Origin of the sequence: Kitasatospora sp. NPDC004799 (assembly GCF_040609095.1) — a bacterium.
Lineage (GTDB): Bacteria > Actinomycetota > Actinomycetes > Streptomycetales > Streptomycetaceae > Kitasatospora.
Genome location: NZ_JBEXJK010000023.1, coordinates 1 through 41,530, shown reverse-complemented (window position 1 = coordinate 41,530; position 41,530 = coordinate 1). Strand labels below are relative to the sequence as shown.

Annotated in this window: 29 protein-coding genes, 2 tRNA genes, 1 rRNA gene and 2 pseudogenes; 14 read left to right on the top strand and 20 right to left on the bottom strand. The window is 75.0% G+C overall.

The window, feature by feature from the left end; genetic code table 11:
* Window positions 1-13: 13 nt before the first annotated feature.
* The 3 genes from ABZW03_RS05635 to ABZW03_RS05625 all read right to left on the bottom strand — a co-directional run bounded on the left by ABZW03_RS05635 (window position 14) and on the right by ABZW03_RS05625 (window position 1,245).
* Window positions 14-87: transfer RNA gene (locus ABZW03_RS05635), tRNA-Lys, on the bottom strand.
* A 68-nt stretch (window positions 88-155) separates the two neighbouring features.
* On the bottom strand, window positions 156-701 hold the full coding sequence (locus ABZW03_RS05630) for a bifunctional DNA primase/polymerase (RefSeq protein WP_355252679.1): 546 nt from the start codon (window positions 699-701) through the stop codon (window positions 156-158).
* A gap of 190 nt (window positions 702-891) precedes the next feature.
* Entirely contained in the window at window positions 892-1,245 is a 354-nt protein-coding gene (locus ABZW03_RS05625) for a hypothetical protein (RefSeq protein WP_355252670.1), read from the bottom strand.
* Between the two features lie 303 nt (window positions 1,246-1,548).
* Here ABZW03_RS05625 and ABZW03_RS05620 point away from each other — a divergent pair, with 303 nt between their 5' ends.
* Window positions 1,549-1,875: a hypothetical protein gene (locus ABZW03_RS05620; protein ID WP_355252667.1), complete on the top strand. Its 327-nt coding sequence runs from the start codon at window positions 1,549-1,551 to the stop codon at window positions 1,873-1,875.
* Between the two features lie 45 nt (window positions 1,876-1,920).
* On the opposite strand, the gene ABZW03_RS05615 is transcribed toward ABZW03_RS05620, so the two are convergent.
* The 3 genes from ABZW03_RS05615 to ABZW03_RS05605 are packed head-to-tail and all read right to left on the bottom strand — an operon-like array spanning window position 1,921 to window position 6,196.
* Window positions 1,921-3,285: an AAA domain-containing protein gene (locus tag ABZW03_RS05615; RefSeq protein WP_355252664.1), complete on the bottom strand. Its 1,365-nt coding sequence runs from the start codon at window positions 3,283-3,285 to the stop codon at window positions 1,921-1,923.
* 11 nt (window positions 3,286-3,296) lie between these two features.
* The gene (locus ABZW03_RS05610; RefSeq protein WP_355252661.1) at window positions 3,297-4,925 is read right to left on the bottom strand and encodes a hypothetical protein; all 1,629 of its coding nucleotides are present in this window, start codon (window positions 4,923-4,925) and stop codon (window positions 3,297-3,299) included.
* Window positions 4,922-6,196 (bottom strand): hypothetical protein, encoded by a 1,275-nt coding sequence (locus ABZW03_RS05605; RefSeq protein ID WP_355252658.1) that lies wholly within the window; start codon window positions 6,194-6,196, stop codon window positions 4,922-4,924. The genes ABZW03_RS05610 and ABZW03_RS05605 overlap by 4 nt, the downstream gene beginning before the upstream one ends.
* A gap of 202 nt (window positions 6,197-6,398) precedes the next feature.
* On the opposite strand from ABZW03_RS05605, the gene ABZW03_RS05600 reads away from it, so the two are divergent.
* Window positions 6,399-7,055 carry a histidine phosphatase family protein gene (locus tag ABZW03_RS05600; protein WP_355252655.1) on the top strand — a complete coding sequence of 219 codons (657 nt, stop codon included), beginning with the start codon at window positions 6,399-6,401 and terminating at the stop codon, window positions 7,053-7,055.
* Window positions 7,056-7,106: 51 nt separating this feature from the next.
* Here the strand turns inward: ABZW03_RS05600 and ABZW03_RS05595 are convergent, their stop codons facing one another.
* Window positions 7,107-8,729: a tetratricopeptide repeat protein gene (locus ABZW03_RS05595; protein ID WP_355252652.1), complete on the bottom strand. Its 1,623-nt coding sequence runs from the start codon at window positions 8,727-8,729 to the stop codon at window positions 7,107-7,109.
* A gap of 272 nt (window positions 8,730-9,001) precedes the next feature.
* On the opposite strand from ABZW03_RS05595, the gene ABZW03_RS05590 reads away from it, so the two are divergent.
* The 3 genes from ABZW03_RS05590 (at window position 9,002) to ABZW03_RS05580 (ending at window position 11,268) form a co-directional block, all read left to right on the top strand.
* Window positions 9,002-9,514 carry a hypothetical protein gene (locus tag ABZW03_RS05590; protein ID WP_355252649.1) on the top strand — a complete coding sequence of 171 codons (513 nt, stop codon included), beginning with the start codon at window positions 9,002-9,004 and terminating at the stop codon, window positions 9,512-9,514.
* A gap of 83 nt (window positions 9,515-9,597) precedes the next feature.
* Window positions 9,598-10,503 carry a fused MFS/spermidine synthase gene (locus ABZW03_RS05585; RefSeq protein ID WP_355252647.1) on the top strand — a complete coding sequence of 302 codons (906 nt, stop codon included), beginning with the start codon at window positions 9,598-9,600 and terminating at the stop codon, window positions 10,501-10,503.
* Between the two features lie 306 nt (window positions 10,504-10,809).
* On the top strand, window positions 10,810-11,268 hold the full coding sequence (locus ABZW03_RS05580) for a GNAT family N-acetyltransferase (protein ID WP_355252645.1): 459 nt from the start codon (window positions 10,810-10,812) through the stop codon (window positions 11,266-11,268).
* An 8-nt stretch (window positions 11,269-11,276) separates the two neighbouring features.
* Here the strand turns inward: ABZW03_RS05580 and ABZW03_RS05575 are convergent, their stop codons facing one another.
* The 5 genes and pseudogenes from ABZW03_RS05575 to ABZW03_RS05555 form a co-directional block, all read right to left on the bottom strand.
* Window positions 11,277-12,131 carry a hypothetical protein gene (locus ABZW03_RS05575; RefSeq protein ID WP_355252643.1) on the bottom strand — a complete coding sequence of 285 codons (855 nt, stop codon included), beginning with the start codon at window positions 12,129-12,131 and terminating at the stop codon, window positions 11,277-11,279.
* A gap of 109 nt (window positions 12,132-12,240) precedes the next feature.
* On the bottom strand, window positions 12,241-12,687 hold the full coding sequence (locus tag ABZW03_RS05570; RefSeq protein ID WP_189919419.1) for a DUF4442 domain-containing protein: 447 nt from the start codon (window positions 12,685-12,687) through the stop codon (window positions 12,241-12,243).
* Between the two features lie 190 nt (window positions 12,688-12,877).
* Window positions 12,878-12,953 (bottom strand) — tRNA-His (locus ABZW03_RS05565).
* A gap of 163 nt (window positions 12,954-13,116) precedes the next feature.
* Window positions 13,117-13,719: an oligoribonuclease gene (gene orn, locus ABZW03_RS05560; protein ID WP_355252640.1), complete on the bottom strand. Its 603-nt coding sequence runs from the start codon at window positions 13,717-13,719 to the stop codon at window positions 13,117-13,119.
* A gap of 875 nt (window positions 13,720-14,594) precedes the next feature.
* Window positions 14,595-15,593 (bottom strand): annotated as a pseudogene (locus ABZW03_RS05555) (helix-turn-helix domain-containing protein); the annotation flags it as partial.
* A gap of 1,115 nt (window positions 15,594-16,708) precedes the next feature.
* Here ABZW03_RS05555 and ABZW03_RS05550 point away from each other — a divergent pair.
* Complete coding sequence (locus tag ABZW03_RS05550) at window positions 16,709-17,536, top strand: GNAT family N-acetyltransferase (protein WP_355252637.1); 828 nt, start codon at window positions 16,709-16,711, stop codon at window positions 17,534-17,536.
* A gap of 183 nt (window positions 17,537-17,719) precedes the next feature.
* Here the strand turns inward: ABZW03_RS05550 and ABZW03_RS05545 are convergent, their stop codons facing one another.
* The gene (locus tag ABZW03_RS05545; RefSeq protein WP_355252634.1) at window positions 17,720-18,823 is read right to left on the bottom strand and encodes an HAD family hydrolase; all 1,104 of its coding nucleotides are present in this window, start codon (window positions 18,821-18,823) and stop codon (window positions 17,720-17,722) included.
* A 1,259-nt stretch (window positions 18,824-20,082) separates the two neighbouring features.
* On the opposite strand from ABZW03_RS05545, the pseudogene ABZW03_RS05540 reads away from it, so the two are divergent.
* Window positions 20,083-20,508, top strand: a pseudogene (locus ABZW03_RS05540) (universal stress protein); the annotation flags it as partial.
* 166 nt (window positions 20,509-20,674) lie between these two features.
* Here ABZW03_RS05540 and ABZW03_RS05535 read toward each other — a convergent pair.
* From ABZW03_RS05535 to ABZW03_RS05520, 4 genes are all read right to left on the bottom strand, one after another.
* On the bottom strand, window positions 20,675-21,865 hold the full coding sequence (locus tag ABZW03_RS05535) for an acyl-CoA dehydrogenase family protein (RefSeq protein WP_355252631.1): 1,191 nt from the start codon (window positions 21,863-21,865) through the stop codon (window positions 20,675-20,677).
* Window positions 21,866-22,063: 198 nt separating this feature from the next.
* Window positions 22,064-23,014 (bottom strand): hydroxymethylglutaryl-CoA lyase, encoded by a 951-nt coding sequence (locus ABZW03_RS05530; protein WP_355252676.1) that lies wholly within the window; start codon window positions 23,012-23,014, stop codon window positions 22,064-22,066.
* 32 nt (window positions 23,015-23,046) lie between these two features.
* Window positions 23,047-25,290, bottom strand: a complete 2,244-nt coding sequence (locus ABZW03_RS05525) for a biotin carboxylase N-terminal domain-containing protein (protein WP_355252628.1) — start codon at window positions 25,288-25,290, stop codon at window positions 23,047-23,049.
* A gap of 164 nt (window positions 25,291-25,454) precedes the next feature.
* The gene (locus tag ABZW03_RS05520; protein ID WP_355252625.1) at window positions 25,455-27,164 is read right to left on the bottom strand and encodes a carboxyl transferase domain-containing protein; all 1,710 of its coding nucleotides are present in this window, start codon (window positions 27,162-27,164) and stop codon (window positions 25,455-25,457) included.
* A 131-nt stretch (window positions 27,165-27,295) separates the two neighbouring features.
* Here ABZW03_RS05520 and ABZW03_RS05515 point away from each other — a divergent pair, with 131 nt between their 5' ends.
* Window positions 27,296-27,973, top strand: a complete 678-nt coding sequence (locus ABZW03_RS05515) for a TetR/AcrR family transcriptional regulator (protein ID WP_355252622.1) — start codon at window positions 27,296-27,298, stop codon at window positions 27,971-27,973.
* A gap of 528 nt (window positions 27,974-28,501) precedes the next feature.
* A complete protein-coding gene (locus ABZW03_RS05510; RefSeq protein ID WP_355252673.1) occupies window positions 28,502-32,416 on the top strand; it encodes an ABC transporter transmembrane domain-containing protein in 3,915 nt (1,304 codons plus the stop codon).
* Window positions 32,417-32,479: 63 nt separating this feature from the next.
* Here the strand turns inward: ABZW03_RS05510 and ABZW03_RS05505 are convergent, their stop codons facing one another.
* Complete coding sequence (locus tag ABZW03_RS05505; protein WP_355252619.1) at window positions 32,480-33,493, bottom strand: ATP-grasp domain-containing protein; 1,014 nt, start codon at window positions 33,491-33,493, stop codon at window positions 32,480-32,482.
* Between the two features lie 123 nt (window positions 33,494-33,616).
* On the opposite strand from ABZW03_RS05505, the gene ABZW03_RS05500 reads away from it, so the two are divergent.
* Window positions 33,617-34,159, top strand: a complete 543-nt coding sequence (locus ABZW03_RS05500) for an NUDIX domain-containing protein (protein WP_355252616.1) — start codon at window positions 33,617-33,619, stop codon at window positions 34,157-34,159.
* Window positions 34,160-34,322: 163 nt separating this feature from the next.
* Here the strand turns inward: ABZW03_RS05500 and ABZW03_RS05495 are convergent, their stop codons facing one another.
* Both ABZW03_RS05495 and ABZW03_RS05490 read right to left on the bottom strand, forming a co-directional pair.
* Window positions 34,323-35,609, bottom strand: coding sequence for a hypothetical protein (locus ABZW03_RS05495; protein ID WP_355252613.1), 1,287 nt, complete (start codon window positions 35,607-35,609; stop codon window positions 34,323-34,325).
* A gap of 297 nt (window positions 35,610-35,906) precedes the next feature.
* On the bottom strand, window positions 35,907-37,022 hold the full coding sequence (locus ABZW03_RS05490) for an iron-siderophore ABC transporter substrate-binding protein (protein WP_355252610.1): 1,116 nt from the start codon (window positions 37,020-37,022) through the stop codon (window positions 35,907-35,909).
* A 326-nt stretch (window positions 37,023-37,348) separates the two neighbouring features.
* Here ABZW03_RS05490 and ABZW03_RS05485 point away from each other — a divergent pair, with 326 nt between their 5' ends.
* The 4 genes from ABZW03_RS05485 to ABZW03_RS05470 all read left to right on the top strand — a co-directional run.
* A complete protein-coding gene (locus ABZW03_RS05485; RefSeq protein WP_355252607.1) occupies window positions 37,349-38,923 on the top strand; it encodes an APC family permease in 1,575 nt (524 codons plus the stop codon).
* A 320-nt stretch (window positions 38,924-39,243) separates the two neighbouring features.
* A complete protein-coding gene (locus ABZW03_RS05480) occupies window positions 39,244-40,215 on the top strand; it encodes an LD-carboxypeptidase (RefSeq protein WP_355252605.1) in 972 nt (323 codons plus the stop codon).
* Between the two features lie 13 nt (window positions 40,216-40,228).
* Entirely contained in the window at window positions 40,229-40,903 is a 675-nt protein-coding gene (locus tag ABZW03_RS05475; RefSeq protein ID WP_355252603.1) for a nucleoside/nucleotide kinase family protein, read from the top strand.
* Window positions 40,904-41,438: 535 nt separating this feature from the next.
* Window positions 41,439-41,530: ribosomal RNA gene (locus ABZW03_RS05470) — 16S ribosomal RNA — on the top strand; the annotation flags it as partial.

Genomic DNA, 41,530 nt, shown 5'->3' with positions numbered 1-41,530 from the left:
TTCCGGCTGTCTGTGCGCCGCCAGGGACTCGAACCCCGGACCCGCTGATTAAGAGTCAGCTGCTCTAACCAACTGAGCTAGCGGCGCCTGCTGACAGAGAAGACTCTAGCAGCGCCGCGCGGCCGAGCCAAAATCGAATACCGGTCGCCCCGCGTTCACCCCCCGGTCACGACGCCCGCCCCGGCCGGAACCGGCGCGCCCGGCTCGCGCGCGGCCCGGACGCAGGCCCACAGCACCACCGCGGCGCCGGGCAGCCGGGGCTCCCGCCGCTCCGGTGCGACGATCCAGCGGCCGGCGCCCTGCCCGGGGGAGTCCGGGCTGTTCACCATCCGCTGCAGGGGCGGCACGGTCACCGCGTCGCCCCTGCCGTGGCAGAGCAGCGGCGGCACGTCCCGGGCCCACTCCTCCCAGGCCAGCAGGCGGCGCAGCCGGGGTGCCGCGCCCGGCTGGACGAACAGCAGCAGCCGCCCCCGGTGGCTCGCGACCGGCCCGCAGCCCGGCCCGGACGCCCACAGCTCGTCCAGCACCCGGCGGCCGAACAGCGCCGGCATGCTGATCACGTCGAAGGCGCGCCCGCAGGGCAGCACCGAGGGCGCCCAGGGGCGGCTCTCCCACAGGGCCCGCATGCTGCGCGGGTACTCACTGGCGGAGGCGAGCCAGGCCTCCCCGGCCGCGCCGACGTACTCCACCGACGGGTTCATCGCCGACGGGTACACCGCCGACTGCTGCGTCACCGACTGCTGCGTCCAGATCTCCACGGGGAGCAGCCTGCGCGGCGGGCGGACCCGGCGGGACGGAAAGCGCGGTTCGCCGGACAGCGCGGCGGGGGACGGCGTACCCTTCCCCGCCGCGCATATGCCGGTGGCGCGTGCCGACGCGGCGCGCGGGGGCTCAGTCCTCGTGCCGGCGCGGCTGGAGCAGGGTGCGGCCGTACTCGATCATCTTGGCGGCGTAGTCCGCGGTCCAGTCCGCCCGCTGGGCGATCTCGGCGTCGGACAGCGCGTCGAACCGGCGCGGGTCGGCGAGCTGGGCGGCGGCGACCGCCTGGAAGTCCGTGGCCCGCTCGGCGGCGGCCCGGAAGGCCAGGGCCAGTTCCGTGGAGCGGCGCAGCAGCTCCGCCGGGTCCTCGATCGACTCCAGGTCGAAGAATCGTTCCGGCTCGGGTTCGGCGGACTGCGGCTCGAACAGCAGCTGCACCGGACGCACGCGCCTGGTGGGCTCGGACGACTCTGGGGAGTCGGGCATGGACGGACACCTCCGGGTCTCGGGTGGGGGCGAACGGGATCTGCTCCGGGCTGCGCCGCCCGGTCGTGGCCGCCGTCCATTGTCTCGCGGTGGCGGCCGGTAGCGGAACGGTGCGCACGCGAGCGCTATTCCCCGGCGCGCGCCGGGCGTACGACTCCTGCGCCGCGCTTCCGGATCGCATGCGAACCGGTTGTTCCCGGTGTACCGGCCGCCCCGGCCCGCGGGTCGTTCCGGCGGGCCGGGGCGGCCACCGGGGCGGCCCGCCGTCGAGGCGTCCGGCCGTCCGTCGAAGCGGGAGAAGCCATGCGTGTGAGAAGGGGCCTCACGGCCCTCGCCCTGTCCGTCCTGTCCCTGCTGGGCGCCCTGTTGGCGGTCGCCGCCTCCGTCGCCCCGCCGGCCGCGGCCGCCGAGACGGCGCTGGTGGTGGCCGGGGAGCCGAGCGGCCCGGGCGGCGTGTCGACGGCGGCCTGCCCGGTCGGCACCCACCTGACCGGCGGCGGCTACCGGCTCCAGCCGGACGCGGACGGGCCGGTGCGGGTCAACGGCCCGACCGCCGACGCGCGCGGGTGGAGCGCCCGGGCGGAGCGGGGCTCGGTGGTGGCCTTCGCGGTCTGCGAGACCGAGGACTGAGCCCGAACGGCGGCCCGGGCCCGTCCCCGCGGTCGAGGGGAGTCGCTAGCGCAGGTGGACCCGGTGGCCGCTCAGGTGGTCCAGCACCTGGTGGTTGGCCTCCCAGCCGTCCGGGAAGGCGACCGGGACGCCCAGCTGGACCGGCTCGGTCGCCGGGTGCTCGTCCAGCAGCTCGGCGATCCCGGCCCGGGCCACCACGATGCAGGCGTGCCGGTGCCGGGAGGCGAGCACGCAGAGCCGGCCGGTCTCCAGGTGGAAGGCGGTCGCGTCGGGCCGCCCGGAGAGCGGGTGCAGCACCACGGTGACGTCGTACTCGCGGCCCTGCAGGCGGTTGGCGGTGTCCACCGTGACGGCCGGCCCGGCCGCCCCGTCCACCGGCACGCCCGCCCGCAGCAGCGCCGCGCGCACGGCCGCCGCCTGGTCCCGGTGGGCGGTGCCGACGGCGATCCGGTCCGGGGCGAGCGGGGCCTCGCCCTGCTCGGAGTGCGCGGTCAGCCCGCGTTCCAGCAGTCGGCGGACGGTGGCCGCGACGGCCGCCACGGCCTGCGGGTCGGTCCGTACGGTGTGCCGGGCGGGCAGCTCCAGCAGGGCCCAGCCGTGCTCGGCGGCCCGGTCGATCACCGCGTCCAGGGCCGAGCCGTCCGGGCGCACGGCGGCCGTCAGTCGGCGGTCCTCCGGGCCGGTGCCGGAGCGGAACGGCGTGTACGGGTAGAAGGCCCGCGAGATCAGCGGGGCGGCGCTGGCGGGCAGCCGCCAGGAGACCGGCAGCCGGTGCGGCTCGATCTCCGGGTTGTGCGCCAGCATGGTGACCACCGCGCTGCTGGACGGGTCGTACGACAGCCCGGCCCACTGCTCGGTGCCGACCACGGTGAACGGGTCCAGCTGGCCCGGGTCGCCGACGAACAGCGCCCGCTCGAACAGCCGGGCCACCGCGAGCAGGGCGTCCGAGCGCATCTGGTACGCCTCGTCGACGATCGCGTGCCGCCACGGGGCCTCGGCCCGCACCCACTGCCACTTGGCCGAGGTGGAGATCACCACGTCGTGCTCGACCAGGTCGGCGACCTTGTCCGAGGGCGTGACGTTGGCGTGCTTCAGCACCTCCGGGCCGGGCCGGGAGTCCGCGGCGTGCAGCCGGCCGATCGTCAGCTCCGGCGCCTTCTCGGCCAGTCGGCCGACCAGGTCGTCCACCTGGCCGTTGGTCTGGGCGACGATCATCAGCCGCTCGCCGGCCCCGACCAGCTCGCGGGCGGCCCGCACCACGAGCGTCGACTTCCCGGCGCCGGGCGGGGAGTCCACCACCACGCCGCGCGGGGCGCCGACCGCCGGGTGGACGGTGGCCGCCAGGATCCGGGCCACCGCGGCGTCGGCGGCCGCGCCCGGGGCCTGTTCGGGGGGCGTCGGACGGCTCATTCCCGCTCCTCTCATTCCCACTCCTCGGCGGCGGCGGACGGGGCGGGTACGGGCGCGGCGCCGGGCGGGCCGCCGTGGGTCCAGGGGGTGTCGTCCGGCTCGGGCAGCGGCGCGGACTGCCGGACCGTCAGCTCGAACAGGGTGAAGGTGACCGTCTCGCCGGGCTCGGGCAGGCTGCCCGGCTCCGGGTCCTTCCGGCGGCCCATGCCGGAGAGCACCCGCAGGGTGAGGACGCCCTCGGCGGCGTCCACCGCGACGATCTCGGCCTTCTGGGCGGCCGGGCCTCCCCCGGCCTCCGGCCGGGGGGACCCCCACACCCGGTGCACCTCGCGGCCGAGGTCCGCGTGCGGGCGGTCGACGGTGCGCAGGGTGACCAGCGGGCGCGGCTTGGGGGAGCGGCCGGTGGTGTCCCAGTCCGGCACCACCTCCGTCACCACGCCGCTGAACGCCTCGCCGGCCAGCCGGTGCTCGGCCATCGCCAGCGGGTCGTCCAGCGCCTCCTGGACGTCGAGGCGGGCCTGCTCGCGCTCGCGCTGGGCGAGCTTGCGGGCGGCGGTGACGGCGTCGTCCTGCCGGGGCTGCGGCGGCTCGCCGGCCGCCAGCCGGTCCCGGTGGCCGGTGTAGGACCAGCGGTCGCCGGTCCAGCGCTCCGCCAGGTGGCCGGCCGGCGGCAGGGTGCGCAGCAGGTCCAGGCCCTGCCAGACGTCCCGCCAGGTGGGCAGCAGGACGGCCGTCAGCACCTGCTCCAACTGCTCGACCGCGGCCCGTACGGCGGCCCGGGCCCGCGCGGCGGCGGCCTCGTCCCGCTCCTCGGCGGCGTGCTGCAGGGCGCTCACGGCGCCGTCGTAGCGGGTGATCGCCGGGGCCAGCACGAACTCGTCGAAGCGCGGGTCGGTGGCCGGGCCGGCCGGCGGGTGCAGCAGCTGCCCCCGGTCGTCCCGGGCGGACTCGGCCAGCTCGGCGGCCTGCGCGCCGGTCAGGCCGGGCGGCGGGCGGTGCCAGGCGAGCCGGGCGGCCAGGTGCTGGTCCTCCAGGTGGCTCTGGCCGGTCGCCCAGTGCCGGGCCAGCAGCCCGGTCATCGGCAGCAGCAGCGAGGAGCCGGGCACCTGGGCGCGGTCGGTGAGGTGGGTCAGCCAGCGGCCGAGCAGCGGCACCCGGACCGGCGCCGGGTACGGGCCCGGCTCCGCGTCCTCGGCGGTGCGGCGGAAGCGGGTCGAGCGGCCGATCAGGGCGAGGTGGCGCACGCCCGCGCCGTTCGGCACGATCAGCTGCGGGGCGTCCGCGCACAGCTCGCGGAACACCTGGGTCTTCTCGCCGGTCTCCGGGTCCTTCTCGGAGCCCTCGATCTGCTCGACGTCCTCGGCGAAGGACTCCAGGTAGGGCAGCAGGTCGGCGGCCAGCTCGGCCAGGAAGTCGAACCGCAGGGTGCGGTTGAGCGGCTGCGGCACCAGGTGCAGCCGGGGCGCGTCCCGGTCGGTGCCGAGCATCACCGCGAGCGGCGCGCCGGACTCGCCGGCGGCGGTCAGCGGGACCAGCACCATCGGGCGGTCGGACAGGTGCCGGTGCCGGACGGTGGCCAGCGGCTCGGCCCGGCCGCTGCGGACGGCCTCCAGCCGGGCGAGGGTGGTCAGGAGGCTCATGCGACCGCTCCCGGGGTCGCCGTTCCCAGGGCCGCGGCCCCCGGTGCCGAGGTCCCCGGGGCCGCCGCTCCCAGGGCCGCCGTTCCCAGGGCTTCGGCGCGCAGGGCGGCCGCGTAGGCCAGGCGCTCGGCGGCCTCGTCCGCGCCGTCCAGGTCGTCGCTCTTGGTGCCGGCGGCGGCCAGCGCCTCGGCGACCGTACGGATGCTGCCCAGCTCGCCGCGCACGCCCCGGCCGAGCTGCTCGACCCGGTCGTCGCAGCGGGCCCGGGCACGGCAGTGGAAGCCGAGCTCGCAGGTGGAGAGGCAGTCCGGGCTGTAGGCGGCGGGCACCGCCTCGACCGAGGCGGCCAGCTGCTCGGCCGTCCGGGCCGGTGCGCCGGCCTCGTCGGCGGCCAGGTCGAAGTCGGCGTCCGGCGGCAGCACCGCCAGCAGCCGGCCGATGCCGGTCATCCGGCTCAGCTGGCGCCGGGTGGTGGCCAGCTCGCGGCGGACGTCCACGGCGACCGCGGTCGGCCGGTTGCCGAAGTCCTTCGGGCAGACCAGCAGCACGCTGGTGCGCGGACTGCCCGGCAGCCGCTGCTCGGTGTACGGGTCCTCGGCGAGCGGCTGCCCGGCCGCCGCGGCGGCGGCCTGCTGGAGCGCCAGCACGTACACGGCGGCCTGCCGGGCGGCGGCGCCGACCTTGGCCGGGTCCGCGCTGCCGTCCAGCACCGGGAAGGACTTGATCTCGACCACGGTGCACCGCCCGCCGTGCACCACCAGGGCGTCCGGCTCCAGGTAGGCGGTGCTGCCGGCCACCCCCAGGCGCAGCATCGGGTGGTCCAGCAGCGTCCAGGCCTCCGGGTCGGCGGCCGCCCGGGCCAGGGCCTCGGCCGTCCGGTCGGCGCGCACGGCCGGCCCGGAGCGGTGCAGCAGGTCCGGCACCTGGAGCGGGGCGTGGCCGTCCGCCGGGACGCCCAGGTGGTGGCGGAGCGGCTCCAGCAGCGGGGCGTAGCCGTCCGCCTTCAGCCGGGACTCGAAGATCACGCCGCGGGCGATGGCGAAGGGGGACTGGCCGAAGGGGGCGGGGCGGCCGAGCCGGGCGGCCAGCGCCGACTTGTCCACGCCGGCCGCGTCGAGCACGGCGCGGCGGTGGCAGCCCGGGTTGGCGGCGAGCGCGGCGAGGGAGCGGGCGTTCAGACTGCGCTGCGGGGCCGGTCCGCGCAGCTCCGCCAGCCGCTGGGCGAGCGGCTCAGCGGGCCCGCGGGGCGGCACGTTCGTCGAGACGTTCATGGTGCGGCCCAGTGTCGCATCCGGGTCCGACAACGCGGTGCGGACCGGCCGTTCGGAGATGCGCGGGGACGGCACCGGCGCGCGGCCGTCGCCGCCCGCGCGGGCCCCGGGATCGTGGCCGCCGCCCGAGTGGGGGATCATGGAGCCCGGTGCTCAATGGTGAGACCGACCGTTGCCACCGTCCGTTGCGAGGAGCCCGCCCATGCCCGCCCGAATCGTGCTGGTCCGCCACGGCGAGACCGAGTGGTCCGCCACCGGCCGCCACACCGGCCGCACCGACATCCCGCTGACCGAGCAGGGCCGGGCGATGGCCCGGGCCCTCGGCGCCCGCCTCGCCGAGGCCCCCTGGAACGGGCTGCCGGACGCGCTCGTCTACACCAGCCCGCTCGGCCGGGCCAAGGAGACCTGCGAGCTGGCCGGCTTCGGCGACCGCGCGGTGGAGCGCCCGGAGCTGATGGAGTGGGACTACGGCCGGTACGAGGGCCGCACCGGCGCGGACATCCGGGCCACCGACCACCCGGGCTGGCTGATCTGGCGCGACGGCGTGCCCGGCGGCGAGAAGCTCTCCGAGGTGGCCGCCCGGGTCGACGCCTTCCTGGCCGGCCTCAACGCGGAGCACGGCGTCCCGGAGCCGGACACCACCACGATGCACTGCGCCGACCGGGACGTCGTCCTGTTCGCGCACGGCCACCTGCTGCGCATCCTGACCGCCCGCTGGCTGGGCCTGCCGCCCGAGTTCGCCCAGCGGTTCAAGCTCGGTACGGCCGCGCTCTGCGTGCTGTCCTGGGAGTACGGGGCTCCGGCGGTGGAGGTCTGGAACGACCTGTCCCACCTGGAGGGCCTGAACGCCGGGCACTGACCCCGGTCCCGGGCCCGCTCGGCCCGCCAGGCGGGCTTGCCAAGCGACTCGCTAGGCGGCGGCCGCCCGGTCGTAGTCGGCCAGGAACCGGCGCACCTCGGGCACCGCGACGTGCGGGCGCAGCCGCCCGGCGGTGTCCGCGAGCATGCTCCGGATCCGGGCCGAGCGCACGGCGCCGAACAGCGCGACGGCGGCCGAGCCGTGGTGGGCCGCGCCCGCCAGGTCCCCGCGGCCGAGCCGGTCGTGGGCCAGCTCGGCGGTGTACAGCACCCGGTTGCGGACGAAGTGCGGCTTCTGGAGCGTTATCGCCAGCCCGGCCTGCTCGCTGGCGCGGTCCCAGTCGCCGAGCGCCGACCAGCACTGCGACTGCAGGCCGGCGATCTCGGCCTCGCTGAAGAAGGACATCCACTCCGGGTCCCGCTCGCCGGGGCCCCGGTCGAACAGCGTGTACGCCCGGCCGAGCGCGCGCTCGCAGGAGGCGCGGTCCTGCAGCAGCGCCCAGGCGCCGGCCTCGCGCATGGCCAGCAGGGCGAGCAACCGGTCGGAGTGCAGCTCCCGGGCGGCGACCTGCCCGGCCTGGGCGGCGCGCAGCGCCTCGCGCGGGCGGCCGGCGTCCCGGGCGAGGAAGGCGCTGTTGCAGAAGACGTGCGCCTCCAGGGCGGAGTCCCCGGCCATCCGGGCGGTGGCGAGCGCCTCGGAGTAGAACGAGCGGGCGTCCGCCAGCCGGTTCGAGTCATGGGCCAACCAGCCCACGGAGATGGCGAGTTCGCCCGCCCCGGCCTGGAGCCGGCGCTCCGTCTCGGCGCTGTACTCGCACTCGTTGAGCAGCACGTACGCGTTGCGCAGCGACTGCCCGGCGACCTCGTACAGGGTGTCGCCGCCGTGCGCGTCGTCGGCCAGCCGGATCTCCCGGACGGCCCGTTCGACGCCGAGCACCTCGGCGGCGCCGACCCGGCGCAGCGGCGCCAGCGGCCCGGCCCGGCCGGGCACCAGCGGTTCGCCGCCGAGCAGCGACGGCGCGGTGAACTCCGCACCGGGGAAGGCGCCTTGGCCGGTGAGCGCACCGGAGGCGCCGTCAGCGCCGGCCTGCCGACCGGCGGCCGCGGCCGGCCGGTCGATGCCGATCGCGGCGGCCAGCGCGGTGGTGCCGCCGGCCAGGAACGTACGGCGACGCACGTCGTCGTTCTCCTCGTCGAGATAGGGCGATCCATCGGGCCCCCGGGGCACCGTGCCGGGGCTCGGCCACGGGGGCCCGTCCGGCGCGGCTGGATCCGCGTACGGCGAGGCAGCGTACGGGAGTTGAGTGGAGCGTGGTGAGCGCGGGGCGGGCAGGGGCGGGAACGTCGGGTGGAGCGGAGGTGGTTCGCTCCGCTCGCCGGGCCGGTCCGCCGAACGGCGGCGGACGGAGATCCGGGAGGCGAAGCCGAGGTCGGTGAGCGTGCGGTCCGGCCACATGTGCCGGAACACCCGCTCGTAGGCGTAGTTGGGGCAGCGGATCTCACCGGACTCGACCCGTCCGACGTAGCGGGCGTCGCAGGACACGTGCTCGCCGATCTCGCGGGCGGCCCGGCGGACGGCCGTGGCGAACTCGCCGGGCGAGCGGTCGCCGCGCAGTGCGCGCATCACGAGGTTGGGGGACGGTCGGTTCGGCTCGGCCGGTGGGGTGGCTGCCATGGCGCCGAGAGTACTCGGAGTCACCGTTCGGCCACAGTCGGTTGGTGGGACATCTGCCGTCAATCACGGGCAAAAGGGGCGATGTTGCGGGATATCCGCCATGAAATGCCATGCCTTGCTGTAATGCGCCCCGTGGCCTGCGGGACGCCCGCCGCGTTGTCCTGGTACGCGGAAAGCCCATGCCGTCGCCGGCCCGTCCCAGCCCGGCGCCCCCTCCCAGCGGCCGGGCCTTCCGGAACCGACGAGGTAGACGAGGTACAGGAGGGCCCGTGATGGCCACCGGACTGCCGCAGCACCGACCCGTCCCCGGGGGAGTGCTCGCCGGCGCCGCTCCCGCCCTGCTCCCCGAACCCGCCGACGACCGGGCCCCCGGCCGGCGGCCGGTCGAGGGCGGCCGCGTCCCCTGCGGCGGCCGCAGGCGCGAACGCGCCGCCTCGGACGAGGGCGTCCCCGTCACCGGCTGCGACACCGTGACCGTCGCCCTGCGGCACGGCCTGGAGGCCGTCGACATCCTGAGGCTGCGCCGCGCCTGCGGAGCCGTCCTGCAGAGCCGCAACGGCAGCACCGTCTCCTTCCTCGTCCCGGCCGGCACCTGGGAGACCTGGCACCTGCCCGGCAGTTCCTGTACGGCGGGCGCGCTCGTGCCCGCCGCCACCGACCCGCGCTGGGTGATCCCGCCCGCCGGCTCCGGCCGCACCGCCCGCCCCACCGACGCCTGGGTGCTCCGTTCCGCCCTCTGCGAGGCCGCCTGCACACTCACCGCGGGCGGCCTCGGTCCGTTCTAGGGCGCGCCGCACGGGGACCGCGAGCCTCCGACCGGAACGGCCCTGACCTGTGGGTGTTCCCGTCGGCGGCGATAATGGCCGCCATGGGACGAAGCAGCAGAGCCGCGCGCACCGCGGAACCGGCGGACACCACCGGACCGGGCGGACGCACCCACGCCCAGGGCCCGCTCAGCCGTCCCGTCGGCTCCGGCGTGGCCGAGCTGCGCCCCGACCGCGACCGCCCCGCCGCCTGGTCGCTGCTGATCGACGGCGCCCCGCAGTCCCTGGTCGACCTCGCCGACCCCACCCACCTCGGCTTCGAGTACCAGCGCCGGCTCGGCCACCTGATCGACCTGGTCGCCCCGCCCGGCCGCCCGATCACCGTCCTGCACCTCGGCGGCGGCGCCCTCACCCTGGCCCGCTACACCGCCGCGACCCGGCCGCGCTCCCGCCAGCAGGTCGCCGAGATCGACACCGCGCTCACCGAACTCGTCCGCACCGAACTCCCGTTGGAGCGCGGCTGGCAGATCAAGGTGCGCGGCGCGGACGCCCGCAACGTGCTGGAGCGCACTCCGGAGGCCGGTGTCGACCTGGTGATCACCGACGTCTTCTCCGGGGCCCGCACACCGGCCCACTGCACCACCGTCGAGTTCGCCACCCTCGCCGCCCGCGCCCTCGCCCCCGGCGGCTGGTACGCCGCCAACATCGCCGACGGCGGAGCCCTGCCCTTCGCCCGCTCCCAGGTCGCCACCCTCGGCGCGGTCTTCCCCGAGCTGTGCCTGATCGCCGACCCGGCCGTGCTGCGCGGCAAGCGCTTCGGCAACCTCGTCCTGGCCGCGGCCCACACCCCGCTCCCGGTCGCCGACCTCACCCGGCGCGCCGCCTCCGACCCCGCCCACGCCCGGGTCGAACACGGCCGCGCCCTCACCGACTTCGCCGCCGGCGCCGCCCCGGCCACCGACGCCACGGCGGCCCCGTCCCCGGAACCTCCGCCGGGCGTCTTCCGCTGAGGGGGCGCCGGGCGTCGCTGGTCCGCTGCTACCGCGCCCGACCCCGACCCCGGCCCCGACCCCGGCCGTGGCCGTGGCCGGATGCCGCTCCGGTCGAGCGGCCGCCGCCTCCGGGGCCGCCGTACGCCCTCCGCCGTCGGCCCGTGGGTGCGTTGCCCGCCGGCTCGCGTCGCGGCTCCGCGCGTACCCGGTTCCTCGCCCGCCCGCCCGCCCGGCCTGCGGCCTGCCGGCCGTAAAACCGTTGGCGGGCGACCGAACCGGGGCCGACAATGGCGCTGCCGTCGGACGTCGACCCGAGGGGGCGCCATGGAGATCAGACCGGCCCGGCCCGAGGAGGCCGCGCTGCTCACCGGTATCGCCCTGCGGTCCAAGGCGTACTGGGGCTATGACGAGGCGTTCATGGCGGCCTGCCGGGCCGAACTGACCCTGGACGCCGGTGCGATCGAGCGCTCGGCCACGGTGGTGGCCGAGGACGGCGGGCGGGTGGTGGGGTTCGTCTCGGTCTCCGGAGCGCCGCCGACCGGGTCGCTGGACCAGCTCTTCGTCGAGCCCGAGTGGATCGGCCGCGGCGTCGGCCGCGCGCTGTTCGAGCAGGCCCGGAGCCTCGCCGCGGCGCTCGGCCTGCGCCGGCTCACCATCGACTCCGACCCGAACGCCGAGCCGTTCTACCTCGCGATGGGGGCGGTCCGGATCGGCAGTGTCCCGTCCGGCTCGATCCCGGGGCGCGAACTCCCGCAGCTGGTCCTGGAGCTGGCGAGGCCCTGAGCCTGTGGTCAGTGGCCGCGCGGCAGTCCGCGGTGCTTGTACATGGCCGCCCCGGTGAGCAGCAGCCCGGCGGCGATGGGGGCGAGGACGGCGGTCGCGGCGGCGGAGCGGTCGCCGGAGGTGGCCGCCGTGGCGGTGTCGACGACGGGCACCCTGCCGTTGTCCGGTACGGGAGAGGCGGTGGAGCCGGCCGTCCGGCCGAGCGCGGTGGCGGGCCCGGCCGCGTCGACGGCGGCGGCCGCCTCCTGGATCCGTGCTTCCGCCGCGGCCGCGCGCTGGCGGGGCACCGTGGGGCGGGTGGCGCCGGCGCGGTGCCGGGCGGCGGCGGGCAGGTCGGCGGTCCCGCCCTCGTGGGAGGGGCGGAGCCCGTCGGGCCGGGCCTGGGCGGGGACGGTGCCGAACAGGCCGGAGGCGAGCGCGAAGGCGTCGGGGACGGCCGCCCGCTGACCGGGCAAGGGCAGCCCGCCGGCCCGGATGCGCTCCCGGAGGGTGTCGCCGACCGCGCCGGTGGGCCCGGGGGAGCGGTCCGGCGGCCCGGCCGACGGCGGTCCGGACCCGACGGGGCGTTCGGCTGACTGCCCGTCGAGCGCGGGGCCGTCCAGGGAGGGGCTGTCGAGCACCGGCCGGTCGAGCACCGGCGCGCCGTGCAGCGCGCGGCGGGCGGTGGGCCGGGCCGGGGCCGGCAGCGGGTCGGTGGCGGCCGCGTACGCTCCCGGGGCGCCGAAGCCCCAGAGCTGTGCGAGCAGGGCCCCGGCGGCCGCGACGGCGCGGGGGCGGGGCAGCCACCGGGCGATCGCGCGGTGGGCACCGGCGCCACCGTGGGGGGCGGATCGCGGGGGCTCGGTCGCGTGATTGGCTCGCACGTGAATCGAGAACGAGCGGCCGGGTGGTGAGGTCACGCCCGCCGTCACGGACAGTCATCGCGCGGTGGCCCCGGAGCCGGCGTTCCCGGGGCCACCGACCGCGTGGCGGTCAGGAGTTGGGACGCAGGGTCCAGGTGACCGTCATCACGCCGGTGACGGCGCCGTCGGCGCGGGTGATCTCGACGGTGACCGGGAACTCGGGGCGCCCGCCGGCGTCCAGCTCGGCGACGACCTCGGCGGCCGGGCGGCCGAGCACGGCGGTGGCGGTGACCTCGCCCATGGCGAGCTTCTTGTACGCGATCTCGGCGTTCACGGCGAGCGGCACGGCCCGGGACAGCTGGTCGCCGAAGGCGGCGAGCACGATGCAGCCGCTGGCGGACTCGGCCAGCGTGAACATCGCGCCGGCGTGCGGGCCGCCGACGTGGTTGTGGTACGCGGGCTGGTCCGGGAGCCGGAGCACGGCGCGCTCCGGGGTGGTCTCCAGGTACTCCAGCTTCAGGGTGTGCGCCATCGGCACGGTGGAGTCGAGCATCTGGCCGATCGTGGGAGTGGTCATGGCGATGATGTTACTAGTCGGTAGCTTTCGGCGGCAGGGGTCACCGGAAAGCCGATGGGGCCGACCCGGCGAACGCGTGTGACGGGGCGCACATCAGGGTGGGGGGCGTGCAACTGAGGCCGTGCACAGCTGAGGGAGCGCGAAAACGCCTGAGGGGCCGATCTCTTGAAGAGATCGGCCCCTCAGGCTCTGGGGTGAGTGACGGGACTCGAACCCGCGGCCACCTGGACCACAACCAGGTGCTCTACCAACTGAGCTACACCCACCATCTGTCCGGTCCGTTCCCGCTCTCGCGTTCCCGTTCCGACAGGAAGAACTCTACAGGATCCGAGAGGGTGCTCGCGCCAGGGTTTCGTTCCGGCGGACCCGGGCACCCTCTCCGACCCTCCGACGGGGTCCCGCCGGGCAGGCGCAGGGGCTCGGCGGGGCTCAGCTCGCCGGGGCCTGGTACTTCGCGGCGATCGCCCGCGCGGTGTCGGCGTCCGGGCCGGGCTGCGGGACGAACACCGCCTCGCGGTAGTACCGCAGTTCGTCGATGCTCTCCCGGATGTCGGCGAGCGCCCGGTGGTTCCCGCCCTTCTGCGGGCTGTTGTAGTACGCCTTCGGGTACCAGCGGCGGGCCAGCTCCTTGATCGAGGAGACGTCCACGATCCGGTAGTGCAGGTGCTTCTCCAGGGCCGGCATGTCCCGGGCCAGGAAGCCGCGGTCGGTGGCCACCGAGTTCCCGCACAGCGGGGTCTTCCCGGCCTCCGGCACGTGCTCGCGCACGTAGGCGAGCACCCGCGCCTCGGCCTCGGCCAGGGTCACGCCCTGCTCCAGCTCCGCCAGCAGCCCGGAGGCGGTGTGCATCGCGCGCACCACCTCGGGCATGTTCGCCAGCGCCTCCGCCGGCGGCCGGATGATGACGTCCACGCCCTCGCCGAGGATGTTCAGCTCGGAGTCCGTCACCAGCACCGCGACCTCGACCAGGGCGTCCTGGTCGAGGTCGAGGCCGGTCATTTCACAGTCGATCCATACCAAACGGTCATTCACGCAACTCACCCTACGGCGCGATCACGCGCCGCGGGGACCGGTGGAGCCGAGCGGGGTGCCTCGGCCTGGTGCTCCTCCGGCCCGTCGTGCGCGCCGTGGCCGTCCGGGACCTCGCCCTCCGGGCCGGTCCGGACCGCGTGGCCGTCCCGCCCGGTCCGGGCCTCGCGTGCCGCCCGGGCGCCCTCGGCCGCGGGCCGACCGGCCTGGCCGCGGGCCTGCGCGGCCCGGGCCTGCCGACCGCGGAGCTCGCCCGCGCCGGAGCCCGGCTGACCGGCGGGCGCCGGCATCCGTCCGGCCGCCGTACCGTGCCCGCGCCCGGCCCCGGGGTCGTCCGCGGGCCGCTCGGCCGCCCACCCGTGCCCCAGGCCCAGGCCGCGCACCCCCGGCTGGGGGAGGCCGTCCTCCGCCGCCGCGTGCTCGGCGGTGCGCGGCGGACGTCCGGTCCCCGCCCCCGGTCCGGCCTGCGGCGGAACGACCGGCGGTCGCAGCGGACCGCGCCCGGCCGCACCCTGCTGCCCGGGGTGCGACTGCTGCGCGGCCTGCTGGTGCGGGTACGGCTGGCCGGCGCGGGCGTGGAACCCCGGGCCGGTCGGCGTCCCGACCTGGCCCGGACCGAACCCGCCGGGCTGGCCGTGCGCGCCCGGCTGCCCGTGCCCGATCTGCTGACCGTGCTGTCCGTGCGGCACCGGCTGTCCGTGCGGGCCGACCGGCACCGGAGCCCCCGGACCGGCCGGGAACGGCGGCGCCGACGGCACCCCGTGCGCCCCGCCGAACAGCGGCCCGCCCGCCGGGGCGACCGCGCCCGCCGGGTGCGGCAGCGCGCCGGGCAGCCGCAGGTCGCCGAGCGGACCGGTCGGCGTGGGCGACTGCTGGCCGGGTCGGCGGGCCCGGTAGCTGGTCCGGTACGCGGCCGGGGAGACCCCGAGCTGGCGGCGGAAGTGCCCGCGCAGCGCCACCGGCGAACGGAACCCGCACCGCCGCGCGACGTCGTCCACCGACAGCTCCGAGGTCTCCAGCAGCCGCTGCGCCTGGAGCACCCGCTGGGTGATCAGCCACTGCAGCGGCGCGCTGCCGGTGAGCGTGCGGAACCGCCGGTCGAAGGTGCGCCGGCTCATGTACGCGCGAGCCGCCAGCACCTCGACGTCGAACTGCTGGTTCAGGTTCTCCAGCGCCCACGTGACCACCTCGGCCAGCGGGTCGTTGCCGATCTCCTCCGGTAAAGACTGATCGATGTACTGGGCCTGTCCTCCGCCGCCGCGGCGGCTCGGCACCACGAGGCGGCGGGCCAGCGCGTTGGCCGCCTCGGCGCCGTGGTCGCTGCGGACCACGTGCAGGCAGAGGTCGATGCCGGCGGCGGTGCCGGCCGAGGTGAGCACGTCGCCGTCGTCGACGAACAGCTCGCGCGGGTCGACGTGGACCCGCGGGTAGCGCTTGGCCAGCGTCGGCGCGTACATCCAGTGGGTGGTCGCCGGGCGGCCGTCGAGCAGGCCGGCGGCGGCCAGGACGAAGGCGCCGGTGCAGAGCCCGATGATCCGGGCGCCCTCGTGGTGGGCCTTGCGCAGGGCGGTGATCGCCTCGACCGGCGGGGGCTGGGAGATCGAGCGCCAGGCCGGTACGACGATCGTGCCGGCGCGGGCGAGCGCCTCCAGGCCGTACGGGGCGGAGAGGGTCAGGCCGCCGGTGGTGGCCAGCGGACCGTCCTCCCCGGCGCAGACCAGCAGGCGGTAGCGGGGCACCCCGGCGTCCTGGCGGTCCACGCCGAAGACGGAGAGCGGGATGGAGCTCTCGAAGATCGGGGCGCCGCCGAAGATCAGTACCGCGACGGTCTCCCGGCGGCGCCGGCCGGACAGCTTGCGCGGGGCGGAGGCCGTCACCGGGGTCGGGGAGCCGTTCGCGCCGGGCCCGCCGTGGCCCAGCGGGCCGTGGCCGGAGCCGGCGCCGAGGGCGAGGCCGCCGAGTGGGACGCCGGCCGGCCCGGGGACGGCGGCGCCGTTCATGCTCGGAACGCCGCCGCCGTAGCCGGGGTGGCCGCCGTAGCCCGGGTGGCCGGAATGGCTGGAATGGCCGGGGTGTCCGGGGTGGGCGAGGTGTCCGGGGTGGGCGAGGTGTCCGGGGTGGCTGGAATGGCCCGGGTGTTCGCCGCCGTAGGGCTGACCGGGGCTGACGGCGCCTCGGCTGACGGGCTGTCCGCCGTAGGGAGGCCCGCCGAACGACTGGCCGCCGAGGGGCTGTCCACCGAAGGGCTGGCCGCCGAGGGACTGTCCGCCGAAGGGCGGCTGGGCGCCGAAGGCGGGGTGGCCGCCGTAAGGGGACTGGCCTCCGTAGGGCGCCGTCGCGCCGTGGTCCGGGGTGGCCGGCACCGCACCGTGGCCGGTGCCGCCGCCCGTGCCCGGGGAGGGCGCCGCGGAGTACGAGGAGTGCGGGGCGGCGCCCGAGGTGCCCGGAGTGCCGGAGGTGCGGGTGGTGGCGATCGAGGCGGTGCCAGTGCTTCTCGCGGAGCGACCCGCGTTCCCGGCCGCCGCCTGGCCGCTGTCAGGACCCGCGTCGCTCCTGCTCACCCTGCTCAAGGCGCTCAAGCCCCCTCGGTGGTGTGGTGTGGGTGGTGCGGCACTGCTAGCCAAGATCGAAATCTATCGGGTGGACCATTGCCGTTGTGACAAGTTCACCATCCGACGCTATGTCGACATGGCAATTTGGCGTGATGCATTCGATCACGAAGCGTGGCACCCGTCGACCTTTCTGGGAAGAGGGCCGGGGCAACGGTGGCTGGTTGTCGCGGGGCGGTTCCTGGGGCGCCCGGCTCCGGTGCGCCCGGCCGGCAGGTCTGGGCTGCGGATTTGCCCAAGCGGGAGGGATCGGCGCGAAATTGACCGAAAATCGGCGGTGCACGAGGGGGCGCACGTGGAGAAGTCGTGCGCCTCCCAGGCTTCATCCGGCCAAGCCCGGTACGGCCGAGCCGGGAACCGGACCGCCGGGTTACGGTCCTGCCGTGAACACCGACAGCCGGCTCGAACGGGCCAACGACAACGCCGCCGCCTTCTGGCTCGCCCAAGCCCGGGTCCACGGCTGGCAGTCCCGCACCCGTACGGGACTGACCGCGGTCCGGTGCGCCCGGACCCCGGACGACGCGCACCGCTTCGTGGTGACCCGCCCGTACGACGAACCGGACGCCGTGAAGCGGGAGTTGGCCGATCTGATGGCCGAGTGGTCGACCATACGCTGCACCGTGGAGGACCCGTACGAGGGGCTCGACCTCTCCGGTCTCGGAGCCAGCCGGATGCCGGTCATGCCGGTGATGGTCCGGGACCCAGGGCCGGTCGAGGGGGTCACCGCCGACCTGCCCGCGGTCTCGGAGGCCCACGGGGGCGGCGTCCTGACGGTCGATGAGGCGCGGGACGGCGACAGCTTCGCCGCGGTCGAGCGCGCGATCGTGGAGGGCTTCCCGCTGCCGGCCCGACAGCCCTGGGTCCGTGGTGAGGCCCTTCCGGAACAGCTGCTGGACGTGCCCGGCTGGCGGGCCTGGCTCGGCCGCGTCGACGGCGCGGTGGCGGGCACCTGCCTCACCTACGACGACGGCCGGGCCACCGGCGTGTACTGGGTCGCCACCCTGCCCGACCGGCGGGGCCGAGGAGTGGCCCGGGCCGTCCTCCAGACCGCCCTGGCCCACGCGCACCCGGACCGCCCGGCCACCCTGGTCGCCACCTCGCTCGGCGAGCCGCTCTACCGCAAGCTCGGGTTCGTCGAGCGGGCCCGCACCTGCTGGTGGACCAGTACCTCGGTGGAGCCGACGGGGAGTAGCCGGGGCGGGGTGGCGTAGGGGGAGAGCGGGCGAGGGCGGCGAGGACGGCGAGGATGGGTAGGGGAGCCGGCGGCGGGGCGGGGCGAGGCGGAGTAGGCGGACGGCCGACGGTGGTGCGGGGACGGCGGCGGCGCGGGGCCGGCGGTGGGTGGGCGGAACGGGGTAGGGGCTGAACGGCGTAGGAGCTGAGGGGGGCGGGCGCTACTGGGCGGCCGCCACCGCGGCGGCAGCGGCGCCCTCGGCCCCGGTGCCGCGGGGGATCGCGCGGGTGGTCGCGGCTGCCGTTGTGGTCGGCGTTGCGGCCGTGACCGCCGCCACGGCCGGTGCGGGGCGGAGGCCGTCCGTGGCCGACCCCGGCCTGCCACTGACCCGGGGCCCGGAGCCCGTCCCGGGGTCGGAGCGGCCCTCGGCGATCACGGCAAACCCGCCGGATCGGTTTCGGACACTGCGCCCGCCTGCGGGGACGGGTTCGCCGGCCGTCCCGGCGGTGGCAGGAACGGATGCACTCGGCCCCTCCAGGGCGGCCACCGCGGGACGTGCGCCGGACCGTACGCCGACCAGCGCCGTCGCGCGCACCGGCATCCCCGCTGCCGCCTTCCGGAGCGATCCGTCGGAGCGGACGCCGGGTCGGGACGAGGGCGCGTTCCGCGCGGCGAGCACCTGGCCGACCGCCTCCGGCAGACCGGCCGCCTTCAGCGTCGGCCGGTAACCGCTCTCCGCCCACGGCCGGCCGTGGTGCAGCCAGACGCTGCGCAGTCCGGTCAGTTCGGCGCCGGCGATGTCGGCGGGCGCGTGGTCCCCGATCATCCAGGTGTGTTCGGCCCAGTCCCCGATCGGGGCGACGCCGCACCGCTGGGCGGCCATCTCGAAGATCAACGGGTCCGGCTTGACGCAGTCGGCCTCCTCGGAGATGACCCAGCCGTCGACCAGGGGGCTCAGTCCGGTCCGCCGGATCTTCTCCAACTGCGGCCGGGTGCCGCCGTTGCTGACGATTCCGAGCGTCCACCCGGCGGCCCGGGCGGCCCGCAGCGCCTCGATGTGGCGGGGCGGGCAGTGGATGTGGGAGTTGATGCCGCGTCGGTAGTGCGCAAGCAGGAAGTCGGCGGAGACGTCCAGCCCGTAGCGGCGCCGGACCGCCGACAGTACGGTGCTGCGCGGTACGTAGCCGCCACCGTCGAGGGTGACGAACCAGTCGAGGTCGCCCGGTGGGAGATCGTGTTCGGACAGGAGGTCCTGCGCCCAGGCCCGATAAGCGGCGTCCCGGGGCAGCAGGGTGTTGTCGAGGTCGAACAGGAGCAGGGGCATGCCAAGCATGGTGCCAGCGGCCGCACATATGCACCTGGCAAATGCCAGACGCCGTCGCGAAGCCGTAGGGAGTGGCCGAAACGGCCTCCGGACGCCCGTGGCGGGCGGTGACGCACGGGTCGGCCGGGGCTGTCGGGGCAGGTCGGACGTCACGGTTCGCGACACACCGCAACGGATCGTCGCCGATCCATGACAGTCCGGTCACGGTGTCCCGTGGGGCTGTTGCGCCACCCGGTCCGCTCAGTCAAGCTCCAGGGAACCTCCTTTCCGGAGGGGGCGCGATCGCCTGTCGGCGGGGCGCACTGCCTCGGCCGGCACATCCCCCTTTCGCGGGAACGACGTCGCTCCGGGGCTTTCTCGCTGGGCGGGGCCCCATGCCCGTCGTACTCTGAAAGGAACAGGTCACATACGGTGCTGCGCGGCGCAGACCGACGTCATCCCGTGGGCGGGCCTGCTGCCCGGGCAGCGTTGTTCTCCTCTCCTGTCGGCCCCTCTCCATCGAAGAGCCGTGAGCCATGGCTGGTTTTGAGCCTCCCCGACCGGTTGAACCGGACACGCCTCGCAGCGTGGGCCCGGCCGGTGGGCCTGCCTCCGATCGCTCTGGCGGCCGGGCCGAGGTGCGTGCTGACCGGTGCCGTGACGACCGCGGCGGCGATGGCAGTGACGGCGGCGGCAGCGATGGCAGTGACGGCGGCGGCAGCGACGTGCGTGGTGACGCGCGGGGTGACCGGGGCGACCGGGGCGACCACCTCCGTGATGACGGCCAGGGTTGCAGCAGCAGGGGCGACCGCCGGGACGGCGGCGCGGACGAGCCCGCCGGCGGACGAGCCGACGCGCGCGCCGAGGTCTCGGGCCGCGTCCCGGGCGTACGGGCAGGTGACGACGAGCGAGTCGATGTCGCCGAAGGGGCCGAGGCGGCTGGACCGGCCGGAGCGACCCGCGCGGCCCGGGCTCCTGACGCCGCCCGGCCAGCCGGTGCGGCCCGGCCGACGGAGCCAGGGGAGCCCGTTCCTGGGCGCGACGGCCCGTCCGGCTTGGCACACGTCCTGCGCGGTCTCGCCCGCCGGGGCAACCTCGCCCGCCGGGACCGTCCGGGGCCCCGCCAGCGGCGTGGCGAGTCCCCGGCCGACCCCGCCGGGTCTCCGGTGACGGGCCGCCTGGGCCCGGGCGCCGAGCGTCCGGAGGCGGCGTCCGGTGCGGCCGACCCGCTGGGCGGGCACGCCGAGCCGTCCGGGCAGGACGCCCCGGCGCCGTCCCTCGACCCGGTGTTCCAGCACGGCGTGGTGGTCGGCTTCGACGGCTCGCTGTCGAGCGAGCGCGCCCTCGCCTACGCCGTCGGCATGGCCCGCCGTTCCCAGTGCGGCCTGGTGATCGTGCACGTCGCCAACCGGCTGCCCGCCACGGTCTGGGCCGGCTGCGAGCCGCCCGTCTTCGTCGACCTCCCCGACCACCGGACCGAGGTCCTCGGACTGGAGCTCGCCTGCGCGGACTTCCTCACCGGGGTGCCGTGGATCCTGGTCGAGCGCGGCGGGGACATCTGCCACGAGATCGAGGAGGTCGGCCGTGAGTACGCCGCCGACGCGATCGTCGTCGGCACGACGCACGGCCTGCTCGGCAAGATCTTCGGCTCGGTCTCCGGACGGCTGGCGCGGCGGGCCAACCGCCCGGTGATCGTGATCCCCTGAGGCGTCGTTCCCGAGGCTTCCCTCGAAGCCCCTCGAAGCATCTCCTGAGTCTCCTCCTGATGTCTCCTCCACCGTCGGGCCACCAACTCTCCTCGCGGAGCGGTGCGTTGACTGGCGTTCCGGCCCGGGCGGCGTGGTTCAGGAGGCGACCGTCAGGACGCGGTCGTCACGAACCGACGCCGAGCTCCCGGGCGATGAGCATGCGCTGGACCTCGGACGTGCCCTCACCGATTTCCAGGATCTTGCAGTCGCGCCAGAAACGGGCGACCGGGAATTCGTTCATGAAGCCGTACCCGCCGTGGATCTGGGTCGCCTCGCGGGCGTTGTCGACGGCGGCCTCGGACGAGTACAGCTTCGCGATCGCGGCCTCCTTCTTGAACGGTTCGCCGTGCAGCAGCCGGGAAGCGGCGTCCCGCCAGGCCAGGCGGGAGGTGTGGGCGCGCAGCTCCATGTCGGCAAGCTTGAACTGGATGGCCTGGTTGGCGCCGATCGGCCGGCCGAAGGCCCGGCGCTCGCCGGAGTACTTCACGGATTCGTCGACGCAGCCCTGGGCCAGGCCGGTGGCCAGGGCCGCGATCGCGATGCGGCCCTCGTCGAGGATCCGCAGGAACTGGGCGTAGCCTCGGCCACGCTCGCCCAGCAGGTTGGCCGCGGGAACGCGGCAGTCGGTAAAGGACAGTTCGCGGGTGTCGGATGCGTTCCACCCGACCTTCGAGTACTTCTTCGAGACCTGGAAGCCGGGGGTCCCGGTGGGCACGATGATGGAGGAGATCTCCCGTACAGGCGAGCGGAATTCGCCCTCTTCACTCGAACGAGCGAGCGGTTCGGTCAGTGCGGTGACGGTGACCAGTCCGGTGATGTCGGTGCCGGAGTTGGTGATGAAGCACTTGGTCCCGTTGATGACCCACTCGTCGGTGGCCTCGTCGTACCGGGCCGTGGTGCGGGTCGCCCCCGCGTCCGAACCGCCCTCCGGCTCGGTGAGGCCGAAGGCGCCGAGGAGTTCGCCGGAGGTCAGCCGGGGCAGCCACTCGCGCTTCTGCTCCTCGGTGCCGAAGCGGTAGATCGGCATCGCGCCGAGCGAGACGGCGGCCTCCAGGGTGATCGCCACCGAGGAGTCGACGCGGGCGAGTTCCTCCAGGGCGAGGCCGAGGGCGAAGTAGTCACCGCCCATGCCGCCGTACTCCTCCGGGAAGGGCAGGCCGAAGAGCCCCATCCGCCCCATCTCCCGGACGATCTCGTAGGGGAACTCCTCCCGCTCGTAGAACTCGCCGATCTTCGGCGCCACCACGTCCTGGGCGAACTCGGCGACGGTGCGCCGCAGTTCCTCGTACTCGCTGCTGAGCCTGTGGTCGAGCATGGTGATCCTCCTGGCGCCCGGCCGGGTCGGCCGCGGACGTGAGCGGGGTGACCGGCGCCCGTCGGACGGTATGACGGGCGCACGGTGTGATGGACGGACGGTGTGATGGGCGGATGTCGAGCGGTGCGCGCGGGGCGCGTGGTGCGCGGCACCGGCCGGGTGGTGCGGGCGGCCGGCGCCGGCGAGGGGGCGGACGGGTCAGCCCCCGGTGGAGCCGAGCAGCGCCTGGACGGTGCGGGACGGGCTCGGGCGGCCGAGGCGCTCGGCCATCCAGCCGCTGGTCGTGACGAGGGAGCGCAGGTCGACGCCGGTCCGGATGCCCAGCCCGTGCAGCATCCAGACCAGGTCCTCGGTGGCCAGGTTGCCGGTGGCGCTCTTGGCGTACGGGCAGCCGCCCAGACCGCCCGCCGAGGCGTCGACGGTGGTGACGCCCTCGCGCAGCGCCGCCAGGGTGTTGCTGAGGGCCTGGCCGTAGGTGTCGTGGAAGTGCACGGCGAGCCGGTCGACCGGGACGCCGGCCCGCGCGAAACCCGCCAGCAGGGCGGTGACCTGGCCCGGGGTGGCCACCCCGATGGTGTCGCCGAGGCTCAGCTCCGCGCAGCCCAGCTCCAGCAGTCGCACGCCGTACCGGACCACCTGGTCGACCGGGACGGGCCCCTCCCACGGGTCGCCGAAGCACATCGAGAGGTAGCCGCGGACGGCGATCCCGGCCTCGGTGGCCCGCTCCACGACCGGGCGGAACATCGCCATGGCCTCGTCCGCCGAGCGGTTGAGGTTGCGGCGGGCGAAGGTCTCGGTGGCGCTGGCGAACACCGCGATGTCGGCGGTGCGGTGGGCGAGCGCGCGGTCCAGGCCGCGCTCGTTGGGCACCAGCACCGGCAGCCGCAGCCCGGGGTGGCGCTCCGGCAGGCCGGCGAGCCGGGGGAGCAGCTCCTCGGCGTCGGCCAGCTGCGGTACCCATTTCGGGTGAACGAAGCTGGTGGCCTCGACGGTCCGCAGCCCGGCGGCGGCGAGCCGGGCGATGAACTCGGCCTTGACCTCGACCGGGACCAGGGACTTCTCGTTCTGCAGGCCGTCGCGCGGCCCGACCTCGTGGATCCGGACCTCCTCGGGCAGCCCGGGGGCGCGGACCGGATCGGGCAGGCCCAGGTCGAGGGCGTCGGGCTCGCGGGCGGGGGCGGTCACGACCGGACCTCCGCGGGCTCGGCGGGGGCGGTCGCCGGTGCGGCCGGGGCGTCCTCGACCGGGGTGACCACGACCAGCAGGTCCTCCATCGCGACGGTGGCGCCGGCGGTGGCCCGCAGTTCGGCCACCACGCCGTCGTGCGGTGCGGCGATCACGTGTTCCATCTTCATGGCCTCCAGCACGAGCAGGGGCTGTCCCTTGCGGACCGTCTCGCCCGCCGTGGTCTTGACGACGGTGACGGTGCCGGGCATCGGGGCGGTCAGGGCACCGTGGTGCGCGCCGGCCCCGGCGGCGCTCTCGACGACCGGGTCGTAGGCGTGCAGCGGCCAGGCGTCGCCCTCGACGCCGAGCCAGGTCACCGGTCCGGCGGCGAGGCCGGGGGTGGCGTCGGTGGCCAGCGAGAAGGTGGTCCGGAGGCCGTCGACGGTCAGGTGCAGCCGGTCGCCGGCCAGGGTCGCGCGGGCGCGGTGCGCGGGGCCCTCGTCGAGCCGGAGCTCCACCTCGCGGGTGGACCCGGCGGAATTGTCAGTGGTATCGGCTACGTTGCCCGCAGTGATCGAACGGACGCGCACCGCCACCGGATCCTGGCCGGGGGTACGGAGTCGGTGGGTGGTCCAGGCGGGGGTGCCGCCCAGGCGCCAGCCGGAGGGAAGGGAGAACGGGTCGGTCCAGCCGCCGGGGTCGGCGGTCGGGGTGAGTTCCAGGTGCCGTGCCAGCGCGGCCGCGTAGTAGAGGAGGTGAGCGGGCGACGGCGGTTCGGCCGCCGCGGGCGCGTCCGGGGTGGTCGCGTTCGCGGGGGAGTACGGCGCGGTGAGCAGGGCCGGCTGCTCCTGGGCCGTCCGCTCCACCAGGCCGGTGTCCAGCCGGCCGGCGGCGACCTCGGGGTGTGCGAGCAGCCGGCGCAGGAAGCCGGTGTTGGTGGTGACGCCCAGGATGCGGGTGTCGGCCAGTGCCGCGCGCAGTCGGCGCAGCGCGGTCGGGCGGTCGGGCCCGTACGCGATGACCTTGGCGAGCATGGGGTCGTAGGCGCTGGTGACGACGGTTCCGGGGGCCACCCCGGAGTCGACGCGGATGCCCTCGCCCCGGGGCTCGTCCAGGGTGAGGATGCGGCCGCCGGTGGGCAGGAAGTCCCGTTCCGGGTCCTCGGCGCAGATGCGGGCCTCGATGGCGTGGCCCTGGAAGGAGATGTCGGACTGGGTGAAGGAGAGCTTTTCACCGGCGGCGACGCGTAGCTGCCACTCGACCAGGTCGAGCCGAGCCGAGTCGGCCCCGACCGCGACGGCGAGTTCGGTGACGGGGTGTTCCACCTGGAGACGGGTGTTCATCTCCATGAAGAAGAAGTCCCGCACCCCCTCGGAAGCGGGGGCGGGGGCGTCCGGGTCGATGCCGGGGACGATGAACTCCACGGTGCCGGCGCCGGTGTAGCCGCAGGACTCCGCGGCGCGGACGGCCGCGGCGCCCATCGCGGCGCGGGTCTCGGCATTGAGGAGAACGGAGGGAGCCTCTTCGATCAGTTTCTGGTGGCGGCGCTGGAGGCTGCACTCGCGCTCGCCGAGGTGGACGGTGGTGCCGTGGGCGTCGGCGAGCACCTGCACCTCGATGTGGCGCGGCCGGTCGACCCAGCGCTCCAGCAGCAGGGTGTCGTCGCCGAAGGCGGTGCGGGCGACACGGCGGGCGGCGGCGATCTCGGTGGGCAGGTCGGCGCGGTCCCGTACGAGGCGCATGCCCTTGCCGCCGCCGCCGGCGGACGGCTTAAGCAGCACCGGGTAGCCGATCTCGTCGGCGGCGGCGACGAGTTGCTCGTCGGTGGGCGCGGTGGCCTGGCTGCCGGGCACCACCGGGACGCCGGCGACCCGGACGGCCTCCTTGGCGTTGATCTTGTCACCCATCAGCTCGACCGCACCGGGAGGTGGTCCGATGAAGACGAGGCCCGCGTCGGCGCAGGCGCGGGCGAAGCCGGGGTTCTCGGCGAGGAAGCCGTAACCGGGGTGGACGGCCTGGGCGCCGGTGCGGCGGGCGGCGGCCAGGATCTGGTCGGTCCGCAGGTAGGTCTCGGCCGCCGAGCTGTCGCTGCGGTCGGCCGGGCCGAGCCGGACCGCGACGTCGGCCTCGCGGACGTGCGGCGCGTCGGCGTCCGCGTCGCTGAACACGGCGACCGAGCGGACGCCGAGCCGCCGCAGGGTGCGGATCACCCGCAGGGCGATCTCGCCGCGGTTGGCGACCAGAACTGTGTCGAACATGGGAGGCGTTCCTCCGGGTCGAGGGGAGCCGTACGAAGGAGGTGGCGGTGGGCGGTCGGGGCGCCGGCCCGGGTGGGCCGGCGCCGAGGACGGTCCCACCCGGGAGGCGGGCCGTCGCGTCCGGAAGGGAGGGATGGCGGACGCGGGGGTGACCGGAGGCGGGATCACATGCGGAAGACGCCGTACGGAGCGGGCGGTGCCAACGGGGCGTTGGCGCAGGCCGTGAGCGCGAGACCGACGACGGTGCGGGTGTCCATCGGGTCGATCACGCCGTCGTCCCAGAGCCGGGCGGTGGCGTAGTAGGCGTTGCCCTGACGCTCGTACTGCTCGCGGACGGGGCGCTTGAACTCCTCCTCCGCCTCGGCCGGCCACTGCTCGCCGTGCGCCTCCAACTGGTCGCGGCGGACGGTGGCGAGGACGGAGGCCGCCTGCTCGCCGCCCATCACGGAGATCTTGGCGCCCGGCCACATCCACAGGAAGCGGGGTGAGTAGGCCCGACCGCACATCGAGTAGTTGCCGGCTCCGTACGAGCCGCCGATCACCACGGTCAGCTTCGGGACGCGGGTGCAGGCGACGGCGTTGACCATCTTGGCGCCGTTCTTGGCGATTCCGCCCGCCTCGTACTGCCGGCCGACCATGAACCCGGTGATGTTCTGGAGGAAGAGGAGGGGGATGCCGCGCTGGTCGCACAACTCGATGAAGTGGGCGCCCTTGAGGGCCGACTCGGAGAACAGCACGCCGTTGTTGGCGACGATGCCGACCGGGTGGCCGTGGATCCGGGCGAAGCCGGTGACCAGGGTCGAGCCGTACTCCGCCTTGAACTCGGCGAACCGGCTGCCGTCCACCAGGCGGGCGATCACCTCGCGCACGTCGTAGGGCGTGCGCGGGTCGACCGGCACGGCCCCGTACAGGCCCACCGGGTCGACCGCCGGCGGCTCGACCGGGGTGAGCGGCCACGGCCTGGCCTCGCGCGGGCCGAGCCCGGCGACGATCGTGCGGACGATGGAGAGGGCGTGGGCGTCGTCCTCGGCGAGGTGGTCCGTCACGCCCGAGGTGCGGGAGTGCAGGTCACCGCCGCCCAGCTCCTCGGCGGTGACCACCTCGCCGGTGGCGGCCTTCACCAGCGGCGGGCCGCCCAGGAAGATCGTGCCCTGGTTGCGGACGATCACGGCCTGGTCGCTCATCGCCGGGACGTACGCGCCGCCGGCCGTGCACGAGCCGAGCACGGCGGCGATCTGCGGGATGCCCGCGGCGGAGAGCCTGGCCTGGTTGTAGAAGATCCGCCCGAAGTGGTCGCGGTCCGGGAAGACCTCGTCCTGCATCGGGAGGAAGGCGCCGCCGGAGTCCACCAGGTAGACGCAGGGCAGCCGGTTCTCCAGCGCGACCTCCTGGGCGCGCAGGTGCTTCTTCACCGTCATCGGGTAGTAGGTGCCGCCCTTGACGGTGGCGTCGTTGGCGACCACCACCACCTCGCGCCCGGCGACCCGGCCGATGCCGGCGATCACGCCGGCCGCGGGGGCGGCGCCGTCGTACATCCCGTCGGCGGCCAGCGGGGCCAGCTCCAGGAAGGGGGAGGCCGGGTCGAGCAGGGTGTCCACCCGGTCGCGGGGCAGCAGCTTGCCGCGGGCGGTGTGCCGGGCGCGGGCCTTGGCGCCGCCGCCCAGGGCGGCCGCGTCGAGCTTCGCGCGCAACTCGGCGACCAGGGCCCGGTGCGCCTCGGTGTTGGCGCGGTAGGCCTCGGAGCCCGGGTCGACGGAGCTGCCGAGCCGGGGGGCCGGTGCGGCGGCCGCGGACGGTGCGGTACCGGGCGCCGCCGTGCCGGTCGCTGCGCTGAGCCGGCCACCGGTGGGTGTGCCGGCGGTTGAGATGACCATTCCCAAGAGCTCCCTTGCCCTCGGCACCAGGTGGGCAGCCGGGTGCGTCCGCCCGTGATCGCCACGTTAATTAACGTTAACTTACGCGCCCAGGTTAACGGCCGATAACCCGACTGTCTACGATGGGCGGCATGCCGAACGTCCCCACCGCCTCCGCGCTCCCCCGTCGCGACCAGATCCGCCGCGAGGCCGCGAGGCTGTTCGCCGCCCGGGGCTTCCTGGGTGTGGGCGTGGACGAGATCGGCAAGGCGGTCGGGATCAGCGGGCCCGGGCTCTACCGCCACTTCGCCGGCAAGGACGCGATGCTCGCGGACCTGCTGATCGGCATCAGCGAGCGGCTGCTGGAGGAGGGGCGCCGCCGCGCGGGCGGCGGTGAAGGCCCGGTCGCCGCGCTGGACGCGCTGATCAGCGGCCACGTCGACTTCGCCCTGAACGACCGGGACCTGATCACCCTGCACGACCGCGAGCTGCTGAACCTCAAGGAGGAGGACCGGCGCACCGTCCGCCGACTCCAGCGCGGCTACGTCGAGCTGTGGGTGGACGTGGTCCGGCAGGCCTACCCGCCGCTGGCCGACCCCGCCGCCGAGCCGGTGGCGCGGGCCGCCGTGCACGCCGTCTTCGGCCTGATCAACTCGACCCCGCACAGCCTCGGCCCGAACCCCGACCAGGGCGAGCGCGCCGCCCTCCAGCGCGACGGCATGGCCGCCCTGCTCCACACCCTCGCCCACGGTGCGTTCGCGGCGGCCGCCGACTCCGCGGCCGACTCCGCCCTCCGCCCCGTCGACGGCTCGGCGCCCACGGGGGCCTGAGCCCCGCCCCCCGGCTTCCGCCCCGGTGCCGGGTTCGGCAGCCGCCCGTCCCGAGGCCTAGTCCCCAGGGACGATGCTCGCCCATCCCTGGCCGCTGGCAGTCGTGAGCACCGTCGGCGACCCTGGAGAAGGCCGGGGGAGAGCGGGCCGTGCGCGCGTTCGACCGGGAATCAGCGCAGGTCCCAGGCTGTTGGCCAGTCCGCCGGACCGGACGATCCGGGCTGCCCCGGCCCGCCCCGAACCCCTCCGGGCCGGAAACGCCGTGGCGGCCACCCGACGAAATGGTTAGCATCCCTAAATATGCCTGAGACTCACGGATCCACGGTGGAGCAATCCCCGAGCGGCCCCCCGGCCCCCGGCCCGACCCCGGAGGTCCCCGTCGACAGCCCGCAGCCCGCCGTCGAGAACGCCGAGGACGCCGAGAACGCCGCCAAGAGCGCCGAGAACGCTGCCGAGAGCGCCGAGCCCCCCGCCGCGCCCACCCCCGCGAGCGCCGAGGGCGCCGCGAACACCGAGTCGGCCGGCTGGCTGCGCCGTCTGGTCGGCTACAGCTGGCGGTCCCGCCGCAGCCTGCTGCTGGCCTTCGGCGCCTCGCTGCTCGGCATGGCCGTCACCGCGCTGGTGCCCCTGGTCACCAAGCTGATCATCGACGACGTCATCGTCGCCCACACCCGCTCGCTGGCCCCCTGGGCGGTGGTGCTGCTGCTCGCCGCCCTCGTGGTCTTCGGCTGCACCCAGGTCCGCCGCTACTACGGCGGCCAGCTCGCGGTCGACGTCCAGCACGACATGCGCAGCGACCTGTTCCGCTCGCTCGGTCGGCTCGACGGCCACCGCCAGGACCGGCTGGACACCGGTCAGGTGGTCGGACGCGCGACCTCCGACCTCCAGCTGGTCAACGGCCTGCTCTCGATGCTGCCGATGATGACCGGCTACCTGCTGATGTTCGTCATGTCGCTGGTCGTGATGGTCTGGCTGTCCCCGCCGCTCACCCTGGTCGCCCTGGTCATGGCCCCCGCGCTGTGGTGGGTCTCGGTGCTCAGCCGCAAGCGCCTCTTCCCCGCGACCTGGGCCGCCCAGCAGGAGGCGGCCGCCGTCGCGGGCGTGGTGGACGGCGCGATCGGCGGTGTCCGCGTGGTCAAGGGCTTCGGCCAGGAGGCACAGGAGCTCGACAAGCTGGAGACGGCCTCCCGCAACCTCTTCGCGGCCCGGCTCCGGTCGATCAGGCTGAACGCCCGCTACAACCCGGCGATGCAGGCGATCCCGGCGCTCGCCCAGGTCGGCGTCCTGGCCTTCGGCGGCTGGCTGGCCGTCGACGGCCGGGTCACGCTCGGGACCTTCGTCGCCTTCTCCACCTACGTCGCCCAGATGACCGGCCCGGTGCGGATGCTGACCATGGTCATCACCGTCGGCCAGCAGGCCCGGGCCGGCGTCGAGCGCGTCCTGCAGCTGATCGACGAGCGCCCGCTGGTCCAGGAGCGCCCGGACGCCCGCACCCTGGACCTCGCCCACGGCGGCACCCCGAGCGGCGCCCCAGCGAACGGCGCCCCGGCGAGCGACACCCCGGACGGCGCCCCGACGAGCGGCGTCCCGAGCGGCGCCCCGACGAGCGGCGTCCCGGCGAACGGTGCCCCGGCGAACGGTGCCCCCGCCCGCACCACCGTCGGAGCGCGGACCCCGGACGTCGCCCTGGAGTTCGACCAGGTCGAGTTCCGCTACGACCCCGAGCACCCGGCCCCCGTCCTGCACGGCCTCAGCCTGAAGCTCGCCCCCGGCGAGACCCTCGCCCTGGTCGGCGCCTCCGGCTCCGGCAAGTCGACGGTGGCCCAGCTGGTGCCCCGCTTCTACGACCCCGCCGCCGGCACCGTCCGCCTCTACGGCCACGACCTGCGCGACCTCACCCTGGACTCGGTCCGCGCGACGGTCGGCATCGTCCCCGAGGAGAGCTTCCTCTTCTCCGAGTCGGTCCGCACCAACATCGCCTACGGCCGCCCGGACGCCACGGACGAGCAGGTGGTCGCCGCCGCCCGCGCCGCCCAGGCCGACGAGTTCGTCCGCGCGCTGCCGGACGGCTACGACACCAAGGTCGGCGAGCAGGGCCTGACCCTCTCCGGCGGTCAGCGCCAGCGCATCGCCCTGGCCCGGGCGATCCTCACCGACCCCCGGATCCTGCTGCTGGACGACGCCACCTCGGCGGTGGACCCGCAGATCGAGGCGGAGATCCACGACGCGCTGCGCTCGGTGATGACCGGCCGCACCACGCTGCTGATCGCCCACCGCCGTTCGACCCTCCAGCTCGCCGACCGGATCGCCGTCCTGGAGCGCGGCCGACTGCTGGACCTCGGAACGCACGAGGAACTCGAAGCCCGATGTCCCCAGTACCGGGCCCTGATCACCGACCCCGAGGCCGGTCGCACCGGCCACCGGCCCACCCCCGAAGCGGCCTCCGGCGAACCGGTGCCCGCCGAACCGGCACCCGTAGCGGTGCCCGCCGGACCGGCACCCGTAGCGGTGTCCGCCGGACCGGCGACCGAACAGCGGACCGCCGCCCCCGAACTCCCCACCCCCGCCCTGGCCAAGGCCGCCCGCACCGCCGACGCCGAGCTGCTGGACAAGGTCGCGGCGCTCCCGCCCGCCTCCGACACCCCGGCCGTCCCCCGTGCCGAGGCCGAGGCCGGCGATCCCGACTTCACCCTGTGGCGTCTGCTGCGCCCGTTCCGCGGCCCGCTGCTCATCGCCCTCCTGCTGGTCGCCCTGGACGCGGCGGCCGGACTGGTGCTGCCGGTGCTGATCCGGCACGGCATCGACGAGGGCGTCCGCAAGGGCCTGATGACCGGCGTCGCGGTGGCCTCGCTCACCGCACTCGTCGTGGTCCTGCTGGACTGGGTGGTGCAGGGCGCCGAGAACCGGGTCAGCGGCCGCACCGGCGAGCGCGTCCTCTACACGCTCCGGCTCAAGATCTTCGCCCACCTCAACCGGCTCGGCCTGGACTACTACGAGCGCGAGCTGACCGGCCGGATCATGACCCGGATGACCACCGACCTGGACTCGCTGACCTCCTTCCTCCAGACCGGCATGGTCACCGCCGTGGTCAGCCTGCTGACCTTCGCCGGGATCTTCGCCGCCCTGCTGATCATCGACGCCGGCCTGGCCCTGGTGGTCTTCGCCGTCCTGCCGCTGCTGGTGATCGCCACCCTGGTGTTCCGCAAGAAGTCCAGGGACCAGTACGAGCGCTCCCGCGACCTGATCAGCGCCGTCAACGCCGACCTCCAGGAGAACGTGGCCGGCATGCGGATCGTCCAGGCCTTCCGCCGCCTGGACACCAACACCGACCGCTTCGTCGCCCGCGGCATCGCCTACCGCGAGGCCCGGGTCCGGGCCCAGCTCTACATCTCGCTGTACTTCCCGTTCGTCCAGTTCCTCTCCAGCGTGGCCGCCGCGCTGGTGCTGATCGTCGGCGCCGCCCGGGTCGACGCCGGGACGCTGACGGTCGGCGCGCTGGTCGCGTACCTGCTCTACATCGACCTGTTCTTCGCGCCGGTCAACCAGCTGTCCCAGGTGTTCGACGGCTACCAGCAGGCCTCGGTGGGCCTCGGCCGGATCCGCGAGCTGCTGCGCACCCCGACCACCACCGCCGAGGCGGCCGACCCGGTGCCGGTGGCCAAGGGCCTGCGCGGCGAGATCTCCTTCGAGGGGGTCGGCTTCGCCTACAACGGCGGCGCGGACGGCGCCCCGACCGTGCTGAGCGGCGTGGACCTGCACATCCCGGCCGGGCAGACGGTGGCGCTGGTCGGCGAGACCGGCGCCGGCAAGTCGACGCTGGTGAAGCTGGTCGCCCGGTTCTACGACGCGACGGAGGGCACCGTCCGGGTGGACGGGGTCGACCTCACCCGCTACGACCTGGCGCAGTACCGCCACCGGCTGGGCGTGGTGCCGCAGGAGGCGTACCTGTTCGCGGGCACGGTCCGCGAGGCGATCGCGTACGGCCGGCCGGACGCCTCGGCGGCCGAGGTGGAGGCGGCGGCCCGGGCGGTCGGCGCGCACGACATGATCGTCCGGCTCTCGGGCGGCTACGACCACGAGGTGGCCGGCCGCGGCCGCAACCTCTCGGCGGGCCAGCGCCAGCTGATCGCGCTGGCCCGGGCCGAGCTGGTCGACCCGGACATCCTGCTGCTCGACGAGGCCACCGCGGCGCTCGACCTGGCCACCGAGGCGGTGGTCAACCAGGCCGCGGACCGGCTCAGCGGCGGCCGGACCACCCTGGTCATCGCCCACCGCCTGACCACCGCCGAGCGCGCCGACCGGGTGATCGTGCTGGACCACGGCCGGGTGGTCGAGGACGGCACCCACGCCGAACTGCTCGCCCGGGGCGGCGCCTACAGCCGGCTCTGGCAGGCGTTCATCGCCGACGGCCACCCGGCGGTCGAGGCCGTCGCCGCCGGATAGGGCCGCGCCGCACCTGCCCGCGAACCGCCCGGCGGTCCGTCACGCACGTACGGTCACGGACCGTCAGGCGGCGATCAGCGAGGCCAGCAGCCCCGAGGCGTCGATCCCGCGCGGCAGGTCGCTCACCTGCCCGTCCCCGACCTCCACCACCCGCCAGCCGGAGCCGTCCGCCCGGCTGGCGAGGTCGGTGGTGACGAAGCGGCAGCCGAGCCGGCGGACCAGCGCCGGGACACCGGTGAGGTCGGGCTCGACGGCCCAGCGCGGGGCGTCCGGGTGCGGCCCGACCAGGACGGCCCGGCCGTCCAGCCACCACACCCGGGCCTCCACGGCCCGCCCGCCGCCCGCCGGTGAGCCGCCGTCCGCACCTTCGGGGCCGGCCGCCCCGGCCACCCCGCCCGCCGCGTTCGCGCCGCCCGCGCCCGGCCCTCTCACCGCGCCGACCGCGACCGGCCCTCCCACCGGGACGCCCGCGCCCTCGAACTCCTCGTACCGCCGCAGCACCACACCGCCGGCCAGGAACTCGCCCTGCAGCTCGACGAACCGCTCCACCACCCGGCCGACGGCCGCCAGGTCGGCCAACTCGGGTACGTAGCAGGCCTCGTGCCACTCGTGCTTGCGCGACTTCACGTAGTCCTTGACGACGGCCGGCCCCTGCCCGCCGAGCCGGGCCACGGCCTGCGCCAGCTCGGCCGGCCCGGGCACCACCGGTCCGTCGGACGGGATCCACGCGCTGGCCGGGGTCGCGCCCTCGAACACGTCGTACCAGCCGGGCAGTTCGTGGGCCGCCGCGTACCCGGGCGCGCTGGTCAGCAGGGTGCCGCCGCGGGCGGCGAGCGCGGCGGCGAAGTCGGCGTACCGGGCGGAGGGCAGCATCCACCCCCGGTACCAGAGCGGGCCGCTGTCCCGGGGCACCCGCCGGACGGCCTCCTCGGCCCGCCCGGCGAGCAGTCCGTCGTGGTCGACCAGGTGGTGCTCGCCGCCCAACTCCCGCAGCGTCCGGGCCTCCCAGGCGAAGTGCGGGTCGGGCCGGCGCGGGTTGAGCGGATCGGCGGGGAAGATGATCGCGGGTACGGGCATGGCCGCCAGGGTACGGCCGGCCGACTGGTCCCGCGCCCGCCACGACGGACCGGTCGGCGCCGGCACCCGACCGGAGTGCCGAATCCGCTCGACGCCCCGGGCGGCCGCTGCGAGAGTGACCCGATGCGAAATCTGCTGCGCTTCCGCACCCGCCGGCCGAGGCAGGCCGCCCGCACGGTGGTCCTGGACGAGAACGGCTCGGTCTTCCTGCTCCGCTCGGACAACGACGAGGTCGGCGTGCACTGGACCATGCCGGGCGGCGGCCTGGAGCCGGGCGAGACCCCGTGGGACGGAGCCCGGCGTGAGCTGTGGGAGGAGACGGGCTGGAGCGACCTCGAACCCGGCCCGCTGCTCTGCACCTGGGAGCACGACTTCACCTGGCACGGCACCCCGGTCCGCCAGTACGAGCACATCTACCTCACCGGCGGACCGCACCGCGGCCCGGTCGGCGACGTCAGCGCGGTGCACGCCGTCGACCGGATCCTGGACTGGCGCTGGTGGACCCCGGCCGACCTCGCCGACGGGAACGCCGACGCGCTCTGGCCGCCTGCGCTGCCGGAGCTGCTGGACGGGGTTCGCGCGGGCTGGGCCGTGGACGGGCGGTCGCCGGTGCCCGTCGACCTCGGGTACGTCCCGAACGCCCCGTCCACCCGCCGGGCCCGCTAGAACTGCCGGGCCCGCTGGTCTGCCGGTCCCACCAGCCCGCGCGGCCCGTCGCTCGAAGGCGGCTGAACGCTGTTGAACGCGTCTGAACGCGGCTGAACGCGGCTGAACGGCGCCCACCGAACGGCCGTGCGCCCGGCGGATGAGCGCGCGCCCGGTGGAACGGCTACGCGCTCCGGCCGCGCCGGGGCCGCCCGGGCGGGGCGGGCTCCCAGCCGTGCAGCTCCAGCTCCCGGTCGTGCAGCGCGGCGGGATTCATCAGCACCGTCAGCCGGGCGCCGACCAGTTGCTCGAAGCCGAGCCCGGTCGCGGACAGCAGCTGGTCGGTCGACACCGAGACGGCGATGGCGGGCCGCCAGGAGGGCAGCACCACCAGGCAGGTGCCGCGGCCGACCCGGATCGCCCGGGCCACCACCCGGACCGGTGCGCGCTCCTCCGGCCGGCCGGAGGCCTCGGCCGGCTCGGAGCTGCCGCCGATCAGGATGCCGAGCGGCGGTTCGGCCCACGCGGCCCCGGCCGAGGGGGCGGTGGCGAAGACACCGGTCGGGTCGGAGCCCCCGACGCCGGTTCCGGTTCCCGCTCCGAACGACGGCACCCGCGCCGGTGCTCCCGCCGCACCGGCAGGGGAGTCCGGCCATCCGGAGGGACCCGGCAGGCCCGTTCCGGTCGGGCCGGACGCGGCCGTCTCCCGTGCGGTCGCCTCCTGCCCGGTCTGGGCGGTTTGCGGGTGCATCCGGCGCAGTCGCCGGGAGGGCGACGGCCGTCGGGACACCAGGATCCGCGACTCCTCGCGCACCGGACGCGGTGCCGGCACGGACGGTCCGCCGTCGGACGGCGCGGCGGCGGACCCGAAGCGGACGAATCCGGCCTCGGCGCCACCCCCGTCCGGTCCGCCGAGGGTGTCGGGTGCTGCGGCGGCACGGCCGGTGGAAGCACCGGGCACGGTCGGACCGCCCACGGCCTCCGCGTCCGTGTCGGTGTCCGCCTCGGCGTTCGCGTCCCCGCCGAGCAGGGCCCGCACCTCGGCGACCGGTCGGCGGCACGCCTCCGCCAGCTCGGCGACGGAGCGGCCCCGGGCGTGCGCGGCCCGCAGCCGGTCGGTGAACGCCGCCCGCAGCCGCGCGGTGGTCGGGTCGCCGCCGGTCGGGTCGCCGTCGGCCTCCGGGCCGGGCGCGGGCGGGCCGGGCGGAACGGGCGGACCAGGCGGCGCCTCCGCGTCGTACCGGCTGCGCGGCTGCGGAACCGAGTCGTGGCGCGGCGCGCCGCCCTGGCGCACCGCCCCCTCCGGGGTGCCGGGCGCGGCCGCACCGGGCTCGGCGGCGGTCGCGATCGAGCACACCGGGACGGCCGCGGCGGGCGGGCCGGCCTCGGCGGGCGGCGGCGACGATCCGGCGCTGTCCCCGGGCGGGACGGGCAGGGACGGGTCGGTTACGGCGGGGTGGAGCGAGGTCATCTGCGGGCCCTTCGGGGAACGGTCCCGACGATCCTCCCGCACCACGCGATCAGCTCCAAGCGTCGAACCCGATGGTGTGCGCGACACCACCGGGGCAGCGCCGCGGTACCACCGAGTAGCACCGAGACCTCACCGCGACACCGTCACGGCACCACCGCCACGCCGCTGCGGGACCGCCCCGGAGTCACCCGGGGATGGTCCAAGACCGCGCCCGGCGAACACCGTTGCCCCGGCACGGGGCCGACGCCCCCGTGCCGCCCGGCGCTCCGGCCCCGAGCCCCGCCCCGCCGGGTAGGATCAACTGCCGGGTGCGACAAAGCCCTTGAGGTCGGCGAGCACCGCGTTCGCGGCCATGACGCCGAGCCCGAGGAACCAGGTCTCGTCCGAAACCGGCCGGGCCTGACCGGACTTGACCGCGCCGAGCGTCTTCCAGAGCGCGCCGCCCAGCACCGCGTCCTGGTTGGTCGAGCTGGGGCTGCCGTACACGCCGTAGAAGATCCAGTCGGCGTCGGCCTTGTCGATCTGCTCCGGGCTGACCTCCACCGCGAGCTCCTTGACCCGCTCGATCTCGGGCTGCGGCAGCGGCACGTCGGTGAGGATGGTGCCGATGAAGGAGAGCTCGGCGTAGAGCCGGGTCCGGCCCGGCATGAAGCGCAGCGGCGTGATGGTGGGCCGCTTGTCGCCGAGCTTCGCGCCGATCGCCGCGGCCGCCGCCTGGTACGCGTCGAGCTGCGCCCTGGCCTCGGCCTCCAGGCCGAACGCACTCGCGTTGAGCAGGAAGTTCTGCTTCCAGGGGTAGCCGGGGCGCAGCGCGAAGACGGTCGGCGCGATCTTGGACAGCTGCGCGTACTGGTCCTGGGCGCGCAGCTGGCTGCCGAGGATCAGGTCCGGCTTGAGCGCGGCGATGGCCTCCAGGTTGAGGCTGTTGATGGTGCCGACGGCGGCGGGGCTGCCGGCCTTGTCCTTGAGGTAGGACGGCAGGGACTTGGACCCGTCGGTGTGCACGACGCCGACCGGCTGGATGCCGAGGGCGACGACGTTGTCGAGCTCGCCGGTGTCCAGCACCACGACCCGGGTGGGCCTGGCCGGGATGACGGTCTCGCCCATCGCGTGCTTGAGGGTGCGCGGGTAGACGCCGGGGGCGGCGTCGGTGCCGAAGCCCTTCATCTTCTCGATCACGGCGGCGTAGTCGTCGCCGCCCTGCTTGACCGACTTCTGGTTCGGGGAGGAGCCGCCGGCGGCCGGGGTCGAACCGCCGCTGCCGCCCGATCCGCCCGATCCGCCCGAGCTGCCGCAGGCGGTGAGCAGTCCGCCGAGGCCGAGCACCGCGCCGCCGGCGAGGCCCGCGGTGAGGAAGCGGCGGCGGCCGGGGGTGCGGGGGGAGAGGGTCAGCTCGTCGGAGGTGGGGGGCACGCGACGCTCCGTTCACGGGTCGAGATTAGGTTAGGCAAACCTATCCGATCTCCAGGGGGGTGCCACCCGGACCCGCCAGCGCCCGAGGGACGAACCGGAGCGAACCTTGGCAAAAGGGAGAAATTTCCTTGACCAAACTCCTTTGAAACAAAGGTACATGGGTTTACTTGCCGTTAATACATCCCCCCGCCTGGCTTCCATGGGAACGAATCGAAACACGTGGTTGAGATCACCAAGGGTTGGTCTACTCAACCTTCCGTGCCCGCATCTAGGGTGCGCTGGTGTTTGATCAGCAGCTCTCAGAGCACACGAGCAGCGGCCGGGCAATGGCGCCCGGCGCTCCGCAGGGTGCCCCGGTCAGTGGCATCAGTGGTGGGGTCCCCGTCGATCAGGGGACCGCTGGGGGAGCGGGGGACAAGGGTCTACGGGGCGGTTCCGTCGGCCTGTTGAGCAGTGTGGTGCTGGGCGTCTCGACGGTCGCCCCGGTCTACTGCCTGACCGCCACACTCGGCCCGACCGTCACCGCGGTCGGGGTCCAGATGCCCGCGGTGTTCCTCGCGGGCTTCCTGCCGATGCTGCTCGTCGCGTTCGCGTACAAGGAGCTGAACAAGGACTTCCCGGACTGCGGCACGTCCTTCACCTGGGGCGTCCGGGCCTTCGGCCCCCGGGTCGGCTGGATGGCCGGCTGGGGCCTGACGGTGGCGACCATCATCGTGCTCTCCAACCTGGCCGGGGTCGCGACCGACTTCCTGTACCTGATGCTCGGGGAGATGACCGGCAGCGGCTGGGTCACCGAACTCGACCAGAACAAGGCCGTCCACCTGCTCACCGTGGTCCTGCTGATCGCCGGCGCCACCGCGATGAGCTACCGGGGGATGACCGCCACCAAGTGGTTCCAGTACAGCCTGGTCGGCCTCCAGCTGGCCGTGCTGCTGCTCTTCTCCGTCATCGCCGTCGGCAAGGCCGCCTCCGGCGACCTGCCCGACTCGATCGGCTTCTCCCTCTCCTGGCTCAACCCGCTCGAGGTCGACTCGTTCAGCGCGTTCACCGCCGGGCTGTCGCTGTCGATCTTCATGTACTGGGGCTGGGACACCTGCCTGACCATGAACGAGGAGACCCAGGGCAGCGCCAAGACCCCCGGCCGCGCCGCGATGATCTCCATGGTCACCCTGGTCGGCTCGTACCTGCTGGTCGCGATCGCCTCCCAGATGTTCGCGGGCGTCGGCAGCACCGGCAACGGCCTCGGCAACCCGGCCACCGCCGACAACGTCTTCGCCGCGCTGGCCCGTCCGGTGCTCGGCTCGCCGTGGAGCATCCTGCTCTTCCTCGCCGTCGTCGCCAGCGCCGCCGCCAGCCTGCAGACCACCTTCATCCCGGTGGCCCGCACCCTGCTCGCGATGAGCGCCTACCGCGCCGTGCCGCCGCGCTTCGGCACCGTCCACCCGCGCTTCCGCACCCCCGGGTACGCCACCGTCGCGGCGGGCATCGCCACCGCGGTCTTCTACGTCGGCATGAGCCTGATCAGCGAGAACGTCGTCCAGGACACCATCCTGGCGCTCGGTCTGATGATCTGCTTCTACTACGCGCTGACTGCCTTCGCCTGCGTCTGGTACTTCCGCCGCTCGCTGCGCACCGGCGCCCGCGAGCTGCTGCTCAAGGGCGTCGCCCCGCTCCTCGGCGGCGTGCTGCTCAGCGCGGTCTTCCTGCAGACCCTCACCGACGCCTGGGCCCCCGACTACGGCAGCGGTTCGGTCTTCGGCATCGGCTCGGTCTTCGTGATCGGCGTCGGCATCCTGCTGCTCGGCGCCGGGCTGATGACCTGGTACGGCTTCGTCCGGCCGGAGTTCTTCCGCGGCGAGACGCTGCGCAAGGACACCCAGGCGCTGGTCGTGGAGGACTGACACCGTTACTGCGGGGCGCGTGGAGCGCGCTGCACGGGCCTGTGCCGGTGGCCGTCCCAGGACGGCCACCCCGCTCGCCTGACCAGGGCCGTCCGGAATGGGCGGCCCTGTCGCGTTCCACCCTGGCGGAGGTCCGGGACGTGATGGGGGCGGCGATCTGAAGGGCGCTCACCCGTCGGAGCCCGCGGGACCCGGCCGGACAGCGGACCGCGCCCCGCGGACATCGGCCGGTTGACACGGGGGCATATCGTCACCGGGCGGTCGCGGCCACGGCGCGACCGCCCGCACCCCGCTCCCGCGCCCGAAAGGTGGCCCGGCCCATGGACCAGCACCCGACCGCACCCGGCCAGGGGCTGACCCGCCCGCCGCACCTGCGCCCCGGCGACCACATCGCCGTCGTCGCTCCCAGCGGCCCCGTCGACGCCGAACGCCTCACCGCCGGATGCGCGATGCTCCGCTCCTGGGGACTGCGCGTCACCGTCGCCCCGCACGTCCTCGACACCCACCCCGCCCTCGGTTACCTGGCCGGCACCGACGCCGACCGCGCCGACGACCTCCGGTCCGCCTGGCTCGACCCCACCGTCGACGCCGTCATCTGCGCCCGCGGCGGGTACGGCGTGCACCGCATCGTCGACCTGCTCGACTGGACCGCGATGCGCGCCGCCCGACCCAAACCCTTCATAGGCTTCAGCGACGTCAGTTCCCTGCACGAGGCCTTCGCCCAGCGGCTCGGCCTCGCCACCCTGTACGGGCCGCTGGCCGCCGGGGCCTCCTTCGTCTCCGACGGCCCGACCGCCGAGCACCTGCGCCGCACCCTCTTCGACCCCGCCGCCGTCACCGTCCTCACCTCGCCCACCGCCGTCCCGCTCGTCCCCGGCCGGGCCCGCGGCGTCACGGCCGGCGGCTGCCTCCACGTCCTCACCGCCGAGCGCGGCACGCCCGCCGCCCGGCCGTCGTACGAGGGCGGCATCCTGCTGCTCGAAGACGTGAACGAGCACCCCTACCAGCTCGACCGGCTGCTCACCCAGCTCCTGCGCTCCGGCGCCCTCGACGGCGTGGCCGGCCTGGCCCTCGGCTCCTGGGAGGGCTGCGGACGGCCCGACCGGGTCCGCGAGGTGATGCTCGACCGGCTCGGCGGGCTCGGCGTCCCCGTCCTCTGGGAGCTGGGCTTCGGCCACTGCCCGTCCACCCTCACCGTCCCGCTCGGCGTCCCCGCCCTGCTCGACGCCGACGCCGGCACCCTCACCCTGGACCTGCCCGCGCTCGCCGACCCACTGAGCACGGTGTTCTGAGTAGGGTGCGGCCATGAACGAGGACCGCCTCACCGCCCTTGCCCTCGGCTTCCTCCGCGGCCCGGGCAGCAACGCCCGTACGATCCTCGGACTTGCCGGCCCGCCCGGCGCCGGCAAGTCCACCCTGGCCCGCCACCTGGTCGCCGAGATCGAGCGCACCGAAGGCCCCGGCACCGCCGCCTACGTCCCGCTCGACGGCTTCCACCTCTCCGGAGCCCAGCTCGACCGCCTCGGCCTGACCCACCGCAAGGGTGCCCCGGCCACCTTCGACGCCCACGGCTACGTCGCCCTGCTGCGCCGCATCGCCGGCGACCGCTTCCAGGACATCTACGTGCCGGACTTCGACCGCACCCTGGACGAGCCGGTCGCCGCGCGCCACGTGGTCCGGCCCCACACCCGGCTCGTCGTCACCGAGGGCAACTACCTCGCCTCCGCCGACGCCCCTTGGCCCGACGCCCGCCGACTACTGCACGAACTCTGGTACGTGCACACCGACGACGACGTCCGCGAGGAGCGCCTGCTCCGGCGGCACCACGAGGGAGGCCGCGACGAGGCCACCGCCAGGCACTGGGTCACCGGCAACGACCACCCCAACGGGGAGTACGTGAAGCCAGGCAGGGCGCTCTGCACCCGGACCGTCTCCGGGACGGGTTTGCCCCTGGCGGCTGACAGGGGTAGTGTTTCCTAGTCGCTCGGCAGGGAGCACCGGACACGCGTCTGCGCGGACGGTCCCGGGGCGGCCAATCCTCTGAAACACCACTTCCCGGTTCGTGCCGGTTGTTCACGCTTTTCCGCGTGACGGCCTGGTGCTTATTCGGCGTGCGCGTTTAATCGGGTTGCGGTCGGATTCGCTTTTCAGAGCGGGGATCGGCTAGAGTTTGGAACGTCGGACGGGGCGTCAAACCCCGGAAGACGCCGGCGAGTTGGATGAACGAAGCCCCGGAAACGGAGCGGAAAACATCTGATAAGCTGGAAACACGAAAGAACGAAGCCCGGAGGGCCTGCTGGAAGGCGGTCCGAAGGAAGCGTCCGTTCCTTGAGAACTCAACAGCGTGCCAAAAGTCAACGCCAGATATGTTGACATCCCCGGCCTCGGTCCTTGTGACTGGGGTTGGAGATTCCTTTTGAAATAACACTAGCGAGGACGCAGTGCGCGGGGCCGCCCTATTCCGGTGGTTGCCGTGCCGCTCAACGCGGGTGTTTCACCCGATTACGGGTAAACATTCACGGAGAGTTTGATCCTGGCTCAGGACGAACGCTGGCGGCGTGCTTAACACATGCAAGTCGAACGGTGAAGCCCTTCGGGGTGGATCAG

Bases quoted from the DNA above. Each gene is read 5' to 3' on its own strand.
- ABZW03_RS05620 (WP_355252667.1), top strand. From the start codon at position 1,549: ATGCGTGTGAGAAGGGGCCTCACGGCCCTCGCCCTGTCCGTCCTGTCC.
- ABZW03_RS05580 (WP_355252645.1), top strand. From the start codon at position 10,810: ATGGAGATCAGACCGGCCCGGCCCGAGGAGGCCGCGCTGCTCACCGGT.
- ABZW03_RS05590 (WP_355252649.1), top strand. From the start codon at position 9,002: ATGGCCACCGGACTGCCGCAGCACCGACCCGTCCCCGGGGGAGTGCTC.
- ABZW03_RS05545 (WP_355252634.1), bottom strand. From the start codon at position 18,823: ATGCCCCTGCTCCTGTTCGACCTCGACAACACCCTGCTGCCCCGGGAC.
- ABZW03_RS05495 (WP_355252613.1), bottom strand. From the start codon at position 35,609: ATGACCTCGCTCCACCCCGCCGTAACCGACCCGTCCCTGCCCGTCCCG.
- ABZW03_RS05585 (WP_355252647.1), top strand. From the start codon at position 9,598: ATGGGACGAAGCAGCAGAGCCGCGCGCACCGCGGAACCGGCGGACACC.
- ABZW03_RS05475 (WP_355252603.1), top strand. From the start codon at position 40,229: ATGAACGAGGACCGCCTCACCGCCCTTGCCCTCGGCTTCCTCCGCGGC.
- ABZW03_RS05520 (WP_355252625.1), bottom strand. From the start codon at position 27,164: ATGGTCATCTCAACCGCCGGCACACCCACCGGTGGCCGGCTCAGCGCA.
- ABZW03_RS05615 (WP_355252664.1), bottom strand. From the start codon at position 3,285: ATGAGCCGTCCGACGCCCCCCGAACAGGCCCCGGGCGCGGCCGCCGAC.
- ABZW03_RS05505 (WP_355252619.1), bottom strand. From the start codon at position 33,493: ATGCCCGTACCCGCGATCATCTTCCCCGCCGATCCGCTCAACCCGCGC.
- ABZW03_RS05500 (WP_355252616.1), top strand. From the start codon at position 33,617: ATGCGAAATCTGCTGCGCTTCCGCACCCGCCGGCCGAGGCAGGCCGCC.
- ABZW03_RS05525 (WP_355252628.1), bottom strand. From the start codon at position 25,290: ATGTTCGACACAGTTCTGGTCGCCAACCGCGGCGAGATCGCCCTGCGG.
- ABZW03_RS05485 (WP_355252607.1), top strand. From the start codon at position 37,349: ATGGCGCCCGGCGCTCCGCAGGGTGCCCCGGTCAGTGGCATCAGTGGT.
- ABZW03_RS05600 (WP_355252655.1), top strand. From the start codon at position 6,399: ATGCCCGCCCGAATCGTGCTGGTCCGCCACGGCGAGACCGAGTGGTCC.
- ABZW03_RS05630 (WP_355252679.1), bottom strand. From the start codon at position 701: ATGAACCCGTCGGTGGAGTACGTCGGCGCGGCCGGGGAGGCCTGGCTC.
- ABZW03_RS05605 (WP_355252658.1), bottom strand. From the start codon at position 6,196: ATGAACGTCTCGACGAACGTGCCGCCCCGCGGGCCCGCTGAGCCGCTC.
- ABZW03_RS05625 (WP_355252670.1), bottom strand. From the start codon at position 1,245: ATGCCCGACTCCCCAGAGTCGTCCGAGCCCACCAGGCGCGTGCGTCCG.
- ABZW03_RS05610 (WP_355252661.1), bottom strand. From the start codon at position 4,925: ATGAGCCTCCTGACCACCCTCGCCCGGCTGGAGGCCGTCCGCAGCGGC.
- ABZW03_RS05515 (WP_355252622.1), top strand. From the start codon at position 27,296: ATGCCGAACGTCCCCACCGCCTCCGCGCTCCCCCGTCGCGACCAGATC.
- ABZW03_RS05480 (WP_355252605.1), top strand. From the start codon at position 39,244: ATGGACCAGCACCCGACCGCACCCGGCCAGGGGCTGACCCGCCCGCCG.
- ABZW03_RS05535 (WP_355252631.1), bottom strand. From the start codon at position 21,865: ATGCTCGACCACAGGCTCAGCAGCGAGTACGAGGAACTGCGGCGCACC.
- ABZW03_RS05595 (WP_355252652.1), bottom strand. From the start codon at position 8,729: ATGGCAGCCACCCCACCGGCCGAGCCGAACCGACCGTCCCCCAACCTC.
- ABZW03_RS05570 (WP_189919419.1), bottom strand. From the start codon at position 12,687: ATGACCACTCCCACGATCGGCCAGATGCTCGACTCCACCGTGCCGATG.